40 protein-coding genes (1 of these 40 only partly in view) are annotated in these 57,671 nt (G+C 71.1%); 22 read left to right on the plus strand and 18 right to left on the minus strand.

Annotation, left to right across the window (positions count from 1 at the left end; genetic code table 11):
- The 3 genes in view from WMF28_RS10350 to WMF28_RS10360 are tightly spaced (each overlapping or abutting the next) and all read right to left on the minus strand, a layout consistent with a single transcriptional unit that may run on beyond the window.
- Window positions 1–1,093, minus strand: partial view of an NAD(P)/FAD-dependent oxidoreductase gene (locus WMF28_RS10350; RefSeq protein WP_437601999.1) — the 5' portion only. 59 nt of this gene lie to the left of the window's left edge; only the first 1,093 of its 1,152 coding nucleotides appear in the window; the start codon lies at window positions 1,091–1,093; the stop codon falls past the left edge of the window.
- Window positions 1,090–1,683: an isoprenylcysteine carboxyl methyltransferase family protein gene (locus tag WMF28_RS10355; RefSeq protein ID WP_437602000.1), complete on the minus strand. Its 594-nt coding sequence runs from the start codon at window positions 1,681–1,683 to the stop codon at window positions 1,090–1,092. The genes WMF28_RS10350 and WMF28_RS10355 overlap by 4 nt, the downstream gene beginning before the upstream one ends.
- Window positions 1,677–2,753: a type III polyketide synthase gene (locus tag WMF28_RS10360; RefSeq protein WP_437602001.1), complete on the minus strand. Its 1,077-nt coding sequence runs from the start codon at window positions 2,751–2,753 to the stop codon at window positions 1,677–1,679. Before WMF28_RS10360 ends, WMF28_RS10355 begins: the two co-directional genes overlap by 7 nt.
- A 217-nt stretch (window positions 2,754–2,970) precedes the next feature.
- On the opposite strand from WMF28_RS10360, the gene WMF28_RS10365 reads away from it, so the two are divergent.
- From WMF28_RS10365 to WMF28_RS10400, 8 genes are all read left to right on the plus strand, one after another.
- Window positions 2,971–3,342 carry a DMT family transporter gene (locus WMF28_RS10365; protein ID WP_437489535.1) on the plus strand — a complete coding sequence of 124 codons (372 nt, stop codon included), beginning with the start codon at window positions 2,971–2,973 and terminating at the stop codon, window positions 3,340–3,342.
- 788 nt (window positions 3,343–4,130) lie between these two features.
- The gene (locus WMF28_RS10370; RefSeq protein WP_437602002.1) at window positions 4,131–8,693 is read left to right on the plus strand and encodes a copper oxidase; all 4,563 of its coding nucleotides are present in this window, start codon (window positions 4,131–4,133) and stop codon (window positions 8,691–8,693) included.
- Between the two features lie 17 nt (window positions 8,694–8,710).
- A complete protein-coding gene (locus tag WMF28_RS10375) occupies window positions 8,711–10,840 on the plus strand; it encodes a YncE family protein (RefSeq protein WP_437602003.1) in 2,130 nt (709 codons plus the stop codon).
- Window positions 10,837–11,505 (plus strand): SCO family protein, encoded by a 669-nt coding sequence (locus WMF28_RS10380; protein WP_437602004.1) that lies wholly within the window; start codon window positions 10,837–10,839, stop codon window positions 11,503–11,505. Before WMF28_RS10375 ends, WMF28_RS10380 begins: the two co-directional genes overlap by 4 nt.
- A gap of 7 nt (window positions 11,506–11,512) precedes the next feature.
- Window positions 11,513–12,190, plus strand: a complete 678-nt coding sequence (locus tag WMF28_RS10385; RefSeq protein WP_437602005.1) for an SCO family protein — start codon at window positions 11,513–11,515, stop codon at window positions 12,188–12,190.
- Window positions 12,183–13,865 (plus strand): cytochrome c/ABC transporter substrate-binding protein, encoded by a 1,683-nt coding sequence (locus WMF28_RS10390; protein ID WP_437602006.1) that lies wholly within the window; start codon window positions 12,183–12,185, stop codon window positions 13,863–13,865. The genes WMF28_RS10385 and WMF28_RS10390 overlap by 8 nt, the downstream gene beginning before the upstream one ends.
- Window positions 13,866–14,362: 497 nt before the next feature.
- Window positions 14,363–15,004 carry a hypothetical protein gene (locus WMF28_RS10395; protein ID WP_437602007.1) on the plus strand — a complete coding sequence of 214 codons (642 nt, stop codon included), beginning with the start codon at window positions 14,363–14,365 and terminating at the stop codon, window positions 15,002–15,004.
- A 215-nt stretch (window positions 15,005–15,219) separates the two neighbouring features.
- The gene (locus tag WMF28_RS10400; RefSeq protein WP_437602008.1) at window positions 15,220–16,446 is read left to right on the plus strand and encodes a TCR/Tet family MFS transporter; all 1,227 of its coding nucleotides are present in this window, start codon (window positions 15,220–15,222) and stop codon (window positions 16,444–16,446) included.
- 291 nt (window positions 16,447–16,737) lie between these two features.
- Here WMF28_RS10400 and WMF28_RS10405 read toward each other — a convergent pair whose 3' ends face one another.
- The 3 genes from WMF28_RS10405 to WMF28_RS10415 form a co-directional block, all read right to left on the minus strand.
- Window positions 16,738–17,898, minus strand: a complete 1,161-nt coding sequence (locus tag WMF28_RS10405) for a hypothetical protein (RefSeq protein WP_437602009.1) — start codon at window positions 17,896–17,898, stop codon at window positions 16,738–16,740.
- 157 nt (window positions 17,899–18,055) lie between these two features.
- Window positions 18,056–19,213, minus strand: a complete 1,158-nt coding sequence (locus tag WMF28_RS10410; RefSeq protein WP_437602010.1) for a hypothetical protein — start codon at window positions 19,211–19,213, stop codon at window positions 18,056–18,058.
- Window positions 19,214–19,347: 134 nt separating this feature from the next.
- Window positions 19,348–19,656, minus strand: a complete 309-nt coding sequence (locus WMF28_RS10415; protein ID WP_437602011.1) for a hypothetical protein — start codon at window positions 19,654–19,656, stop codon at window positions 19,348–19,350.
- 804 nt (window positions 19,657–20,460) lie between these two features.
- Here WMF28_RS10415 and WMF28_RS10420 point away from each other — a divergent pair.
- On the plus strand, window positions 20,461–21,429 hold the full coding sequence (locus tag WMF28_RS10420; protein ID WP_437602012.1) for a Rieske 2Fe-2S domain-containing protein: 969 nt from the start codon (window positions 20,461–20,463) through the stop codon (window positions 21,427–21,429).
- A 106-nt stretch (window positions 21,430–21,535) separates the two neighbouring features.
- Here the strand turns inward: WMF28_RS10420 and WMF28_RS10425 are convergent, their stop codons facing one another.
- The 8 genes from WMF28_RS10425 to WMF28_RS10460 all read right to left on the minus strand — a co-directional run bounded on the left by WMF28_RS10425 (window position 21,536) and on the right by WMF28_RS10460 (window position 31,031).
- Window positions 21,536–23,230, minus strand: a complete 1,695-nt coding sequence (locus WMF28_RS10425) for a glycosyltransferase family 87 protein (protein ID WP_437602013.1) — start codon at window positions 23,228–23,230, stop codon at window positions 21,536–21,538.
- A 154-nt stretch (window positions 23,231–23,384) separates the two neighbouring features.
- Entirely contained in the window at window positions 23,385–24,776 is a 1,392-nt protein-coding gene (locus tag WMF28_RS10430; RefSeq protein ID WP_437602014.1) for an aspartate kinase, read from the minus strand.
- Window positions 24,773–25,648, minus strand: coding sequence for a class I fructose-bisphosphate aldolase (locus tag WMF28_RS10435; RefSeq protein WP_437602015.1), 876 nt, complete (start codon window positions 25,646–25,648; stop codon window positions 24,773–24,775). The genes WMF28_RS10430 and WMF28_RS10435 overlap by 4 nt, the downstream gene beginning before the upstream one ends.
- Before the next feature lie 43 nt (window positions 25,649–25,691).
- Window positions 25,692–26,969, minus strand: coding sequence for a 3-dehydroquinate synthase II (locus WMF28_RS10440; RefSeq protein ID WP_437602016.1), 1,278 nt, complete (start codon window positions 26,967–26,969; stop codon window positions 25,692–25,694).
- 37 nt (window positions 26,970–27,006) lie between these two features.
- Window positions 27,007–28,104: a phenylacetate--CoA ligase family protein gene (locus WMF28_RS10445; protein WP_437602017.1), complete on the minus strand. Its 1,098-nt coding sequence runs from the start codon at window positions 28,102–28,104 to the stop codon at window positions 27,007–27,009.
- A gap of 144 nt (window positions 28,105–28,248) precedes the next feature.
- Window positions 28,249–29,007, minus strand: coding sequence for an amidohydrolase family protein (locus WMF28_RS10450; RefSeq protein WP_437602018.1), 759 nt, complete (start codon window positions 29,005–29,007; stop codon window positions 28,249–28,251).
- Between the two features lie 32 nt (window positions 29,008–29,039).
- Window positions 29,040–30,338: a phenylacetate--CoA ligase family protein gene (locus WMF28_RS10455; RefSeq protein WP_437602019.1), complete on the minus strand. Its 1,299-nt coding sequence runs from the start codon at window positions 30,336–30,338 to the stop codon at window positions 29,040–29,042.
- A gap of 405 nt (window positions 30,339–30,743) precedes the next feature.
- The gene (locus tag WMF28_RS10460; RefSeq protein WP_437602020.1) at window positions 30,744–31,031 is read right to left on the minus strand and encodes a hypothetical protein; all 288 of its coding nucleotides are present in this window, start codon (window positions 31,029–31,031) and stop codon (window positions 30,744–30,746) included.
- A gap of 435 nt (window positions 31,032–31,466) precedes the next feature.
- Here WMF28_RS10460 and WMF28_RS10465 point away from each other — a divergent pair, with 435 nt between their 5' ends.
- The 4 genes from WMF28_RS10465 to WMF28_RS10480 all read left to right on the plus strand — a co-directional run bounded on the left by WMF28_RS10465 (window position 31,467) and on the right by WMF28_RS10480 (window position 35,448).
- Window positions 31,467–32,249 (plus strand): IS630 family transposase, encoded by a 783-nt coding sequence (locus tag WMF28_RS10465; protein WP_437598555.1) that lies wholly within the window; start codon window positions 31,467–31,469, stop codon window positions 32,247–32,249.
- 1,375 nt (window positions 32,250–33,624) lie between these two features.
- A complete protein-coding gene (locus WMF28_RS10470) occupies window positions 33,625–33,996 on the plus strand; it encodes a DMT family transporter (protein ID WP_437489535.1) in 372 nt (123 codons plus the stop codon).
- Between the two features lie 78 nt (window positions 33,997–34,074).
- Window positions 34,075–34,515: a DUF3574 domain-containing protein gene (locus WMF28_RS10475; protein WP_437602021.1), complete on the plus strand. Its 441-nt coding sequence runs from the start codon at window positions 34,075–34,077 to the stop codon at window positions 34,513–34,515.
- A gap of 240 nt (window positions 34,516–34,755) precedes the next feature.
- The gene (locus WMF28_RS10480; protein ID WP_437602022.1) at window positions 34,756–35,448 is read left to right on the plus strand and encodes an SCO family protein; all 693 of its coding nucleotides are present in this window, start codon (window positions 34,756–34,758) and stop codon (window positions 35,446–35,448) included.
- A gap of 55 nt (window positions 35,449–35,503) precedes the next feature.
- Here the strand turns inward: WMF28_RS10480 and WMF28_RS10485 are convergent, their stop codons facing one another.
- Window positions 35,504–38,848: a DNA methyltransferase gene (locus WMF28_RS10485; protein ID WP_437602023.1), complete on the minus strand. Its 3,345-nt coding sequence runs from the start codon at window positions 38,846–38,848 to the stop codon at window positions 35,504–35,506.
- Between the two features lie 762 nt (window positions 38,849–39,610).
- Between WMF28_RS10485 and WMF28_RS10490 the strand changes: the two genes are divergently transcribed.
- From WMF28_RS10490 to WMF28_RS10515, 6 genes are all read left to right on the plus strand, one after another.
- On the plus strand, window positions 39,611–40,042 hold the full coding sequence (locus WMF28_RS10490) for a response regulator (RefSeq protein ID WP_437602024.1): 432 nt from the start codon (window positions 39,611–39,613) through the stop codon (window positions 40,040–40,042).
- A gap of 181 nt (window positions 40,043–40,223) precedes the next feature.
- A complete protein-coding gene (locus WMF28_RS10495) occupies window positions 40,224–40,655 on the plus strand; it encodes a chemotaxis protein CheD (protein ID WP_437602025.1) in 432 nt (143 codons plus the stop codon).
- A gap of 5 nt (window positions 40,656–40,660) precedes the next feature.
- Entirely contained in the window at window positions 40,661–42,349 is a 1,689-nt protein-coding gene (locus tag WMF28_RS10500) for a chemotaxis protein CheA (protein WP_437602026.1), read from the plus strand.
- 56 nt (window positions 42,350–42,405) lie between these two features.
- Window positions 42,406–42,960, plus strand: a complete 555-nt coding sequence (locus WMF28_RS10505; RefSeq protein ID WP_437602027.1) for a chemotaxis protein CheW — start codon at window positions 42,406–42,408, stop codon at window positions 42,958–42,960.
- Window positions 42,957–43,958 carry a CheR family methyltransferase gene (locus WMF28_RS10510; protein ID WP_437602028.1) on the plus strand — a complete coding sequence of 334 codons (1,002 nt, stop codon included), beginning with the start codon at window positions 42,957–42,959 and terminating at the stop codon, window positions 43,956–43,958. Before WMF28_RS10505 ends, WMF28_RS10510 begins: the two co-directional genes overlap by 4 nt.
- The gene (locus tag WMF28_RS10515) at window positions 43,937–45,616 is read left to right on the plus strand and encodes a methyl-accepting chemotaxis protein (protein ID WP_437602029.1); all 1,680 of its coding nucleotides are present in this window, start codon (window positions 43,937–43,939) and stop codon (window positions 45,614–45,616) included. Before WMF28_RS10510 ends, WMF28_RS10515 begins: the two co-directional genes overlap by 22 nt.
- A gap of 45 nt (window positions 45,617–45,661) precedes the next feature.
- On the opposite strand, the gene WMF28_RS10520 is transcribed toward WMF28_RS10515, so the two are convergent.
- On the minus strand, window positions 45,662–48,040 hold the full coding sequence (locus WMF28_RS10520) for an MXAN_6577-like cysteine-rich protein (protein WP_437602031.1): 2,379 nt from the start codon (window positions 48,038–48,040) through the stop codon (window positions 45,662–45,664).
- Between the two features lie 214 nt (window positions 48,041–48,254).
- Here WMF28_RS10520 and WMF28_RS10525 point away from each other — a divergent pair, with 214 nt between their 5' ends.
- Entirely contained in the window at window positions 48,255–50,786 is a 2,532-nt protein-coding gene (locus WMF28_RS10525; RefSeq protein WP_437602032.1) for a DUF3656 domain-containing U32 family peptidase, read from the plus strand.
- Between the two features lie 67 nt (window positions 50,787–50,853).
- Here WMF28_RS10525 and WMF28_RS10530 read toward each other — a convergent pair whose 3' ends face one another.
- On the minus strand, window positions 50,854–52,155 hold the full coding sequence (locus tag WMF28_RS10530) for a trypsin-like serine protease (protein ID WP_437602034.1): 1,302 nt from the start codon (window positions 52,153–52,155) through the stop codon (window positions 50,854–50,856).
- Between the two features lie 591 nt (window positions 52,156–52,746).
- Between WMF28_RS10530 and WMF28_RS10535 the strand changes: the two genes are divergently transcribed.
- On the plus strand, window positions 52,747–53,997 hold the full coding sequence (locus WMF28_RS10535; RefSeq protein ID WP_437602035.1) for a metallophosphoesterase: 1,251 nt from the start codon (window positions 52,747–52,749) through the stop codon (window positions 53,995–53,997).
- 112 nt (window positions 53,998–54,109) lie between these two features.
- Here the strand turns inward: WMF28_RS10535 and WMF28_RS10540 are convergent, their stop codons facing one another.
- Window positions 54,110–54,376 (minus strand): hypothetical protein, encoded by a 267-nt coding sequence (locus WMF28_RS10540; RefSeq protein ID WP_437602036.1) that lies wholly within the window; start codon window positions 54,374–54,376, stop codon window positions 54,110–54,112.
- A 286-nt stretch (window positions 54,377–54,662) separates the two neighbouring features.
- On the opposite strand from WMF28_RS10540, the gene WMF28_RS10545 reads away from it, so the two are divergent.
- Window positions 54,663–57,050: a glycoside hydrolase family 9 protein gene (locus WMF28_RS10545; protein WP_437602037.1), complete on the plus strand. Its 2,388-nt coding sequence runs from the start codon at window positions 54,663–54,665 to the stop codon at window positions 57,048–57,050.
- Window positions 57,051–57,671: the final 621 nt, after the last annotated feature.

Here is a 57,671-nt window from a genome sequence, read left to right on the forward strand (position 1 = left end):
GCAGGACCGCGCCGACCGCGTGCCGGAAGAGCCCGGGAGCGAGCGCGAGCGCGGACAGGAGGCCGTCCCGGAGGCGCGGGCGCCGCGCGACGAAGAGCACCGCGCGCGTCGCCACCGCGTAGCGCAGGAAGGCCTGCCGGAACACGCGGGCATAGGCGGCGAGCGGGGCCGCGCCGCCGCCGCGCAGGGCCGCGTCGAGGGCGGTCGACAGCGCCGCCGCGCCGACGAGCGCGAGCGAGATCCCCTCGCCGGTGATGGCGTCGATGTAGCCCGCCGCGTCGCCGACAAGCACGAAGCGGTCGTCATGGAGCCGCGAAGACGCCCGCTCGAGCGGGCCGCTGCCCCGCGCCGTCGAGTCGACAGGCGCGCCCGCGACCCGCTCGGCCAGCGCCGGGAAGCGGCGCACGAGGCGCTCGGTCGACGCGCGCCCCTCGAGGCGATCGCCGTCCCACAGGAACGCCACCCCGACGCGCTGCGGGCCCGCGGGCGTCACGTACGCCTCGACCCCGTCGCCGAGGTGCACCTCGACGAACGACGACCACGGCGCGCACCGGAAGTGCTGGCGCAGGCCGAGCCGGCGCGGCCCCGAGGGCGGCGCGTCCCAGCCGAGCGCGCGGCGCACGCGCGAGCCGAGCCCGTCGGCGCCGACGACGTAGCGCGCCTCCACGACGCGCCGCCGCGTGATGAGCCGCGCGCCGTCCGCCGTCCGCTCGACATCGAGCAGCGGCTCGCCCGCAGCGAGCCGCGCGCCGGCAGCGCGCGCCCGCGCCGAGAGCGCCGCGGACAGCGCCGTGCGGCGCACGCCGAGCCCCCCGGGCGCCGGCAGCGGCGCCTCGACGCGCAGGCCGTCCGCGCGCAGGTACCGGATGCCCTCGATGGGCGCTCGCTCGGCCGGGTCGAGCTCGGACAGGACGCCGAGCTCCGCGAGCGCGCGGCAGCCCTCCGGCATCACGCCCTCGCCGCACGCCTTGTCGATCGGCCACGACGCCTGATCCAGGACGAGCACGTCATGGCCCCGCAGCGCGCAGCCGATCGCGACGGCGAGGCCCGCCGGCCCCCCGCCGACCACCGCGATGTCGCACCGCGCGGTCACGGCGCCGAGGGGCGCTCCGGTGCAGGGCGGCGGCCCGGCACGAGCCGCGGCAGGCCGCCCATCCGCGCCGCGTACGAGGGCCCGAGCGCCTCCTCCTCGGCGCGGATGCGCACGTGGAGCACGGCCGCGTTGAGCGCGCTGAAGACGAGCGCGGTCAGCCACGCGCCGTGGATCATCGGGATCGCGACCATCTCGACGATCACGGCCGCGTAGTTCGGGTGGCGCAGATAGCGGTACGGCCCGCCGGAGACCGGCGCCGCGCCGGGCACGACGATGATCCGTACGTTCCACTGCTCGCCGAGCGTGGCGATGACCCAGTAGCGAAGGCCCTGCGCGAGGAGCGCGACGAGGAGCGCCGCGAGCCCGACGAGCCCGGGGAACGGCCGGTCGAGCGCGCCGACCTCGAGCGCGCACGCGGCGAGGAAGGCGGTGTGCATCAGCGCCATCACCCGGAAGTGCCCCTGCCCGACCTCGACGCCGCCCTTCGCGAAGGCGCGCCGCGCGTTGCGGCGCGAGATGAAGAGCTCGGCCAGCCGCTCGAGCGACACGGCGCCCAGGAAGCCGAGGTAGAGGAGCTCCGAGGTCACCATCGCAGCAGCGCGATCTCCGAGCAGAAGCCCGGGCCGAACGCCATCATCACGCCGTAGTCGCCGGGCCCGGCGCTCGCCTCGTCGAGGACGTCGCGCAGCACGAACAGCACCGACGCGGAGGACAGGTTGCCGAGCTCGCGCAGCGAGCGCCACGAGCGGGCGAGCGCGTCATCGGGCAGCTCGAGCGTCTCGGTGATGGCCTCGAGCACCTTCGGCCCGCCCGTGTGGACAATCCAGTGGCGGATGTCGCCCCGCGACAGGCGGTGCCGCGCGAGGAACGCGTCGACGTCGCGCCGCACGTGCTCGCGCACGAGCGCCGGGACGCCCGCGGAGAGGACGACCCGGAAGCCGGTGTCCACGACGTCCCACCCCATGATGTGCTCTGTCTCGGGGTAGAAGACGGCCTGCGCGTCGAGCACCGCCGCCCCGCCCGGCCGGCCGGCCTCGCGGGCGGCCTGCACGCCGCGCGCCACGACGGCGGCGGCGCCGTCGGCGAAGAGCTGCGCGGCGATCACGTTCGCCGCCGAGGTGTCGTCGTGCTGCAGCGTGAGCGAGCAGAGCTCGACCGACAGCAGCAGCGACGTGTGCCCCGGGAAGGCGCGCAGCGTGTCGGTGACGCGCCCGACGCCGGCCACGCCGGCCACGCACCCGAGGCCGAAGATGGGCGTGCGCTTGATGTCGCGCCGGAAGCCGAGCCGGTTGACGAGCCGCGCGTCCAGGCTCGGCGCCGAGATGCCGGTGACCGAGACGAAGACGATGTGATCGATGTCCTCGGGCCCGAGCCCCGCCCGCTCGAGGGCGGCGCGACAGGCGCGCTCGCCGAGCTCCAGCGCGCACGTGTTCCAGCGGCGGTTCTGCTCGGCGAACGTCGAGGCCGCGTAGTAGGCGTCGATCGGCAGCGCGAGGTGCCGCCCCCGCACCTCGATCGACCGCCGCACCCGCTCGACGAGCGTGAGCGCGTCGCCCTTGCCCGCCCAGAGCCGGCGCAGCCCCGCGCATGTTTCCTCCTGCGTCGCGTAGTGCGGCGGCAGCGCCGTCCCCACCGCGGCGATCGTCGGCGCAAATGACATATCCACCCCCTCGAAGCTCATGACGCGCGGCAGTCTCGCACCGAGGCAGGCGGCCGGCCACGGCCATTTCGGCTGGGCTCGCCGGCGAAGCTTCACCGAGCGTTGCGCGAGGCGCGAGGAAGGCGCGCGCTTCACGGTTGATCCATGCCGCCCGCTGCGCGAGAGGTCTCCCGGGAAGGCGAGCCTCCGGGGCCCCGGCGCTCGTCGCACAGCAGACATGGCTCAAGGTTACCTCTTCCTCATCATCGCCCTCGTCTTCAACGCGACCGCGAACATCCTCATGAAGCTCGCCTCGCGGCGCGTCCCTCCGATGGAGGGGCTGACGCTCGTCGAGAAGGGGCTCGCGCTCGCGACGAACTACCACCTCGTGCTCGGGCTCGTGCTCTTCGCGTCGAACATCCTGTTTTACGTCCTGGCGCTCAAGCGCATCAACCTGTCGATCGCCTATCCGATCATGTCCTCGGGCGGCTTCCTGATCATCTCGGTCTTCTCCGTCTACTACCTGCGCGAGACCCTCACGACGCTGCAGATCGGCGGCATCGTCCTGATCGCGGCGGGCATCGCGATGGTCGCCTACAACATGAGCTAGCGCGTCCGCCGCCGCCTCCCCTCGCCGTTCCCCCGCGCACCGCGCCCGCGCGCCATCCGGGCACCCTCCCCGGGGCTGGCCTCCTCGACCCTCTCGCCGCTGGCGTCCATGACGCGCCGTTCCCCTCCGCGAGTCGACGGGTGCCCCAGGCGGCCCCGGGCGCCGAGTGCCAACATCGCAGACGCTCGCCCTGCGCCCAAGACGTCCCACCCTGTCATCCTCCAGCGATGTCTCCACGCCCCACGCCGCGCCTGCCCGGCAGCGCTCGGTCGGCGGCTGCATCGCTCGGTGGATGCGTTGTCCTCTCGCGTCGCTCTCCGGCGATGTCCGGCGGCGGCGAGGGCAGAACGCCTATGTCGGAAACACTCGTCTTCGCCCAGAACATGGCTTGGTGGTCTCGTGTGAACCCGTACAGCCAGGGAAATTCTTGACCTAAGAGGAGCATGGGGTCAAACCAGCGCCCGTGCTGGTGGGCTCAGCACATCGCGGCGCATCACACCGTATTCCATCTCGGGCATGCTGCAATCCGCTCGCGGCGCCCGGACGATGCGCGTTCGACGCGAGCGATCCCCTCTAATTTGATTTGGAATAGGGAGGCATACGTGTTGATGAGGCGTTTGCGAGGGCTCAGGTGCGCCGCGGTGATGCACGTCGCCATAGGATGCGCGGACCCCGATGCTCCGTTCGTCGACGAGGAGTCCGGGCAAGGCGAGCAGGCAATCAGCGATTCATTGTATACGTCAGCTTCGGGGAGGACCGTTCACGCCGAAGTCGTCGCGATAGACCAGATGATCGTCTATGATCGCTATGACGCGTTCAACCCGGGGGGGATGGTCTATGCGCTCCGAAGGGACGTCGAGGCCGCCGATCCGTCGAGGCCGGTTGGCCCGGGCAACGCTGCGCTGCGGCCGGGCAAGCGCCCGAGGCCGCTCGTCCTGCGCGTGAATGCCGGCGACGATCTCGTCATATCGTTCACGAACTGGCTCACGCCGAGCGGCGCGGCGCTCCCGGCCCTCTCCCCGACGACGCGTCACGCGTCCATCCACGTGGTCGGGCTCCAGATCCGGAACATCGCCGCGCTCGGAGGGAACGTCGGGCAGAACGAGAGCTCGCTGGCGGCGCCGGGCGAGACGCGCACCTACGAGCTCGTCGCCGGCCGCGAGGGCGCGTTCCTCATGCACAGCGGGGGCGCCATGGCCGGCGCGGACGGCACCGGAAGGCCGCTGCGGCAGATCTCCCAGTCGCTGTTCGGCGCCGTCATCGTCGAGCCGAAGGGCGCCGTCGCGTACCGCTCTCAGGTCACGGCCGAAGAGCTCCAGGCCGCCTCGGTCGAGCCCCCGAACCCGGACGGCACGCCGCGCATCCACTACGACGCGCTCGACGCGTCGGGCGAGCCGATCCTCCGAATGATCAACGACGAAGGCGAGATCGTGCACGGGGATCTCAACGCGATCATCGCCGGCTTCGACGAGACCGAGGTCCGGGCCGGGACGTCCGCGAGCCGCGATTACTTCCGCGAGTTCACCGTGATGTTCCACGACGATCTGGGCTCCGTCCAGGCCTTCCCGGAGCTCCAGAGAGACCCGACCTACCACGGCGTGCGCAGCGGCTTCGGCATCAACTACGGCGCGGCCAGCCTCGGCGGGGCCGCCCTCGCCAACCGGAGGAAGATCGGTCCCACCAGCGGCTGCGCGGAGTGCAAGTTCGAGGAGTTCTTCCTGAGCTCATGGGCGAACGGAGACCCGGCGCTGAACATCGAGCGGGACGAGGCAGGCAACGCGGTTCGCGCCCTCTACCCGGACGACCCCTCGAACGTCTCCCACGCTTACCTCGGCGACCCCGTCCGCATCCGGAACCTGCACGCTGGCCCGACCGAGACGCACGTGTTCCACGCCCACGGCCACCAGTGGCTGCGCTCGCCGAACAACGACGACAGCACTTACATCGACTCCCAGACCATCGGCCCCAGGGCGGCCTTCACTTACGACATGAGCTACGGCGGGGGCGGCAACCGCAATCTCACCGCGGGGGACGCCATCTACCACTGCCACCTGTATCCCCACTTCGTGCAGGGGATGTGGGGGCTCTGGCGCAACCACGATGTCTTCGAGGCGGGCACGCCGGACCGGAACCTGCCGGACGGCGAGATCGCGATGGGCACGCCCACGCCCGCGGTCGTGCCCATCGCGGAGTTGGCGATGGCGCCCATGCCGACCTACGAGCCGACGTCGGTCTCGCTGCCCGATGGGCGCAAGGCGGTGCGCAAGGCCATGCCCGGTTATCCCTACTACGTCGCCGGGCTGGCCGGGCACCGTCCGCCGCAGCCGCCGCGCGACATCGAGCATGACGGCGGGCTGCCGCGCCACCTCATCACGAGCGTCCCGCCGGAGGGCGACGAGCACGGCGTCCGCGGTCCCTTCGACGTGCAGATCCATCGGGCCAACGTGAAGCTCCTGCCGCCCGACGGCACCGAGGCGGAGGTCGCAGCCGGCGAGTTCCACGCGGGGTCGTTCCCGGGCGCTGTCTCGACCACGGCGCGCTACGGCTTCCCGGTCAAGGGCTATCCGGCCTTCACCCCCGGCGGCGATCCGGCGCTCTTCCTCGTGAACGGCCAGCCCCCTGCAGCCGGCGCGCCCTACGCCGATCCCTGCCCGCCGGGCGCGCCGGTGCGCACCTACCGCGCGGCCTACGTCCAGATCGACGCCACGGTGAACCGCGCCGGCTGGCATGATCCCCAAGCGCGCACGATCGTCCTCGAGCAGGACTACGCGGCCACGATCGAAGGCACGAGGTCGCCGGAGCCGCTCTTCATCCGCGCCGGCTCCGGCGAGTGCGTCGTCTTCCACGCCACGAACACCATCCCGGATGCGCTCGAGGCGGACGATTTTCAGATGTTCACGCCCACCGATATCGTCGGTCAGCACATCCATCTCGTGAAGTACGATGTCACCTCGTCGGACGGCGGGGCCAACGGGTTCAATTACGAGGATGGGACGTTCGCCCCGCAGGAGGTCGTGGCGCGCATCGGCGCGGCCAACGCCGTCGGCGGCGCGCTGGCCGCCGACGGCACGGTGCGCGAGTCGGGCGCGCGCGTGACGCTCGAGGCGACGCGGCACCCGCGCCTCGCCGGCGCGCCGCTCGGGGCGCAGTCCACGACGCAGCGCTGGTGGGCCGATCCGGTCGTGACCGCGGCGGGGATGGAGCGCCCCCTCGGCACGGCCTTCTCCCACGATCACTTCTCCGCCTCTTCCCACCAGCACCATGGCCTGTATGCAGCCCTCGTGGTCGAGCCCGCCGGATCGACCTGGCGCGACCCCGAGACAGGGGATCTCTTCGGCGAGCGCTCCGACGGCGGGCCGACGAGCTACCGCGCCGATATCCTGTTTCCGCGCGGGGACAGGCGGACGCCGTTCCGCGAGTTCAACCTGAGCTTCGCCGACTATGCCATCGTCTACGACGAGTGCGGCAATCCGGTAAACTCGCCGGCCACGCAGGCGGTGCCGCTGCCGCAGGCGATCGCCCACGGGGGGCTCCTCCGCGAGCCCGTCTCCTGGCGCGATCCTGGGGCAGGGCTGATCAATTACCGGCACGAGCCCATCCCGCTGCGCATCGCCGACCGCGATTGCGCGACGGGCGCGACCACCCAGAAGGCCGGCGCCGCCGGCGAGATGCACAACGTCTTCAGCTCGAAGGTGCACGGCGATCCCTTCACGCCGCTGCTCCGCGCCTACAAGGGGGACCGCGCGGTGATCCGCCTCACCCAGGGCGCGCAGGCGGAGCAGCACATCTTCTCCCTGCACGGGAAGAAGTGGCTCAGAGACGGCTCCGATCCGGACAGCGGCTTCTCGAACGGGCAGCCGATCGGCGTCTCGGAGCAGATGGATGTCGAGCTCGTCGAGGATCCGCTCTTCACGAAGAACCGCGCAGGCGGCGCCGACTACCTGTACCAGAGCCCCACGACGGACGACCTGTGGGAAGGGATGTGGGGGCTCATGCGCGTCCACGGCGAGCCGGTCTCCGACCTCCTGCCGCTCCGGGGCGCCCCGCCGCCGAGGCGCCCGAGCCTGCCGCCCAAGGTGTGCCCGCCGGACGCGAAGGTGAGGGAGTACGTCGTTCATGCGATCTCCGCGGCAGGCAACCTGCCCGGCGATCGCCTCACCTACAACGAGGAATACGGGCTCTACGATCCCGACGCCATCCTGTTCGTCGACGAGGCCGACCTGGGCGCCATCCGGTCGGGCAAGCTCGCGCCGGAGCCGCTCATCCTGCGCGCGGCCGCCGGCGAGTGCGTCCACGTGACGCTCGTCAACGACCTGCCCGACGACCCGCCGAAGACGCCTCACTGGAACTACAACCCTCCCATCGTCGAGGGCTTCAACGTCAACCAGGTGAGGACCTCGAACCGCGTCTCGCTGCACCCGCAGCTCGTGGCTTACAACGTGAACACGAGCGACGGCGCCAACGTGGGCCAGAACCTCGACCAGACGGTCGCGCCGGGCGGACGGCGGAAATACACGTGGTACGCGGGCGACGTCTCCGTCTCGTCCCGCGGCGACGTCCGCTGGCAACCCGTGGAGTTCGGCGCGATCAACCTGAAGGACATGGCGGACGTGGTGAACCACGGCATGCACGGCGCGATCGGGGCGCTGATCGTCGAGCCCGCGAACGCCACCTGGTATCCGAAGCCGAACACGCGCGCGTCGTTGTGGGTGTCGTACCGGGACCAGGCCGGCGTCGAGCGGTGGTTCCGCGAGCTCGTGCTCTTCTACCAGGACGAGGTGGCCCTGCACTCCGAGGAGACGCGGTTCCAGTGCGCGGACGCGTCCCTGGGCTGCGGCACCGCGCTCCGGAGCATCGTGGGCGAGCTCGACGCGGACGGCACCGGCCACAAGGCGTTCAACTACCGCGCCGAGCCGCTGTGGGCGCGCCTCGGCGTGCCTCCGGAGCGGCGGATCGGCGAGCTCCCGGGTCTCGATATCCACGACATCTTCAGCTCGGCGGAGCACGGCGATCCAGCGACGCCGCTCTTCACGGTGGGGCGCTACGACACCCTGCGCGTCCGCGTGCTGCAGCCCTCGGGGCACCGGCGCCAGCACTCCTTCAGCCTCTGGGGCGCGGAGTGGGCGCACAACCCGTGGGCGAAGGGCTCGTCCTCCCGGGTCATGGGCCCGAACCCGGCGTCCTTCGCGATCGGCGCGCAGAGCGGTATCGGCCCCATGACCGCCTGGAACGTGAATCCCTTCTTCCGGGCAGGAGGGATGTTCGATGTCCCCGGTGACCGCCTGTACCTCGATCAGGCGAGCTTCCAGCTCGCCGGTGGGCTCTGGGGCATCGTGCGCGTCACGAAGTGAGCGAAAGGACGAGATCGATGACGAGACGGACCTTCCCTCGCACGCACGGACTCTGGCTCTCGCTGGCCTGTCTCGGCGTCTGTCCGGCGCTCGGCTGCGGGCGAAGGGCGTCCCTCGCGATCTCGCAGGGAGAGAGCGCAGCGCCTGCGTCTGCGCCTGCGCAGCTGGAGGCGCCTTTTCTGCAGGCGAGCCGGGTCGAGCGCGATGGGCTCTCCATCGCGTTCGCCCTGCGCCCGATCGAGCGGGGCCGCAGCGCGGCCGCCGCCGCGGAGTCGACCGCGGCGTCGGCGTTCGCCGACGTGGTGGCCGAGTTCACGATCACCGACGCGAAGACCGGCGCGCCGCTGGGCGGCCTCTCGCCGCTCGGGTGGATGTCGAGGCGCGCGGGGGACGCCGGGGGAGACGACGGCCTGCCCGGCGGGGCCGCCGCGAGCGCGGCGGGCGCGGCGCCGGACGAGGCGGGCTGTCGGGAGAGGATCAAGCGCTTCATGGGGGGTCTCCTGTCGGTGCGCCCGGAGGTGGACATGAACGCCTACCTCCTCTGGACGCTCAACCAGGACAGCACCCTGTCGGTCATCAACCCGCAGGTCGCCCTCGGCAGGACGAAGCTTCGGAGCATCGTCAGCCTCGCGGCCCCCGGCGTCGCGCTCGCCCTCCACCCCGACCGCGAGAGCCTCTATGTCTCGCTCCGGGGCGGCCGGGGCCTCGCCGTCGTGGATACGCGGCGGGGGTTCGTCCGGTCGAACGTCCCTGTCGGCCAAGACCCGGGCCGCGTCGCGGTCGCGCCCGACGGGCGTACGGTCTGGGTGGGCAACGACGGCGACGGCACCGTGAGCGTGATCGACGCGCGCTCGACCGACGTGATGAAGACGCTGCAGGTGGGCCCTGGCCACCACGAGATCGCCTTCACCGGCGGCGGCCGCGCCGCCTGGATCACGAGCCAGCGAGGAGACGCGGTGACCGTGGTGGACGTCGCCGCGCTCGAGCCGCTCGGAGCGATCGCCGTCGGCGAAGGGGCCGTGTCCATCGCGGCGAGCGACGAGGCGGGGGTGGTCTACGTCGCGAACAGCGCGCGCGGCGAGGTCGTGATCCTCGACGCCGCGCGCCGCGCCGTCGCCGGGCGCGTCGCCCTGAAGCCGGGGCTCGGCGCGCTGCAGTTCGAGCCGGGCGGGCGCTTCGCGTTCGCGCTGAACCCGGCCGCGGACGAGGTCGCCATCCTCGACGCCTCGACGGGCGCGGTGGCGCATGCGCTCACCGGGTTCGCGGCGCCGGACGCGGTGACCTTCACCGACGCCTTCGCCTACGTCCGCAACCTCGGCGCGGGGAAGGTCTCGCTCATCGACCGGGCGGGCCTCGGCGGCCCCGCGGCCCCGCCGGTCGTCCACGTCGCGGTCGGCCAGGACGCGCCGGCCGCCGCGGGCCGAGGTCCAGCGGCGGGGCCGAGCGGGCTCGCCGCGCCCATCGCCCCGACTCCCGAGGGCAACGGCGCCCTCATCGCGAACCCGGCGGACAAGGCCCTCTACTTCTACGTGGAGGGCATGATGGCCCCGATCGGCACCCTCTCGACCTACGGTCGCGAGCCGAGCTCGATCCTCGTCGAGGATCGATCGCTCAAGGAGGTGCGGCAGGGCGTGTACGCGACGACGGTGCGTCTCGGCGCGGAGGGGCTTTACGACGTCGAGCTCCTCCTCGACCGACCCCGCGCGGCGGTGTGCCTCGAGGCCACGGTGGCGCCCGCGCGCTGCGCCGAGGGCGGGGGCTACGCCGGCCAGGGAGACTGCGGTGAGGGGCCAGCGCCGGGCATCGCCCTCTCGCCGCTCTTCGAGCCCGGCCTGCAGCTCGCGGCGGGCGAGCCGGCGACGCTCCGCTTCAGGGCGACCGCGAAGGATACGGCCGCTGCTCTCGACGTGAAGGAGATGGAGATCATGATCGTTCGGTTCCCAGCTGGGTATCGCTGGAGCGGCGCGCCGCGGCCGGAGGGAGACGGCATCTTCTCGGTCGCGTTCACCCCGCCCGCGCCGGGCCAGTACCGCTTCCTCGCCGCCGCCCCGCAGCGCGGCGTGGCCTTCGGCGCGCTCCCCTTCGTCCCGCTGCGCGTGTCCGCGCGCGGCGCGGGCGGCGGCGCTCCCGAGGAAGGTGCGCGATGAGGCCGGGCGCGGCCCTCGCCGCGGGCGCCCTCGCGCTCTCGCTCGCGCGCCTCGCGCCCGCGGAGGACAAGGCGCCTCGCGCCGCGCCCGCGGAGGACAAGGCACCTCGCGCCGCGCCCGCGGAGGACAAGGCGCCTCGCCCCGCGCGGATGAGGGTCGGGGGCGTGTCCAGGGAGGGCGACGCCGCCGCGGAGAAGTACTTCTCCAACATCGAGCTCGTCGATCAGCACGGCCGCGCGCACCGCTTCTACGAGGGATTGCTGCGGCGCCGGAAGGTGCTCATCAACTTTGCCTTCTCCTCGTGCAAGGGGGCCTGCCCCACGATGACGGCGAACCTCGCGCGTGTGCAGGCGCTGCTCCGGGCCCGCGGAGAGCGGGTGACGATCCTGACGATCACGGTCGACCCGGAGAACGACACGCCGGCCGTGCTGAAGCAGTATGCGGCGAAGTTCAATGTGGGCGAAGACTGGTATTTCCTGACCGGCACCCCCGCGAACGTCGCCGCGGTGCTGCGGCGCCTCGGCGGCCAGGTGCGGAGACCGGACGAGCACACGATGACGCTGCTCCTCGGCGACACGTCGACCGGCATGTGGCTGAAGACGTTCGCCACCGAACGGCCGGAGGTGCTCGCGCACCTCGCCCAGCACATCAACGATCCGGAGTGAGGTCGACATGCGCTCTCTTTCGCTGCATGCGTCGAAGGCCCTGCTCCTCGCCGGCGCGCTCGCGGTCGCCTCGTGCGGCCGTCGGGGCGAGACCGCCGGGGAGGAGCGCGCCGGGGAGGCCTCCGCGGCGCCGCCGCTCCCGGCCGTGGACGGCGCGGCGGCGGTGCGTTCGGCGCCGGCGCAGGGCGTCGTGGTGCCAGACGAGGAGCTCGTCGATCAGGACGGCGCGCCCGTCCGCCTCCGGGAGCTCTCGAAGGATCGCGTGCTCGTGATCAACTTCATCTTCACCACCTGCACCACGATCTGCTCGCCGATGACCGCCATCTTCGGCCGGCTCCAGGACGAGCTCGGCGACGCGCTGGAGCGGGACGTGCGGCTCGTCTCCATCTCGCTGGATCCGGCGATGGACACGCCGGAGCGGCTGAAGGACTACGCGGAGAGGTTCGGCCGGCGGCGGGGCTGGGTCTTCCTGACGGGCAGCCGCGAGCGCGTGAATCGGGTGCTGGGTGCGCTCGGGGGGCGCGCACCGATCAAGGAGCGGCACACGCCGATCTCGCTCATCGGCCGCGAGGCGGAGGGGCGCTGGACGCGCGTCGACGGCATTGCGCCGCCGCGGCGCCTGGCCGAGGAGGTGCGGGCCTTCCTTCCGCGAGGGCCGGCGGCGGGCAGCGCGGACGATGGGTGAGCCGCGGCTGCGGTTCGCCGTGCTGGCCTCGGCGTCCGCGATCGGGCTCTGCGTGCTCGCGCTGCGGGCGCTCGGCAGCGGCGATCCCGCGCCCGCGCCCCGCGCGCGTGGCGAAGAAGAGGCGTCGTGCGCCGAGCTCACGCCGTCCGCCCTGCGCGGCAAGCGCATCTACCAGCGAGGCGCGACCGCGGACGGCCGCGTCATCGAGGGGGCGATCGCCGACGGGACCGTTACGCTGTCGGGCCGCGAGGCCGCCTGCGCCGGCTGCCATGGTCCGAGCGGGCAGGGGACGGACGAGGGGGGCATCGCGGCGCCGCCGCTCACGCCCGAGCGGCTCGTTGCGTCCGGTCGCGAGCGGGACGCCACCACCGCGCGGGCGCTCGCGGCCGCGATCCGCGAGGGGCGTGGGCCCGCGGACCGGCAGCTGAATCCGGCGATGCCGCGGTTCCGGCTGGCGGACGCGGATGTGTCGGATCTTATTGATTATATTGGCTGCATCGGGCGTGATCTGGACGCCGGCGTCACGGCGGACTCGGTGGCGCTGGGCGCGGCGTTGCCGCTGACGGGGCCGGACGCGGCGGTGGGCGCCGCCGTGCGCGACGTGCTCTCGGCGGTGTTCGCCGAGGTGAACGCGCAGGGCGGGATCTACCGGCGGCGGCTCGCGCTCCGTGTGGAGGACAGCGCTGGGCCGGCGGGCGAGGTCGGGGCGACGGCGCGCCTGCTGGACCGGGGCGTGCTGGCGCTGGTGGGGAGCGTCTGGAGCGGGGATCCGGCGCTGAAGGCGCGGTTGGAGGAGGAGCGGGCGCCTCTCGTGGGGCCGATGGCGGGCGGACCCGGGTTGGGCGGCGGACCCGGGTTGGGCGGCGGAGCCCCTGGCCCAGCGTGGAACGCCTCGGGCGCCGGCGCGGCGCGCGACGGCGGCGTGGTGTTCCAGGTTCTGCCGGGGCCTGACGTGCTGGCCCGCGTGGCGATCAAGCACTCCGCCGACGCTTCATCGAGCACGGCGGCCGCCGCCCTGATCGTGCACACCCGCGACCGCGCCGGCGAGGCATGGGCGTCGGGGGCCCGCGCCGAGGCCTCCAGCCGCGGCCTTCCTGCGCCGCCGGTGCTGTCCTTCGAGCCCGGCCGCCTCTCGCCGCGCGACGTCGCCGGCGCAGCGCAGGCGCACGGGGCGCGGGCGATCCTCTTCTGGGGCTCCGGCGCGGACCTCGCGAGCGCTCGGGCGGCGCTGGACGCCGCCGGCTCCGCCGCGCCGATCTACGCCTCGCTGGGCTCGCTCGCCGACCGCGCCGGGGCCCTCCCGCGCCTCCTCGCCGGCCGCGCTCTGTTCCTGTACTCCGGCCCGCTCGGCGAGCGAGCGCGGGCGTCGGGCGAGGCGCTGCGGGCCTTCCTGCGCCGGGCCGGCGTGGCGCCGGGGCCGCTCGGGGCACAGGCGAGCGCCTATGTGGCGGCGCGGATCCTGATCGAGGCGCTGAAGCGCACCGGCGCCCACGCCACGCGGGAGGGGTTGATCGCGGCGCTCGAGCGGCTGCGCGACTTCGACGCAGGCCCGGCCCAGCCCGTGACCTTCGCCCGGAACCGGCGGACCGGCGTCCTCGGAGCGAGCCTCGTCCACCTGGACCCGGCGTCGGGCGACGCCGTGCGCGTGTCCGGGTGGATCGACGTCGTCCCGTGATATCTATCCATGCTTGGCGAAGAGCTCATGGACGGCTCGTCGCGACGCGCATGATGGCCTGAGGGCGCGCCGAGCCGCCGAGCCGCCGAGCCGCCGAGCCGTCGAGCCGTGGAGTCGCCGAGCCGCGAGCTCCCGGACGACACATCCGCTCCGGCCGTAGGTGCCGAGTCATCCTGCTCGTCGTCTTGACTTCGTGTGTCACGCGGGTAGACCTTCATCTGCCTTCGCTTGGGCAATGGCCACGGTGTCGAGCCGCACGGGCTCAGACGCGGGGATGACAAGAGGGGCGCTGAGCGCAGCTCACGCGGAGTCCGCGGCGGCGTCGTCGCGGGGAGCGAGCCCTGGGCCTGGCTTCCGGTCATCGCCGGTGGTCTGCCCGCGGCCTCGCGCCCGTGTCCGGGCTGTGCTCCTTAGAGCCAGGTTGATAGCGGGAGAGAGGTCGAGCCGGGGCAGATCGCCTCTCGTCGGCGCCGGCTCCGGCCGTTCAGGAGGACATCATGAGTGATAGCAGAAGCAGCGTTCGTTTCAGCATGCTCGTCGCGCTGGCCGGCATCGGCATCACCGCGGCGATGTGCGGGTGTGCCGCGGAGCAACCGGAGCAGCTGGAAGAAGGAGAGGAGCTCATCGACACGGCGGACGGCGCCTTGCGCCGGACGAGACAGCTCGAGGCGGATCTCACGATGCCTGACGAATGTCTGGCCACCTGGCCGGGGGCGACGCCGCCCACGGGCAAAACCACCTTCCGGTTCATCACGGACACCCAAAGACGTAACTTCGCCGCCCTGGTCACCCTCAGCGATCTCCACGTGTTGCCGAACATGAGGCTCCTGTTCACGAAGGGGGACATCCGCAGGGGGGCACCTGGCGAGACCAGCGAGCCGCCGATGCTCGTCGGCTCGCTGTCCGAGGCCACGGACGGGCCGGCGGTCGGGGAGGTGCCGGGGACCTTCATCGCCGACGCCGCAGGCGACGGGCGGCAAGGCTTCGGATACAGCATGACGGAGGCCGCCACCATGAGCCTGAAAGCGCTGGCACAACAGGTCATGTATGAGCCGGGGGAGCACTACATCGATCTGCGCACCGACACGTGCCCGAACGGCTTCATGCACGGCACCTTCAGGTATCCGACCGGCTTCTAGCGCTGCCGCCCAGATCTCCTGTCTGGCCCGGTGACCGGCGCCTCGCCGCGGCTCGGCGGACGGCGAGGCGCGTCCGGGCGGGGACGCCGGGAGAGCGACGGTGAGCTCCTGGACGCTCCCGGCGCCCTGGCGGGCTCTCTCCGGGGCCGACGTTCTTCTTTCCCTTCGAGACAAGGCCGAGGACGCGGTCCTCGGCGTCGCCGCGAGCACACCCCATGAGCCGAGACCGCAACGCCAGCGTCGCTTTCATCCTGGTCACCCTCCTGCTCGACACGCTGGGCGTCGGCGTGATGCTCCCGGTGCTGCCGAAGCTCGTGAGCGGCTTCTTCGGGAGCGATCTCGGCGCCGCGTCGCGGTATTACGGCGCCTTCGTCGCCGTGTATTCGGCGATGCAGTTCCTCTTCGCGCCTGTCCTCGGCGGGCTGAGCGACCGCTTCGGGCGGCGCGTCGTGATCTTGAGCTCTCTGCTCGGCGCCGCGCTCAACTACGCGCTCCTCGCGGTCGCGCCGGGGCTCGGCTGGCTCTACCTCGGGCGGGTCGTCGCGGGGATCACCGGCGCGAGCTTCTCGGCGGCGAGCGCGTACATGGCCGACGTCACGCCGCCCGAGCGGCGCGCGCAGGGCTTCGGCCTCATCGGCGCCGCGTTCGGGCTCGGCTTCATCATCGGACCGGCGCTCGGCGGGCTCCTCGGCAACGTGCACCTGCGCCTGCCGTTCGCCGTCGCGGCCGGGCTCAACCTGCTCAATTTTGCCTACGGAGCTCTCGTGCTCCCCGAGTCGCTCCCGCGCGAGCGCCGCCGTCCCTTCTCCCTGCGTCGCGCCAACCCGCTCGCGTCGCTCGCGAGCCTCGGGCGGTCTCCCGTCGTCCTCGGCCTCACGGGCACGCTGGTGTGCAGCTACCTGGCGCAGCAGGTCGTGCAGGGCGTGTGGGCGCTGTTCACGGAGGCGCGCTTCGGCTGGCGGCCGTTCGATATCGGCGTATCGCTCGCGGTGGCGGGCGTCGGCATGGCCCTCGTGCAAGGAGGGCTGGTCCGCCTCCTGATGCCGCGCCTCGGCGAGCGTCGCTGCGTGGTGCTCGGGCTCGCGGCCGCCGCGGTGAGCTGCGTGGGCTTCGGCCTGGCCGACAGCGGGCTGGCCATGTACGCGCTCATCTTGCTCAGCGCGCTCGGGGGCATGGCGGCGCCGGCCACGCAGGCCCTCATCTCCAGGGAGGTGGGCCCCTCCGGGCAGGGCGAGCTTCAGGGCTCGCTGGGCAGCCTGGTGAGCCTGACCGCCGTCGCCGGTCCGCTGCTCGGCACGGGCCTGCTCGCGCGCTTCTCCTCTGCCACGGCCGATCTCCACATTCCCGGCGTGCCGTTCCTCGTCGCCGCCTGCATCAACGCCGCCGGGGTCCTGCTCGTGCTCCGGCTGTCCGCGCGCAGGCGTCCTGCCGTGGCGCGCTGAGCCGGCCCGGCCGCGCGCTCTGCACCTGTTGCATCACGAACGAGAGGTCCGCGGGCTGGTCGGGCACGTCCCCGATCGTGGGCTCGCGGTCCGCGGGCTGGTCGGGCACGTCCCCGATCGTGGGCTCGCCCGGTCTTGTACTGTGTGTGCCTTGCGGGGCAGCTGCAATGTGCGCTGCGACAGATCAATGTGTCAGCGTGGGAAGACGTGGTTTGCTTGCGGCAGACACGCCGTTCTGTAGCAATGGCGTCTGTCCACCGCTCGGGCCGCGACGGTACAGGGGAGGGCGTCTCAGGGCTCGTCGACCTCGCCCTGGATGAAAAAGACGTCCCCGTCCCGGGTCACGGTGGCGGTCACCTGCCGGCTCCTCGCCCAGGACGGCTCGATGGGTTGAAGGGTCCACACCGAGGTGGCGGCGTCCCGCTCTTGAGAAGCCGTACCCGTGATGAGGTCGGGGTTCTCATCGAGAGACAGCGAGAACCTGCCGGGAGCGGACAGGTCCAGCGTGAGACCGGCGGGCGGCGGCGGGGGAGGATCGCGTCGATCGAAGCCGGTGCGGCCGGTGGCCCGGACCGAGCGGAGCTCGATCCGTCCTCTCACGACCTCTGCCTCGATGATCTCCTCCGTCAACGCGGGCGAGGTGGTGGTCTTGCGGATCGTGAGCTGGTTCCCCTCGACGCCGAGGATCCTGTAGAGATGCCTGTTCCCGAGGTGGTCATGATACAGCCAGTGCTCGCCCTCCGCGAGGCGGCGCGGAGAGCGGATCTGCGTGAGCTCCAGGCGTCCCTCATAGACGACGCCGATCCGGAAGCCCAAGGAGAAGATCCCGCCCGGAACGCCCGGCGCCGGGGCACCAAGCGCGACAGGCTCTCCGTCGATGGTCACCGAGCTCGCGGCGCTCACCGCCGCGCTGGTATCGGCCCACAGGACGGGTAAGGCGTCGCCTTGCGAGTGGCCGAGCGGATCGATGAACCCGCCGAACTCCGGCACTGGCCAGGTGCTCGACTCCAGGTAAACGTCGATGTCTTCGCCGCGGAAGGACGTGAACCGCAGCCTGGCCGCCGGGAAGCCGTCGACCTGGCCTTCCTCGAAGTCGATCGGCCGGTACACCGTCTCGCGACCCGTGAAGATCGCCGCGCGATCGCGCGCGATCTCGGGGTCATTGTAGTGATCGACGTGGAAGCCGTCGCGCAGCGTGATGATGGCCCTGAGCAGCGGCGGCCGGCCGAGGCGCCGGGTCACGAACTCCTCGATGGCCTCGTAGGCGGGGTGGTCCGGGGTGAAGGCGATCACCTGGACCTCGTGCCGATCGAACGTGATGAGGAACGGCTGGACGAAGTCCGGCAGGCTGGATGGACATGAGGGTCGCACGACGGGAATCCAGGCCGGCACGCCGAGGAGCAGGCCGAGGAGGAGTAACAGCAGGGCAAAACGGTTTCTGTAGACATGCATATGTCGAGCTTCTTTCTCAGCGCACGAGTTCTCGGGGCTTCTTCTGTGAAGTCGTGCTTGCCCAAGAGACCGTGGCGATCGCCGTACGGCAGGGCGCGGTGAGCGCGGCCGCTCCCCGTCATGAGGGCGGCCGGGCAGCGTCGACGCGTCGAGCGGATCAGGGCTCGCCGATCTCGTTGTCGACGAGATCGGCGTCCCCGCGTCGGGTCACCGCCGCGGTCACCTGGCGGCTTGTAGCCCAGGACGGCTCGACGGGCTCGAGCGTCCAACCCTCCGTGGGGGCGTGCTCCTCTCGAGAGGCCGTGCCCGTCACGAGGTCGGCGTGCTCGCCGAGAGATACGGAGAATCGGCCTGGGGTCGACAGGTCGAGCGTGAGGCCCGCGGGGGGCGGGGGATGCGCCGAACCTTCATAACCCCGCCGACCCGTGGCCCGGACCGAGCGGAGCTCGAGCCGCTCTCCCACCCGCTCGGCCGTCACGACCTCCTCGGTCAAGGCGGGCGATGTGGTGGTCTTGCGGATCGTGAGCTCATCGCCTTCCACGGTGAGGATCTCGTAGAGGTGCGAATTCCCGAGCTGATCCTGGTACACCCAGTATTCCCCTGCTTCGAGGCGGCTCGGGGCGCTGAGCAGCTCGAGCGCCTGGTGCCCGGCGCGGAAGACGCCGATGTGGAAGTCTCTCGTATAGAAGCCCCCCGGGACCCCCGGCGCCGGGCCGCCGGGCGCGAAGGGCACCTCGTCGATGGTCAACACCGTCGCATCGCTGGGAGCAGAGCTCGCGTTGGCCCACATGAGGGGCAGGGAGGCGCTCTGCGAGCTGCCACCAGGATTGATGAACCCGCCGAGCTCGGGGCTCGGCGGTGCGGCCGCCTCGAAATAGAGGTCGATGTCCTCGCCGCGGTAGGAGGTGAGGCGCAGCCGCAGCCTCGGGAGCCCGTGGACCTTCCGGACCTCGAAATGGATGGGGCGAACTACCGTCTGCCGGCCAGTGAAGATCCCAGCCCAGCCGCGGGCGAGCTCCGCGTCGTTGAAATGATCGATCTGGGAGCCGTCGTGCAGCTTGATGATCGCCCGGAGCAGCGGCGGCTGGCCCCGGCGCAGGGTGATCATCGCCTCGATGCCGCTATAGTCGGGGTGATCGGCGAGGAAGACGACCACGTGGTGCTCATGCCGATCGTAGGTGATGAGGAAAGGCTGAACGAGCTCCAGCGGGCCGACCGGACGTGGGGGGGGCGTGACCGGAATCCAGGAAGGACCACCGATGAGCAGCCCGACGGCGAGCAACATCAGGACAATTCGGTTTCTGGAGGAAGCCATACACCGTATCCTTTCTCGAAGACGTGATCTCTCGTGCATCGAAGCCGTGGAGTTGCGCTCGTTCGGGGGATCGGTGACCAGGCGCGAGCCCAGGACGCGTGCAGGTCGGCGCTCTGGTGGCGGCGCCTGGTGGTTCAGCGCTTGGTCTCGACGCGCACGTCCGGGTTCTCCTCGTCGATCTCGTGGGTCAGGAAGCGCTCCGCGTCCTCTCGCCCCCTCAGCCGCGCCTCGAAGTGTGCCAGGGTCGCCGCGCGGGTCAGCGTGAGCTGCCGTGTCGCGCCCATGGTCTGGGTGAGACGCTCGCCGCAGAGCTCCGGGCACCCCGCGAGGTCGAACGCGCCTGGTCCGACGCCTCGCGTGATACCCTCCTCGAGGGCCTCGTTGCCTGCCCGGGGATCGGCGCTCAGAAGCCGCTCGCATTCCATGGTATCCGTGTTGTTCACGAACGGCACCTCCTTTCATGAACCCGCTGTGCGTCCCGCCGATGAGCTCCACCAGGGTGACGGGCGGCGGAGCGTTCGCGAAGACCCGCCTCGGTCCCTCGGGGGGGCACCAGCTCGTCCGCGGTGCCGGTGAGGATCAGCGTGGGGAGCGAGCGCCCCCAGCCCAAATGCAGCGAGCCGCACGATACACCTCGAGCTCTGATACGCGCTGTCGTATGCCATAGCATCGCCTCTTATGAGCAAACTCGCCCGCACCGAGATCGGCGGCGCCACGCTGCGCCGGAGGCAACCTCCCGGTGCCAGCGCATGATGGCCGGTTCGCGAGGGGCGGCGTCCCGGAGGACACCGTGCCGCAGAGAGGTCAGCTGAGCGGCCTCAGGCGATCAGCTCCCACGGATGTTTCACGCTATATCGACACGCCTGTTTAGCAATGCGATGAAGATTTGCAAGATGCTCCTCTTTGCGGCGTGGTACGCCTGTACGTCGCCGACATGGCGCTGCGCCGGCCAGCATCCGTCCCAGCGCGCGTCGCGCCGGCGTGGATGAGCAATACGCCGATCTGCCCGCGCGGTAAGCGCTCTGCGAGGTCAATCGTGCCTCGCTGAAATCTGTCATGAATGTGTTGCGAGCAGGGTGTCTGCCAGTTATTACGATGGCGTCGCTGCTCGGCGCGATTTTCATGTAATCGAGGAAGCTAGAGCGCTCGGTATGTAATCGAGGAGGCTAGAGAGCTCCGGCTGCCGGCGTCGGCGGGGGGGCGCCGGCGACCGCGAGCAATCCTGCACCTGCAAGGGAGGAGGACGCATGACCATCATCCGCGCGAACCTGAACAAGCGAGATCGTGTCCGCGGCGAGGGGCACGTCTATCATCAAGGCTGGTATCCGCTGGCGATGTCGAGCGAGCTCGGCATCGGAGCGCCGATCGGGAGGGACTTCCTCGGGGGCCGCGTCGTCCTTTACCGCGACCCTTCGGGCAAGCCCGTGGTCCAGAGCGCATACTGCCCGCACCTGGGCGCCGATCTGTCCGTCGGTGATCTCTGCGACGGGCAGGTCCGGTGCGCGTTCCACCACTGGAGCTTCGATACGACAGGAACATGCGTCCGGATCCCCGGCGAAGGGAAGATCCCGCCCGGGGCGAGGATCTTCACGTATCCGAGCGCCGAGGCGTGGGGGCTCGTCTGGGCGTTCACCGGCGAGGAGCCGCTGTTCGAGCTGCCGTACATCCCCAGGATGAACGAGTCCGAGATGGTCTATCGGACCCGGATGAACGGCGTGGTCCCCTACGAGCCGTGGCTGCCGGTGTCCAACGGGCTCGACTTTCAGCACCTCCGCGCGCTCCACGGCATCGCGATCACGGAGCCTGACAGGATCGAGATCAAGGAGTACAGCATCGAGTACACCATCACCGAGCAGCACAAGAAGCGGCATGGCCTCATCATGGGCGCGAATACGTTCTCGCTCTACCGCGACGACAGCGGCCACGAGACGGGCACGCTGTTCAGCGGCACGCCGCTCCGGCCCGGCGAGACCATGATCTTCTCGGTGGTCGGCCTCCGCGACACGCACCCGCGGTCCGAGGAGGAGCGCGCCGCCCTCGAGCGGAAGCTGGACACGATCGCCGCGTACACCGCGAGGCTGCTGGAGGAGGACGACAGGGTCCTCACCTCCCTCCGCTTCCGACAGGGCGTGCTGGTGGCGGCTGACCGGCACCTCGCCGCGTACTTCAAGTACGTGCGCGAGTTCCCCGGCGCCGCCTTCATCGAGGCTCGCTAGCGCGCCGATCCGTTCGAGGAGAGCGGCCGCAAAGGGCGGAGAGGCCGCCCAGGAGACCTCCTTCGCTCCTGGGCGTCTCGGGGCCCTGGCGGTCCGAGCGCGCGCTTCATGACGCAGGTTCCAGCGCTGGCTTCCGCGCATCGGCGGGGCGCGGCGCCGTGACCGGCCGGCGCTTTCGCAGCACGCTCCAGGAGAGAAGCGCGAAGCCCGCGGCCTGAGCCACCATGGTGAGGGGGAGCGTCACGCGCGGTTCGGTCGGGGGGATCATGGTCGAGATCGCGAGCCAGCTCGCGACGAGCGCGACCACGGCGCGGCGGCTGCGCGCCTCGGCCGCGAGCAGCGTCATGAGCCACTGCGTCGAGACGAGCACGTAGCCGGGCGCGAACGGGGCGCGCAGCGCGCCGAGGCTCAGCAGCGCGAGCCACGCGCACGCCTTCAGCCTACGATCGTCGATCCGGCGAGCAGCGATCACGGCGAGGCCGAGCGCGACGAGCGTGTAAAGCCAGGAGAGCGACGAGGATATTGAAGGTGACATCCCGGGCACGCCGAGCGCCCTCAGCTTGAAGGGTATCCCGAAGACCGAGTAGTTCCCCACCAGGGCTGCCACCGACCGGCTCATGAACCCGAACGCCTCGCCGCTGGAGAGGCGCGGCACCTGGTAGCTCATGAACGCGGCGAATGGGCCTGGTCCGAGGACGGCGAGGGAGGCGAGGACCAGGACGAGCGCGGAGCCGAGGACCCAGGCGGCGTCGCGCCAGCGCCGCTGCGCGAGCAGGTAGATCACGAGCAGGCCGGGCCAGAGCTTCGAGAGGACGCTGAACGCGAGCAGCGCTCCCCCGATTTCCGGACGGCGAGCCTCGAAGGCGATCATGGCCAGGATGGACAGGGCGATCGCGGTGATCTGGAAGTTGCCAAGCTGGAGCCCCAGGGAGCTCGGGAGCGAGATCCACGCGAGCGGCGAGAGCAGCGCCGCGATTGTGCCTTCTTCTCCGCCGATCCAGCGGGCCAGACGGAGGAGCGCGAAGGCGAGCAGCCCTGCCTGGACGGCGAACCAGGCGGTGCGAAGGATGAAGAAGTCCCGCGTGAAGAGGAGCGCGAAGCGCGGCAAGAGCAGGAAGGGCGGCGGGTACTGGTAGGCTTCGAGCATGAACGGCCCGACATCGATGGCCGGCGGCAGCTGCGAGGCGGCAGGGCCGCTCGATGCGCGCGGCTCCTCGTACACGTTCGCGACGCCATGGCGGCTGAGCTCGGCCGCATTGATGTAGGCGCCGAGGCAGGCGTGACGCACGAAGAACGCGCTCTTTGGCAGCAGCGAGGCGCCCGTGATCGATGGGTCGGCCATGAAGATGCTCAACCGGGCGGTCTGGAGCACCACGACGAGGCCGAGCACCGCCCACAGCCCAGCGGCGACCCTGCGCCTCCGGGCGACGCCGTCGAGCGAGGCGGGCAGGCGGCGCGCGACCCAGGGCAGGCCGAGGCCGGAGATCGCGAGGACCGCGGCGAACGGGGGCACAAGCGGCAGCAGGGCGCCGCGAGGTGCGCCCACCGCGACCGCCGCAGCGCCGGCGAAGAGCATCGCTGCTCCCTGCGTCGCCCTCGCGCCGGCCGGGTGGCCTGCGAAGGCCGCGAGCACGATCGCGCAGGCCAGCGGGATCAGGACCGCGATCAGCGTCAGGAGCGGCGCCGGCACGGCCGCGAAGGCCCCGGCCGCGGTGCCGAGCGGCCGCCACACGGCATGAAGCACGATCGGTGACGCGGCGCTCGCCGCGACCAGCGCAATGATGATCCTCTCGCATTTCATGGGAGTCGTCTCCTCGGCGAAGTTCCCCGGGTACGACGCGCACCGATGATCCGGCCATGGCCGGGTAACAGCAGCTCGTCGGTGTGCCGGATGAGGTGGGGGCGACGCGCTCTCATCGGCGCGCGGGGCGTGCCGGACGCGAGCTCGGTCTCGCTTACTGGTCTGGCGTATCGGTGCCGGCCTGCTTGCCGTTGAGTCCGCGCGCCGCGCCCCGACGGGACCTGCTCGCGGCGGAGGAGGGCGGCTGGGTCGCCACCGGGTCGAGCGCCTTGGGAAGCTCCTTCGTCGGCGCGAGCCCGAACGCCTCATGCAGGACGTTGATGGCCTGGTCCGCCGCGCGCGCGTCCACGAGGCAGCTGATCCTCAGCTCGTTCACGGTCAGGCCCGACACGGCGATGCCGTGCTGGACCAGGCTGCGGCACAGGTGGGCGGCGATCCCCGGATGCGAACGGATGCCGATGCCCACCAGCGACACCTTGGCCAGGCTGTCCGACACCCGCATCTCGCCTTGCCTCGCGCTCGCGACGAACTGCTCCAGGCATCTCCGGGCGCGGCGCAGCTCCACCGCGGGGAGCGTGAAGGCGACGTCCACGCGTGGCTCCTCGGGGACGCCAGCGGGGTGGCAGAGCATGTCCACGCAGACGTTCAGCTCTGCCAGGATGCCTGTCACCTCCGCGATCAGGTCCGGGCGGCACGCCACGCCGACGAGCTCGACCCGCACCTGATCCGGAGCGCAGGCCAGGCCCATCAGCGCCTTGCCCTCGATCGCGCGCTCGCGATCGACGACCCACGTCCCTTCTTCCTCCGTGAACGAGCTGCGTAAATGCACTGGAACCTGGTACTTCATGGCTATCTCCACGCTGCGCACATGCAGGACCTTCGCGCCGAGGGACGCGAGCTCGAGCATCTCTTCATAAGGAATGGACCGGAGCTTCCGGCCGGCCGGGCAGACGCGGGGGTCGGCCGTGTAGATGCCGTCCACGTCGGTGTAGATCTCGCAGACGTACGCGCCGAGCGCCGCCGCCAGGGCCACCGCCGTGGTGTCGGAGCCGCCGCGGCCCAGCGTGGTGATGTTCCGGGAGGCGTCGACGCCCTGGAACCCGGCCACCACCGCGATCTGCCTGCGCGTGAGCGCCCTCCGGATCGGGCCGTCGTTCACCTCCTGGATTCGCGCCTTGGTGAAGGCGCTGTCCGTGAGCACGGGCAGCTGATGCCCCAGGAACGAGCAGGCCTGTCCCCCCTCGGCGTGGATGGCGAGGGCGGTCAACGCGACCGACACTTGCTCTCCCGTCGAGACGAGGACGTCGAGCTCCCGGCCGTCCGGGAGCGGGAGGACCCCTTGCGCCAGCGACAAGAGGCGGTCTGTCTCCCCGCCCATGGCGCTGACCACCACCACCACGTCGTTGCCCGCGCGCTGGCTCTCGAGCGAGATGCGCGCGACGTTGCGCATGCGCTCGATGCTCGCCACCGAGCTCCCTCCGAACTTCTTGACGAGCAGCGGGGGATGGACGCCGCTGCTCGGAAGCCGATCGGACGATGGGCTCACTTCGCTGCCCCCCCTGCGGCGTGCGGCGGCTTGCCTTGAGCGCCGGAGCCGTTGGCGCCGGCGCGCGCGGACGACCTGGGGGCCTCGGACACCGGCGTCTCGCTGGCGCCGAGGACCACCCTCTGCAGCTGGGTCAGGACGGCGGACGCCGACTCGCGCTGGAAGATGTTGCGCCCGACGCACAGCCCGGTCGCGCCGCGGGCCACCACCTCCTGCGCCAGCTGGAGCACCTCGTCCTCGGAGCGCACCGCCCCGCCCGCGATGAACACGGCGGTGTGCTCCACGACGCCCGCGAGCAGCTGGCTCAGATACGAGATCTGGGTGGGCGCCTCAAGCTTGAGGGCGTCCGTCCCGAGCTCCACGCACGCGCGCATCAGGTGGCGCATCCGCGTCAGTCGCGGCTGGTCTCCCTCGGGCGGGACCTTGTCGTAGAGCATGGTGAGCACAGGTACCCCGTAGCGCTGGGCCTCGTCCACGACCGCCCCCAGCTGGCTCAGGTTGTGGGCGTCATTGGTCCCGTCGAAGTTGAGCTGCAGCGAGACCGCGTCCGCGCCGAGGCGCAGCGCGGCCTCCACGGACGTCAGCCGCTCCTTGGTGTTTGGATTCGGAGCGAGCGACGTCATGCCGTTGAGGTGGATCATGATGCCCGCGCCCCCGAGCAGCCCGTAGTTCGCGAGCCGCTCCACCATGCCCTTGTGGGCGATGATGCCGGTGATCCCGGGGTGCCCTATCCAGCGCGCCACCTGCGCAGTGCTGTTCAGCCCTTCCACCGGTCCCATCGTGAGCCCGTGATCGATGGGGACGATGATGCCACGGCCGCACTGCCGATCCAGGAAGCGAGACCAACGAATCTTCTTGGGAAATCCATTCATGGCGAAAGCCTCTCGGGTATTGAGCGCACGAGTGTCCGAGCGTTCACGTTTCGATGATGTGCTCGTCGACCTTGATGCCCACGTGGCGGCCGGGCGTGGCCGGATGTCCGAGCACCTTGTCGCCTTGCCGGAGCTCGGTGATGTTGAGCGGCTTTGCGTCCTCAGAGAAGATGCGCACGTGCCAGTCGTCCTGCATGATGATGTTGATGCGCTCGCCCGTCTGGAAGTCCGCCTCGATGAGGCGCAGCGGTCGGACCTCCGTCTTCATGCGCCCGACGCTCGCCCGGCGCGCGCTGCCGGTGCGGTCGACGATCATCACGGGGGAGCCCGCCCTGAGCTCGCTCATGTAATCCGTGCGGTTTCCGAAGTTGTAGACGTAGCTGTGGACGGCGCCCGCGTTGACCCGGAAGGGTCTGAGCTCCATGTAAGGCAGGAAGAAGACCTCGGGGCAGCACAGGATCCCGCCCTGCGAGGTCGACCCCACGATGATGCCCTCGGTGGGCGAGAACAGCGTGGTGGTGTCGATGCAGCTCCGCTCGCCCATGCCGATCGGGGTGCTCTTCACGATCGTGGCGACCTCGAGCTTCACCGCCGCGCGCTCCAGCCGGCCGAGCCGCGAGACGAACTCGCTCAGCGCTTCGTGGGAGCGTGGCGAGAACATCACTCCATCCGCTCCGACCTCCATCACTCCCAACGTGACGATGGCGTCGTCGACGTCGAGGGGAGAGTTGATCTCCTTGATGAGCACCGTCTTCGTGGCCTGCAGCGTGGCGATCACGAGCTCCAGGGGGATGTTGGTGGGGTCGCGGAAGCGGATCATCAGGTAGGCGTGACGCTGCCCCTCCGCGATGGACTTGTGCAGGCTCTCACCATCGTCCACGTAGGCGCGGAAGCAGGTCCTGTGCCCCATCTCCGCAGCCTTCCCGAGGAGCTGCACGTCCGGGCTGGCGATCACCACGTCCTTGCCGCCGTCCGGCAGCGGCGCGAGGCGCGCCAGATCCTCGGCGCGCTCGGCGTGAAGGACCTTGAGCATGCGCGACGGGACGGCGGGCGCGAGCGCGGACAGGTTCTCCGGATAGAGGACGACGCCGGTATAGGCCAGGTGGACCACCCGCCCAAGCATGCCGTCGTCGTCGCCCGGCGTCGCGATCTTCGCCGAGTCGAACCAGACGACGAGGGCGTCGGACTCCGCCATCCGGTTGCGATCTCCCTCGACGCGATCGAGCCGGATGCGCTCGCGCTTCTCCATGGTGACAGCGAGGCTTTTGTTGTTGCCGTTGGCGATGACGCCGCTGCGGCTGCTCGTAGGTGCCATGCTCATGCTCGATCCTCCCCTTCGCGTTTCATAGGTATCGCGCTCAGGTACGCGCGATGGATTTGCTCACATAGACCGGTTTGCCCGTCATCCCGAACGAGACCGGTTCGCTCCTGTCATAAAGTGTCCCCTTGGGGACCAGCTCCACCTGCACGCGGGCGCCGTGCGCTCGCGATAGCTCATCGACGAGGCCCGGCTCGATACGGTCCTCCTCCCTCTCGCGCTCCACGATGACGTGGAGCCCGTCACCTCTCGGCGAGACCCTCCAGAACCGGCGGCTGGGCAGCCCGGAGACGATCGCGTCGAGCTCCCAAAGATCGAACGGCTTGCCGCTCACCCACAGGGTGTCGTCCGCCCGGCCGCGGATCTCGAGCGTCGTGCTCTCACCGCACGCGCAGGGCTCTCCGAGGCACCTCACCCTGTCTCCCGTCACGTACCGGACCATCGGAGTGGCCCGCCGCGTGAGCGACGTGACGACGAGCTGCCCTATCTCCCCCGGCGCCACGCACCTCTCCAGCCGGTCGTCGAGGACCTCCATGAGAAAGCAGTCCTGCCACGGGTGCAGCCTGCGCTCCGCACAATCCATGGCCTGAGGCCCCGTCTCGGTCATCCCGAAGTTGTCGTACACGGGGACTCCCCAGATCCCCTCGACGAGCTTCCGCCGGTGCGGGCTGAGGGGCTCTCCGGCGCAGCAGATGGCGCGTAGCCGGGGGAAGTCCCGGCGCGGATCGAGGCCCGTCATCTCGGCCGCCTCGGCGATCATCACCGCCGAGAGCGAGATCGTGGCGAGGACGGTGACGTCGAGCCTCCGCATCAGATCCACCACGCGCCGGAGCGGGGTGATCGTGGTCCGGCTGTCGGCGGCGATCGCGCACGCGCCCTTCTGCTGGACCGCCATCTGGACGAACGGCCCGATGGTGGAGAGCGCATAAGGGAACCGGATGAGCACCCGGTCCTCGTCCGTGAACCCGACGCCCCACCGGGCGAACCGCTCCCGGATCTCCGCGAGGTCCCGGCTGCTGTACCACACCGATACGGGAGCGCCAGTCGTCGCGGAGGACTCGTGGTACTGGAGCAGCTCGCGGTTCGGGGCGCACGCCATGCCGTGCGGCGACCGCTGGAGCATATCGCTCTTCGTCATCAGCGGGATTCTCCTCCACTCCTCCCACGTCCGGAGCGGGGCGCTGGGCAGGCGTTGCCGATGGAAATCGGAGCTCCGCGCGTGCTCCAGCACCTGATTGATGGCCACCAGTCGATCCGGAAGTACCATGGTCCGATCCATCGCTCATGCGCTCTCCAGATGGAGCAGCTCGCGGATGTTCCCGCCCAGGATCTTCTCGCGCTCGCCCGAGGAGATCGGCAAGAGGAGCACCTTCTGGATCTCTGCGGCCGGGTGGGACAGCGGATACTCGGAGCCGAAGATCACCTTGCTCGCTCCGGCCTGCTGCACCGACAGGAGGATCTGCAGATAGCTGCTGAGGGAGGTCTCCAGGAAGAGGTTGTCCAGCTTGGCGGCGGCGGCTGACGCGTCGTTGTCGACGTGGCCGGCCCCCATGTGCTCCAGGATGAAGTTCGTCCTCGGGAACCGCCGCGCGAGCTCCACATAGTCGGACGTGTTCGCCCCCGGCCTGAACGCTACATGCGAATAGATGGGCACCTCGCGCTCGCCGCAGAGGCGGGCCAGAGGAGCCATCACGTCATCGCAGAACGAGAACCTGTGGACCAGCGGCGTGACCATCAGCCCGCGGAGCCCCTTCCCGAGATATCGCTCCGCGACATCCACGGCCTTCGGATCGCACGGGTCGACGCAGGCGAGCCCGCGCAGCGCGGGGTTCGTCTTCACGGACTCGGCGACGTAGTCGTTCTTCGGGACCGCATCCGGCTTGCTCTTGCCGGTGATATACGCATTGAACTGCCGCACATCCAGCATCCCGCCGGGGCAGACCACGCCCCTCTGGATGCCGCCTTGCCTGAGCTGCTCCAGGTAGTTCTCGGCAGAACCGTAGCTCGTCGGAGAGACGTGTGCGTGTGCATCGATGATCATCGCCTAGCCACCATTCCCATATTAGCTGCCTGTTACTCCCGGACGACCCGCGCCACCTTGACGCCGGCGCGCGGGAGCGCATCCACGAACTCGAAGTCGAAGGGCAGGGAGGTCGCGGCTTGCAGCCTCGTGGCGAGCGCCTGTGCCAGCGGCGCGCTGGGCTCCATGCCGCTCGCGAGCTCGCACCGGACCTTGATGCGCGCCTGGCCCGAAGCCGGCATGACGAACTGGAACCAGTTCCCGACCTCCGGCATCCGCATCAAGTGCTCTTCCAGGTGGATGGGCGAGATCTCCTTGCCATGAAACCGGATCTGGTCGAAGACGCGGCCCTTCATGTGGAACCGGGGCATCGCGACCCCGCACGGGCACGGGGCCGCGTTCAGGCACCCGAGGTCTCCGGTCCGGAAGCGGAGGAGCGGGCTGTCGTAGCGGAGCAGCCCTGTTACGACGATCTCGCCCGTCTCGCCCGGATCGAGGACGCGGCCGGTCTTGGGGTCGACGATCTCCATGATGACATGCGCTGCTGGCACGTGATAGCCGTCGTGATGGTCGCACTCGATCCCGAGCGCCCCGCACTCGAGCGACCCGTAGAAAAAATTGGCCGTGGTGCCCCAGATCTTCTCGATGCGCCCGCGGAGGGCGGGAGAGCACCCCTCCCCCGTGAGCCACATTTTCTTGAGGCGCAGGCTGGTCAGGTCGAACGAACTCCTCTGGGCCTCCTCGGCCAGCGCGATGGCCCAGGAGGGGCTCGTGACGACGATGCTCGGGCGCAGGTCCTTCATCGTCTTGACCGTCTTCTGCGGCGTCGAATAGGCCCCGCCCTTGCCGGCCGGGACGACGGTGGCGTGGTAGCCATCCATGAACGTCTTGTGAAAGGCGAGCCCCGCGGTGCTCATCTCGTACGGGAGCGCGTTCAGGCAGATGTCACCGGGGCCGACGGGAAACAGCCTGGAGTACCGGGGCGCCAGGTCGTAAAGCAGGTAGTCGTTCCACGTGTACGCCATGTAGATCTCTTCGCCGCCGGTGGTCCCGGTGGAGACCTGGATCAGCGCGATGTCCCTCCTGTCGCAGGTCAAGAGGCGGTAGGGCTGCCCGCGGAGCTCGTCCTTCGTCAGGAACGGGAGCTTGACGAGGTCGGACGCGTTCTGGATGTCGCCGGGCGCGATCCCTACCTCGCCCATCTTGGTCCGGTAGAACGATGACTTGCGGTATGCTCGTTGGACGATCGTCCTGAGCGACTCCGCGTGGTATCGTGCCAGGGTGTCAGGTGAGAGGCTGTCCGCCTGCTCCGCCCCGGAAAGATAGCGAGAGACGGCAGGCGGGGTCGTCATGGACAACAATCTTTGTTCGATAAAAGAGCTCATGCTCGCGGCACCTCTTTTCCGGGAGCCGACGCCTTGCCGCTCTGGTGAGGCGCAAATCGTCGCCCCGCTCTCGACCAAAGCGCACGCGGCGCGCCGTCCCTCTGAGGGTCCCATTCCTGACATGTGGTTTCTGTTTGCGCCATGAGTTTATGTTTGTGTAGAGTTGCTCAAAGTGCGAGACATTCGTTGGGTTGTTGATTTTTCGAGTTCCCTGCTCATGGATACCGTTGCGCCCAGGGCGATGCTGCGCCGCCTTGTCATTCTCGGGTCTTCACCTCCGTGAAAGGTGCCCGCAAGCACGCAAGGCAAGTCCTGCCTGACACCACGTCTTTCCCGCCCGTCCGGGCGCCGGGCAGCACGGGAGGCGGCGTGTCAGGGGGGCAGCGACGGAGCGTGCTCGTGGCGCCGCTCCTCCGCGGCGCGCTCCTCGTTCAGCGCGAACAGCCGGTCGATCGCCTGATCTTCGAAGGCTCCCCACGCCTGTGTCTCGCCGGGGATGGCCGGCGCGGTATACGGGGGAGCCTCGATGTCGTCGAACCCGTACGCGGCCAGGACGGCGCGGTCTATCTCCTCGTGGAGCTGGGTGAGCCCCGGGCGCTCGCGGGCCGGGTCCTTGAGGAGGTTGTACGTCGCGGTCAGGCCCTCTTGCAGCTCGGCCATCAGCCGGGCGCGCGCCGGTAGACGCGCTCGCCGATGGCCTCTAGTGGACTGTTCGATAAGTTTTTTAACATATTCCCCGGGGTGGCGTAAGCTTCGGCATGCGAGGACGACCACCCAGGAGGATCGAGCTGTCGCGGGAGGATCGGGCGTACCTGGAGCGGCTGGTGCGCGATGGACGCACCGAGCAACGCGTCGCTCGCCGAGCTCGGGTGCTCTTGGCCATGGCAGACCCGGCGACGGTCGTGGAGGAACTGGCGGCGCACGTGGAGCAGAGGCGCGAGACCATCTGGCACCTCTGCCGTCGGTACGAAAAGTTGGGGGTTCGGGCGGCCGAGGACGCTCCTCGCGAAGGTCGGCCCCGGGCTTTTTCCCCCTCTGCAACGCGTCGGTCTCGAGATGCTCGCCTGTTGTGAGCCCGCAGGGCTGGGGCTGCACATGACGCACTGGTCGACGCGCAGCCTGGCGAAGGTGGCGGCTGAGCGTGGGCTGGTGCCGAAGATCGCGCACTCGACCGTCTCGCTGATCTTGCGTACCGCCGATCTCCAACCCCACCGTTCGCGGTACTGGAAGACGCCCACGATCGATGCCGACTTCGAGAGGAGGGCGACGCGCATCCTGTGGTGCTACGAAAGAGCCTCGGATCTAGCTGCGCGCGGCGAAGTTGTACTTTGCTTCGACGAGAAGCCGAACATCCAGGTGCTCGAACGTCGGCGACCGACCCGCCCCGTGAGGCGCGGCCAGGTCGAGCACCAGGAGTTCGAGTACATCCGGCACGGGACGGTGAACTTCGCCGCCGTGCTCGATGTGCACACGGGCAAGATGCGCGGGTGGTGCCCCAGCCGGAACGATAGCGAGCACCTGCGCGCGATCCTGCCGGAGTTACTCCACGAGTGCTGCAATGCGCGACGCGTGCACCTGATCTGGGACGGAGCCCCGTCCCACGTCGCACAGGAGACCACCACCCTGCTGCGTACCCGCTACCCGCACGTCCGCGTGCTTGTGACGCCGGCGCACGCCTCGTGGCTCAACCAGGCCGAGCTGCTGCTGCGCGCATTCAGCGAGCGCTACCTGAAGCGCGGCAGCTGGAACAGCCGCCAGCAGTTCGTCGAGCACCTGAACGCGAGCTGGCGGGAGTACGACCAGCTCTACGCTCACCCTTTCAGGTGGTCCTGGACGCGGCAGAAGATGCACCGCTGGGTTGAGCGGCATGCCGCGTGATTATGTTAAAAAACTTGTCGAACAGTCCACTAGGGGGCCGCCCTCGACGTGGTGCTCCGGGCGAGGGAAGGGGAACGTCTCCACGCAGTCCGACGGCGCGTACCGGAGGCCCTCTCCCATCGTCGAGGAGAGCAGGCGCGTCCACGCCTCGTGCGCTCGCGACTGGAGCACCGCGAAGCGCGCGTGGTCCTCTGGCGAAGACGCACGGCTGGTCCGAGAACGTCCGATCGACAGGCAGGAACGCGAAGCAGAGGTGCTTCATCTCCCGCGCCGCGACGAGGCACCGTCGGAGCGGCGCTATCCTGCGCCGGAGCTCCGGGCGCGGGGTCGCGAACTGCCACCATCGCGCCTTGTGGCCGGCGTCGACCCCTGTGCTCCTCACGCGATCGCGCTCCGGCTTCACCGGGCTCTGGACGATCGACAGGCGCCGTCGCGCGGCGACATGCCCACGGCGAGGTGGACGACGGCGACGTGGACCGCGGCATCATCCATCGAGATCCACTTGCCCCCGAGAACGGCGGATTCCCCACGAACGCGTCGAGCCGCTCCGATCGGGGCTCCGGATCGCCCACGGGCCGACCGTCGGCCGCGCGCGCCTCCTGGAACACCTCCGCTGGGCGAGGTCGAGCCCCCGTGGCGGCGATCCGGGAGGGGCGGGGGCCTGCGGGCCAGCGGTTGAGCCCGGTGATGCCGCAGTACCGCCTGTCGGAGACGGATCTATCGGATCTCGTCGAGTATCCTGGCTGTGTCGGGCGCGATCTGGATCCCGGCGTGACGGCGGACTCGGTGGTGCTGGGCGCCGCGCTGCCGCTCGAGCTCGCGCAGCGAGCGCCACGAGCGCGTCCTCGGGCAGCTCGAGCGTCTCGGTGATGGCCTCGAGCACCTTCGGCCCGCCCGTGTGGACGATCCAGTGGCGGATGTCGCCCCGCGACAGGCGGTGCCGCGCGAGGAACGCGTCGACGTCGCGCCGCACGTGCTCGCGCACGAGAGCCGGGACGCCCGCGGAGAGGACGACCCGGAAGCCGGTGTCCACGACGTCCCACCCCATGATGTGCTCTGTCTCGGGGTAGAAGACGGCCTGCGCGTCAAGCACCGCCGCCCCGGCCGGCCGGCCGTCCCCACCGCGGCGATCGTCGCCGCAAACGACATCTCCACCCCCTCGAAGCTCATGGCGCGCGGCAGTCTCGCACCGAGGCAGGCGGCCGGCCACGGCCATTTCGGCCGAGCTCGCCGGCGAAGCTTCACCGAGCGTTGCGCGAGGCGCGAGGCGCGGGGAAGGTGCGCGCGCTTCACGGTTGATCCATGCCGCCCGCTGCGCGAGAGGTCTCCCGGGAAGGCGAGCCTCCGGGGCCCCGGCGCTCGTCGCACAGCAGACATGGCTCAAGGTTACCTCTTCCTCATCATCGCCCTCGTCTTCAACGCGACCGCGAACATCCTCATGAAGCTCGCCTCGCGGCGCGTCCCTCCGATGGAGGGGCTGACGCTCGTCGAGAAGGGGCTCGCGCTCGCGACGAACTACCACCTCGTGCTCGGGCTCGTGCTCTTCGCGTCGAACATCCTGTTTTACGTCCTGGCGCTCAAGCGCATCAACCTGTCGATCGCCTATCCGATCATGTCCTCGGGCGGCTTCCTGATCATCTCGGTCTTCTCCGTCTACTACCTGCGCGAGACCCTCACGACGCTGCAGATCGGCGGCATCGTCCTGATCGCGGCGGGCATCGCGATGGTCGCGTACAACATGAGCTAACCCGTCGCGGCGGCCGTGATAGCTTGCCGGTCGCACGTCGCCGTGCGCCTGAGCGCCCTCGTCTCGGAGGAAACATCCATGCCCGACCGATCGATCTCGCGCGCCCTCCTCGCCGTGCTCCTCGCGACCGCCGGCTGCGGCAGCGCCGCGGCAGACGACAGCGCGCAGCCGGCGCCCGGGATGACCTGCGACGGCGGGGAGCCGATGATCCGGACCGAGCTCTTCTTCGGTCTGGATCGGTTCGACGAGCCCCCCGTCACCCAGGAGGAGTGGCAGGCGTTCGTCGACACGGTCGTGACCCCGCGCTTCAGGGACGGGCTGACGCAGTTCGACGTCGACGGCCAGTACCTCGCGACGACAGATGAGCTGATCCGCGAGGACAGCCGGCTGCTCATGCTCCTCCACGACGGCAGCCAGGCTGTCTCGGACAGCATCGAGGCCATCCGCGAGGCGTACAAGGCGCGCTTCAACCAGGCGTCCGTGCTGCGGATCGACGAGCCCGTCTGCGTCGATTTCTGACGGCGGGGACATGGCTGTCTCGCCTCTCCGGCGTGAGCCGGTCGGCGAAGATTCTTGACCTGAAGGGATCGCGCGACAAAGCTCCTCGTCCGCTGGCCAGCCCTCGATCGCCCACGATCGAGGGCGGCGCCGCGTGGCGCCCGCTCTTCGCTCGTCGGAGGATGGCGCTCGAACCCAAGGCGCTCGACGCGAGCGCCCCCTCGCGGGCGCCGATGAGGCCATACCCGCAGTGAGGCCGATATGCGATCTCTCTCGCTCTCCGTGCCGAACGCCTTGCTCCTCGCCGGCGCGCTCGCCGCCGCCTCGTGCGACCGCGAGAGCGATCCGGCGGCTGCCGGCGCTGATCCGGGTCCGCCGCTCCCGGCGCAGGGCGGCGCGGCGGCGGTGCGATCGGCCCCGGCGCCGGGCGTCGCGGTGCCGGACGAGGAGCTCGTGGATCAGGACGGCGCGCCGGTGCGTCTCCGCGAGCTCGCGAAGGATCGCGTGCTCGTGGTGAACTTCGTCTTCACGACCTGCACAACGATCTGCTCGCCGATGACGGCCATCTTCGGCCGGCTCCAGGACGAGCTCGGCGACGCGCTGGAGCGGGAGGTGCGGCTCGTCTCCATCTCGCTGGACCCCGCGACGGACACGCCGGAGCGGCTGAAGGGCTATGCGGAGAAGTTTGGCCGGCGGCCGGGCTGGGTGTTTCTGACGGGCAGCGGCGAGCGCGTGGGCCGGGTGCTCGACGCGCTCGGCGGACGCGCGCCCATCAAGGAGCAGCACACCCCGATCACGCTCATCGGCCGCGCGGCGGAGGGGCGCTGGACGCGCATCGACGGCATCGCGCCGCCCGCGCGCCTGGCCGAGGAGGTCCGGGCCTTCCTCGCGCGGTGGCCGGCGGCGCAGAGCGCGGGCGGGCGGCGGCTGGATGACCCATGGCGGAATTTCTGACGCGCGGGGCGAGCCGCAGCTCGGCAGGCGACTTCACCGACTCGCGCGGTCGGTGCTAGCCGCCGGACCGGCCCCGGCGCCCCGGCCCCGGCGCGCGCGACGGCTCGCCGGGCCGCGGGCCGCGCTGCTCGGCCTCCCCGCGCCGCCGCTCCTCCTCGGCGGCCCGCGCTTCGTTCAGCGCGAAGAGCCGGTCGATCACCTCATCCTCGAAGGCGCCCGCCGCGCTCCGCTCGCGGGGCGTGACCGGCGTGGTGTACGGCGGAACCTCGATGTCGCCGAACCCGTACGCGGCGAGGACGGCGCGGTCCATCTCCTCGTGGAGACGGCGGAGCTCGACGACGCCCGGGCGCGCGCAGGCAGGGGCCTTGAGGAGATTGTACATGGCGGTCAGGCCCTCTCCCAGCTCGACCATCAGCGCTGCGCGCGCGGTGTAGAGGCGCTCGCCGGCGGCCTCGACGCGCCCGCCCGCGGCCAGGCGCTCCGGGTGAGGGAAGGGGAACGTCTCCACGCAGTCCGACGGCGCATACCGGAGGCCCTCTCCCATCGTCGAGGAGAGCAGGCGCGCCCACGACTCGTGCGCTCGCGACTGGAGGACCGCGAAGCGCGCGTGATCGTCGATGGCGAACACGCATAGCTGGTCCGAGAACGTCCGCCCCGCCGGCTGGAAGGCGAAGCACAGGTGCTTCGTCACCCGCGCCGCGACGAGGCAGCGCCCGAGCGGCGCGATCGTGCGCCGGAGCTCCGGACGCGGGTTGGCGAACTGCCACCATCGCGCCCGGTGCCCCGCGTCGATCCCGGTGAGCCTCAGGCGATCCCGCGCCGGCTTGACCCGACTCCGCACGATCGACAGGAGCGCGGGCCAGCGCCCCGCGTCCTCCAGCCCGCGCTCGCCGAAATCGATGACGTGGCGGTGCGGGCTGTGCGAAGGCGACGAGTTGACCTCCTCGCCGCCCAGGAACGGGCGGAGCACCTCGCCGGCCGCCGGGTCGCCCGCGCAGAGCGCCCGCGCCTCGCCGTCGGTGAGGACGAAGCCGTCGCCGCGGAGGAAGCAGCCGATGAAGCAGAGATCCCGGCTGGACTCCAGCGGCCTCGGGTCGGGCCGCTCCGGCATCGCGCGCAGGTGGGAGTTGATGTGGCGCACAGGGAGCCCGTCGAGCCGGGGCGGCGGGACGCCGTCGGCCGGCGACATGCCCACGGCGAGGTGGACGACGGCGACGTGGACGGCGGCATCCCCGGGCCACGGGACGCTGCGCACCGCGTGGTAGATGACCGCCCGCCCCGCCTCGACGAGCGGCTTCAGGCCCGATCGCCGGGTGTCGCCCTGAGCTATCGTGTTCGTGGCGATGAGCCCCACCGTGCCGCGACCCCCGAGCAGCGCGGCCGCGCGGCGGAAGAAGTGGGCGGCGAGATCGGTGTTCTTCGTGGCGCCGTGCAGCTGCTCGAGCCACGCGGCGTAGGTGTCCCCGTGATCCGTCGAGATCCGCTTTCCCCCGAGGAAAGGCGGATTCCCCACGAACGCGTCGAGCCGCGCCGGCCGCGGCGCGCGATCGCCGTCCGGGCGGTCCGGGCGCGGCTCCTGGAACACCTCCGGGAACTCCAGCGCCCAGTGGAGCGGCGGCAGCGGCGGCGCCCCGCCTGGCGTGCCCTCCCGCGGCGCCCCCTCCCGCGGCGCCCCCTCCCGCGGCGCCCCCTCCCCCGGAGCCCCCTCCCGGAGCGCCCGCTGCATGGCCAGGAGCTCTTCGGGAGGCGGCCCCCCGCCGCGGAGCCACGCGATCGCGAGCTGCGCGCGCCGGTCGCGCTCCTTCAGCCGGTCCCTGTCCTTCGGGTGCGCGAAGAACGCCCCCACCACGAGGTCGCCGAGGAGCCGCGCCCGGCCGATCGCCTCCTCCGCCGCGCGCGCGAGCCGCTCCCGCTCGCGCGCGGCGCCGCCGTCCCCGAGCCCGGCGAGCTGCTGCCGCAGCGCGAGCGCCCGCTCGATGGCGGCGTCGATCGCCTCGCAGCACGCCGGCAGCGGCGCGGCGGGCTTCCAGTGGAAGCCGCGCAGCTGGGCGAGGTCGAGCCCCACCAGCGAGTCGCCGTGCCGGAGGGCGTGATCGACGAACGTGAACGGCTCGTCCCGCGCGCGCGTCACGAGCCAGAGCGACAGCCTCGCCAGGCTCACGGCGAAGGGGTTCTTGTCGGCGCCGTACAGGCAGCGCCGCGCCACGAGCCGCCGCGCCTCGCCCACGGCGTCCCCGCCCGACCGGGCGAGCCGCTCCGCCGCGGCGGCGTCGCCGCGCGCCGCCTCGCGGGTCCAGGCGGCCACCACCAGGTCGGCCAGGTACCGGCACGCCTCCATGAGGAACGCGCCGGACCCCATCGCCGGATCGCAGATCGCGAGCCCGAGGAGCCGCGCCGACGGCGGCTCCTCGCCCATCTGCCGGAGCAGGGGCTCGAGCGTCCGCGCGACGATGGGCGCGGACAGGCTGCGCGGGGTATAATGAGAGCTCGTCCGCCGCCGCTCGGCGCCCGGCTGCAGGAAGAGCCGCCCCGCCCCGAGCACCTCGGCGTCCCTCGCGCGCAGCGGAGCGAGCGCCTCGAGGAGCGCGGCCTCGGTCCTCGCGCTGGCGAGCGCCTCGTCGAGCCTCTTCGCCTCGCGCCGCGAGAGCCCCGCCCGCTCGGCGAGCCACGCCGCCCGCCGCGCCGCCGGCTGCGCGAGCGCCTCGGCCGCGCTCACCCAGACCCTCTCGGGCCGGAGGCACACCGTCGGACCGGCGGCGCGCTCGACCCGGTAGCCCATGAGCGCCTCGTAGAGGCCGCCGAGCTGCTCGACGTCGAGCGCCCGGTACGACAGCGGCCGCCCGTCGAGCACGAGGAGCCGCTCGAGCACCGCGTGCACCGTGGCGTCGTCCACCGACGGCGCTTGCCAGGGGCCACCGCTCGCCGCGCGCTCCAGGAACGGGTAGCGCTCGGGGTCGAAGAGCTGCCCTCGCCGCGCCGGCAGGGTCAGCTCGGGGCGGGAGATCCCGTGAAACACGGCGCGGGACAGCGCGACGAGCCGCGCCCACGCCCCGAAGCGCCGCCGCATCGCGGCCGGACGCGCGCCGTGCTCCGCCGCGAGCTCCCGGAACAGCGGGAGCACGCCGAGGTGCGCCGCGTCGTGCGGGTGCTCGACCGGCAGGAGCCCGCGGGCCTCCGCGTGGAGCAGGAACACGAGCCGGAGGAGCGCGGTAAGCAGCCCGCCGTAGAGGTGCTCCGGACCGCGCGCGAGGGCGTCGGCGAGCGCGCCCGGCCCGTCGCGCTCGGCCGCGTCCTCGAAGCCGCGGAGCAGGACGCCGAGCGCGTCGAAGGCCCGATCCGCGAGCGCGCCCGCGACGTCTACTTGCTGCGCCCTGCTGTCCCCGGGGACGGGCTGATCCATGCCGAGCGTCGGGAGTGTACGCGAGCGCCGCGCGATCCGCTGCAGGTTCTGCCTGACGAACGTCTCGAGCGGCCGGACCGCCGGCCGAGCTCGAACGGAGCTGTTTCAGTCTTCCTCGCGCGCGCTCCCCGGGCGCTTGACGGCCGTCGGGCGGAGCCCAATGGGGCGTTTCCCAAGCTCATCCCTGGCGCCGTGATGGGGAAGAATTCGAACACACAGGATCTGAGCCATAGAGGTACAGAGGACGCAGAGCTTCTTCGTCCTCTCCTCCTTGTCCACCGCCCCGGTGACACGGGAAGCCGTCGACCAGGTCGACGATGAGCTGCGCTGGGCTCGACATCCGAACGCACCCGCGTGTCGCTCCTTCAGGCTTGCTGTGCGTTGCGGCGCACATCCTTTGCTTCTCTCTACCTGCCTCCCTACGGTCTCCCTTCCACCTGCCTTCGACCGCCATGAGCTCCCTGTCGCGGAGCTCGCGCGCCTGTTCCGCGCGCGATCGCTGTCGATGCGGGGATGGCGTCTCCACTCGAGGCTGCGCGCTCCGGCTGCAGGCCTACCAGCGCCAGAGCCAGCCCGCCTGCATGCCCAGAGCCGTGGCCTCGAACCTCATGGAGGATCCGGGCGCGCCGGCAAATCATCGCGACCGACAGAAACCAGGTGCGTGCCTGTTGCAAATTTCTATTGGAGTGTTCGCCTACTGTCATGGTAGGGTGGACCGGCTCGGGGGGAGACGCCCTGTAGGTAGGTGAAAGAGGGGGATTCATGCTGGCCATGCGCGATGGTACGGCCGCGCCATATCCGCTGAATCGGATCGAGGGGGCAACGATGCTTCGGAAGAAGATTCTGCTGGTCGACGATTCTCAGACCATCCTGCGTATCGAGCAGATGGCGCTGAGCAAGCACTACGACCTCATCACGGCGAACGACGGCGGCCAGGGGATCGAAGTGGCCTTGGCGCAGCGGCCGGATCTCATCCTCCTCGATGTCGTCATGCCGCACATGAACGGGTTCGACGCCTGCCGGCAGCTGCGCGCGGAGGATGCGACGCGGAGCACGCCGATCCTGCTCGTCACCAGCCGGAGCGATGTCGCGCACATGGAACAGGGATTCCTGTGCGGCTGCTCCGATTTCGTCACGAAGCCCATCGACACGATGGAGCTCCTGGAAAAGGTCAGGAACTGCCTTGGCGACTGACACGGCGGCGAGGGCATCCGAGGGCACACGTCTCGCCTCTTCCAGCGGCGACGATGGATCCGTACCCCTGCCCGACGATGTCGGCAGAGAGGAGAGGACCCGTCCGTCCGACCCACGGGCGCCGTCCGCGTCGGCCGGACCGCCCAGCTGGCGCTCGCTGCCGGCGGAGGCCCAACACGTCATGCCAGGCCAGCTGTTCGCCTCGCCCGAGCCGACCATGGTGACCACCATCGTTGGGTCCTGTGTGGCGATCTGCCTCTGGGACGCTACCACCGGCGTCGGCGGGATGAACCATTACGTGCTTCCGGAATGTCCAGGCCAGAGGGGGGCGTCGGTCCGCTTCGCCGAGTTCGCATGCCAGCGCCTCCTCGAGCGCCTCGTGGAGCTCGGGGCCTCCAGCCGGGCGCTGCAAGCGCGCGTCGTCGGGGGCGCCTGCCTCATCTCCGCGTTCCGGGAGCGCGGCACCCACCTCGGCGCCCAGAACGTGGATGCCGGGCTCGCGTTCCTGCGCGCGGAGCGGATACGGATCGCCCAGCTCGAGACGGGCGGCGACCGGGGACGCAAGATCGTCTTCCGGACGAGCGACGGCGCCATCTCGATCCAGCCTCTGTGAACCGCATGGATTGCGATCGCGACGAGCTGCTCCAGACGTTCATGCCAGAGGCGCACGAGATCCTCGACGAGATCGAGCGCGCTCTGCTGCAACTCGAGGCCGGCGGCGACGCTCACGATCTCCTCCAGCGCATCTTCCGCGCCACTCATACGCTCAAGGGGAGCGCCGGCTCGGTAGGCCTCGGCGGCTTGAGCGAGCTCGGGCACGCCGCCGAGGACGTCATCGAGGCGCTCTGCCGCGGCGAACTCCCGCTCTCGACGCCCGTGCTCTCGCTGCTGCTCGAGATGGTGGACGCCGCCCGCCGGCTCGTCGCCGAGGTCGAGCGGGGGCAGGCCGAGCGCAGCACCTCGTACAGAGAGGTCGTCGCGCGCCTGGAGGAAGCGCGGCGCGGAGGGCTGAAGGCGAAAGAGGGCGCGGGGGCGGCGAGCGCGCGCCGCGCGACCGAGGACGACGCGGAGGGAGCGACGAGCATCAAGAGCATCCGTGTCGCCGTCGAGAAGCTCGATCGCATGGCGGATCTCATCGGAGAGCTCACCCTGGGCCGGAACAGGATCGCTCGGACGCTCCGCGCGGTGCGCGGCGATGCCGGCGCTGCGCTGCGCGACGAGATGGAGGAGCAAGATCGGCTCTGCAAGGAGCTGGAGGAGGCGGTGCGCGCCGCGCGCATGGTGCCGGTCGGCCCCTGGTTCCGGCACTACGAGCGCACGGTGCGCGATCTCGCCCACGCGCACGGCAGGCAGGCGCGCCTCTTCGTCGTGCACGGCGACGTCGAGGTGGACACGGCCGTGGTCGAGCGGTTCCGGGACGCCCTGACGCACCTCCTGCGCAACGCGATCTGTCACGGCATCGAGCCGCCCGAGGCGCGGCGCGCCGCGGGCAAGGACCCCTGCGGCACGATCACCCTGCACGCCGCGCACGAGCGGGGCGGCATCGCGCTCCGGATCTCCGACGACGGCGCCGGGATGAGCCGCGAGCGCATCGCCGCCCGCGTCTGCGCGCTGAGGAGGCACCCGGCGCCCGAGACGCTCCCCGATCATGAGCTCTTCAGCCTCGTGTTCGAGCCCGGGTTCTCCACGGCGGCGGAGTCCTCCCACCTGGCGGGGCGCGGTATGGGCATGGATGTCGTGCGGCGCAGCGTGGAGTCGATCCAGGGTACGATCCGGATCGAGAGCCGCGAAGAGCACGGCACGTCGCTGTCGATCCAGCTCCCGCTCACCCTGGCCACCATCGAGGGGCTCTCCGTCGGGATCGGCGGCGAGCGGTACGTGATCCCGCTCCGCGCGGTGCTCGCCTGCTGCGATCTGCCCCGCGGCACGCTCGCGCACGGCGGCGCCCAGGGGCTCATGATCCGGCGCGGACGCGGGCTGCCGTGCGTCCGCCTCCGGGCGCTCCTCGGGCTCGGCGGAGCTCCCCCGCCGGATGAGCGCGTCGTCATCGTCGCGCACGACGGCGCCGAGGCCGGCCTCGTGGTCGACCTCCTCGAGGGCGAGGGGCGCACGGTGGTCAAGCCGCTCGGCCAGCTGTTTCGCCGCGTCCGGGGCATCTCCGGCTCGACCATCCTCGGCGACGGCAGCGTGGCGATGATCCTCGACGTCGACGCGTTGCTCGGCGGCGTCCTCGGGGACCTCGGCCCGGTCGACGCCCCCGACGAGCGCAGGGCAGCGCCATCGGCCGCCGGAGGCAGCCCAGGATGAGCCGGCGCCCCGGCGCGCAGGGCGCCCGTCTGTCATCTCTCTCCAATGGAGGCGTCATGATCTCCGACGCGTCGAGCCCCGTGTCGCAATACGTGTCCTTCATCATCGCGGGGGACGAGTACGCGGTGAACATCCTCCGGGCGCGGGAGATCGTCGAGCACAGCGTCACATCGCGGGTCCCGATGATGCCAGCGTGCATCGTCGGCGCCATGAACCTTCGGGGCCGCGTCGTTCCGGTCATCGATCTCGCGGTCAAGCTCGGACTGCCGCCGACGAGGGTGAGCCGGTGGACGTGCGTCCTCATCGTCGAGACCGAGCTCGACGGCGAGAACACCCGCCTCGGCCTGCTCATCGACGGCGTGGGCGATGTGCTCACGCTCTCCGAGGACGAGATCGAGCACGCGCCGGCCTTCGGCGCGCAGGTGCGCGTGGATCAGCTGCTCGGGATGGCGAAGGTGGGCCAGAAGCTCGTGCTGCTGCTCAACATCGACCGCATCCTCTCGCCGGCGGAGCTCCTGGCCTCGGCGACGCCCGGCCCCTCGGCCCCCGGGGCCCCGCCGGCGCTCCCAGGCAGCCACGGCGCGCCGGCCGGCGAAGGGGACAGGCCATGATCTCGCTCGCCGAGCTGGGCCCGCGCGCCCTCAGCGACGAGGAGTTCGCGCTGTTCCAGAGGCTCGTCAAGCGCGCCTCGGGCATCGCGCTCGGCCCGCAGAAGAAGCCGCTCCTGCTCTGCCGCCTCGGGCCCCGGCTCCGCGCGCTCGGGCTCCGCAGCTTCGGCGAGTACTACCGCCGCGTGACCGCGCCGGGCGGCGAGGGCGAGGGCGAGCTCGTGCACATGCTCGACTGCATCTGCACGAACGAGACCCATTTCTTCCGGGAGCGCGATCAGTTCGAGCTCCTCGAGCGCGAGATCCTCCCGGCGTGGCACGAGGGCGCGGGCCACGGAGCGCCCTTCGCGCGCGGCGGCCGCCCGCTGCGCGCCTGGAGCGCGGCCTGCTCGACCGGGGAAGAGCCCTACTCGATAGCGATGTCGTTGCTCGACAGCCTGCCCTCCCGGGAGCGCAGCGACGCGGCGAGACAGGCGCCGCCATGGGCCGGCGCCGCGTCGACCGGCGCTCCGGAGATCTGCATCCTCGCGACGGACCTGTCCGTCCGCGCGCTCGACCAGGCGCAACGCGCGGTGTGGCCGATCGAGCGGGCCTCGGAGATCCCGGAGGAGCGCCTGCGCACCTACATGCTCCGCGGGACGGGCGCGAGCGCGGGCCTGATGAAGGCCCGGCCGGAGCTGCGCAGGCTCATCTCCTTCCGGCGCTTCAACCTGCTCGACGCGGCGCCCAGGCGATTCGGCCTGTTCGATCTGATCTTCTGCCGGAACGTCCTCATCTACTTCGACGCCGCGACGAAGGCGTCGATCGTGGCGAGGCTCATCGCCAGCCTCGCGCCTTCAGGGTACCTGTTCCTCGGACACGCCGAGGGCCTCCACGGGACGGACCACCGCGTGCGGTGCGTCGCGCCATCCATTTATCGGCTCCAGCCCCCGGCAGGGCTCGAAGGAAGCCGCAACACATCTAGCCCGGAGCATGCATCATGCTTGCGCATATCGGAGTAGGCCGGAAGCTCTACCTCGGCTTCGCCGCCATGGTCGTCATCGTCCTCGGACTGGCGGGCACGGCCTACAAGAGGTTCGCGGAGCTCGACGAGGCCCGCTCATGGGACCAGCACTCGTACGAGGTGATGCTCGCGGCGAGCGAGATCATGGAGTCGCTGCTCGACATCGAGACAGGGGAGCGTGGCTTCGTCATCACCGGGGTGGAATCGTTCCTGGAGCCGTACCGCAGCGGGCGCGATCGGTTCGAGCAAAACATGAGTCGTGCCCGGGAGCTCACCAGGGACAACCCGCGCCAGCAGGCGCGCCTCGAGAAGATCGACAAGCTCCAGGACGAGTGGCTCTCCTCCGTGCTGGAGCCGATCATCCAGCAACGCCGCAGCGCGGACGACGTGAAGGCGTCGGCGGATCGCGCCGTCGAGGAGGTCAGGAAGGGGCGCGAGAAGAGCCTCATGGACCAGATGCGCGCGGCGCTCAAGGAGATCGATGACGAGGAGATCGCCCTCCTCGGCCAGCGGCAGGCGGCGACGAACGCGCTCGTCAAGACGATGTACGTGACGCTGCAGATAGGAGGTCTGCTCGCGATCGTCGTCGCCGCCGTGCTCGCCATCGTCTTCAGCAGGATGATCCTCTTGCCGCTCACCCAGGCGGTGTCGATCCACCAGCGCATCGCCGGGGGCGACTTCACGGGCGACGTCAAGGTGAAGAGCTCCGACGAGTTCGGCCAGATGCTCGGCGCCGTGAAGGCCATGTCGGAGCGCCTGGCGGGCCTCATCGGCGAGGTCCGGAGCGGCGCGATCTCGGTCTCCTCGGTCTCGGTGCAGCTCTCGGCGACGGCGCAGAGCCTGTCGCAGGGCACCAGCGAGCAGGCGGCGTCCGTGGAGGAGACGATGGCCAGCCTGCAGCAGCTGAGCGGCACGATCGCGAAGAACGCCGCCAACTGCAAGCAGGTCGAGGAGACGGCGCACCGGAGGACGAGGGACGCGGAGCAGAGCGGTCAGGCGGTCCGGGAGACGGTCGAGGCGATGAAGGCGATCACCCAGCGGATCGTGATCATCGAGGAGATCGCGTACCAGACGAACCTGCTCGCCTTGAACGCCGCGATCGAGGCGGCTCGCGCGGGCGAGCACGGCAAGGGGTTCGCCGTGGTCGCCACGGAGGTGCGGCGGCTGGCCGAGCGAAGCCGGGATGCGGCGAAGGAGATCGGCTCGTTCGCCGCGTCGAGCATCGTCGTCGCGGAGCGCTCGGGACAGCTCATCGCGGAGCTCGTCCCGTCGATCCGGGAGACCGCGGAGCTGGTGCAGGGCGTCGCCGTGGCATCCAAGGAGCAGTCGAACGGCGTGGCCCAGATCAGCGGGGCGGTGGAGCTGATAGAGCAGTCCACGCAGCGCAACGCGGCGATCTCCGAGGAGCTCGCCAGCACGGCGGCCGAGCTGTCGGCGCAGGCAGAGCAGCTTCAGAACGTGATGGCGTCGTTCCGCCTCGCGCAGGAGAGCGACGGCGACCCGGGCCACAGGCCTGCGGCGCCGGGGCGTCTACCGGACCGCCGCGGCGGCAGGGCGCTGTGGAGGCCGCCGCAGAAGGGCCCCCCGAGCGGCGGCGCATCGAGCAACGGGCGCGTGCCGCACGCCGCGGGCGATCAGGACTTCGTCCCGTTCTAGATCCTGTCGGAGATGGGGATCCGCGGCGCCGCCGGGCGGCGCGGGTCAAAGATGGATGTTGAGCTCGTAATGGCCGGAGTCCGACGTGCCGGAGCCGTCGGACTGGCTCACGTTGAGCGCGTAGTCGCCTCCCTCGCCGCTCGTGTCGACGCTGATCAGGACCGCCTGGCCAGCGTCGAGCAGCACGAGCGCGCGCGAGCTCCTCCCGTCGCTGACGCAGGCTATCTCGGGACCCCTGCACCCGCCCAGGCGCACGGACAGGACCGTCTCGATCGTGGAGCCCACGGTGTTGATGTCGTAATATCCCTCCGCGGGCGCGGTGAAGGCGTAGGTCGCCTCGCCGCCGGGGCCCCCGCCGCACTCGGGCGTCAGGATATCGAGATAGCCTTCATTGTTGCCCGTGACCGCCTGAGGGACCGAGTCGCCGAGATCGAAGAGCGGGCACGGCGGCACCTCCTGCCGGGCGACGTTGAGCGTGTACTCCCCGCTCGCTTCGTAGCCGTCCACGGAGACGATCACGGCCTGACCGGCGGAGAGGGGCAGGGTCAACCGCGAGTGGGTGGCGGCCCCCTCGGGGTCGGCGTCGTCATTGCACTTGAGCGAGGGGCCGGCGCACGCGCCGTCCCGCACGTCCAGGAGCGTGTCGAACGTCGAGCCCTCGGTGTCGAAGGTATAGAGGGCGTAGGCCGGGGCGGTGAACAAGTAGGTCGCCTCGGGAGCCCCGAAGGAGCCGCAGACGGGCGCGAGGGAATCGGAGAGACCCGCGGTCGTGCCTGTGACCGTCTGCGGCGCCATCGAGCCGAGATCGATGAGGGGGCACGCCGCCTCGGTGACCTCGAGCGCGTAGTCGCCCGCCTCGCCGTGGCTGTCCAGCGCGATGACCGCGGTCTCGCCGGCCGCGAGCGGGATCGCGGCGCGCGCAGGCTGGGACGAGCCGTCGAGGCACATGATGACCTCGCCCCGGCACCCTTCGCGGCGCACCTCCAGGAGGACGGGGAAGCTCGATTCCGTCGCATCGAACACGTACACGCCGTCGTGCAGCGCGGTGAAGCCGTAGGTCGCCTCGCCGCCGCTCGTGGGCGAGAAGCACGCCGAGGACACGTTCGGGAGATCCTCGTTGTTCCCGGTCACCGTCTGCGGGACCCTCGAGCCGAGGTTCACCGCCGGACACGTCGGGGCTTCGAAGATCTCCAGCGTGAACTCGGGCAGCGGGCGGCCCGGGCTCGCCACGGCGACGAGCGCCGTCTGCCCGGCCTCGAGCTCCGCGACCGCGCTCGCCTGGCTGGAGCCGTACTGGCACGCGAGCGACTCGCCGGTGCAGGTGCCGCCGTCGCGGACCTCGACGATCAGCTCACGGGAGGCGGCGCGCCCGCTGAAGACGTAGAGGCCGTCCTCGGGGGCCGTGAAGGTGTACGTGGCGTCCTGGCTCGAGGCGATGTCGCAGTCCGCGTACACCGAGTCCTCGAGCCCGGCGGTCGAGCCCGTCACGGTCTGCGGAACGACGGGCTCCAGGGCGGTGGGCGCGCACACGATCGGTCCCGGCTCGGTCACGCGCAGCGTGAAGTCGCCCTCCGCGCCGCTCACCACCACCAGGACGGGCTCGCCCTCGGCGAGATCGACGGCGATCTGCGACTGGAGGCTCCCCGCATCGTCGTTGCAGGCCAGCTCGGCGCAGGTGTCCGCCCGCAGCGCCCCGAGCGTCGTGTCGTGGGAGGCCTCGAAGGTGTCGAACAGGTAGGTCCCCGCGTGGGGCGCGGTGAACAGGAACGTCTGATCCGCCGCGCCCGACCCCGAGCAGCTCAGCGAGCGGCTGTCGTCGGCGCCGGATGTCGTGCCGCTGACCCGCTGGGGGACGCCGGAGCCGATGTCCTGGGAGGGCTCGGCGCTGCACCCGCACCGGCCGTCCTCGCACGGCCGCCCGGGGTCGCAGGCGCGATCGCACTGGCCGCAATGCTGCGGATCGGCGGTGAGGTCGACGCAGGTGCCGGCGCAGTCGGTGAGGCCCTCCAGGCAGGTCCGCTGGCACAGGGCGCCGGCGCACGCGCGGCCCGGCTCGCACGGCGCGCCGCACTTGCCGCAATGGTTCGGGTCGGTGCGCGTGTCGACGCAGGCGCCGTCGCAGCGCTTCAGGTGGCGGTCGCCGCCGCACGCCGGCGGGCCGCCGCCCACGCCGTCGGTGCCGCCGCTGCCGCCGCCGCCACCCCCCTCGCATGCGCCGTCGACGCACACCTCCGCGGCCGGGCACGCCACGCCGCACGCGCCGCAGTTCGCGCGATCGGAGCGCAGCGCCACGCAGACCCCGTCGCAGGCCGAATCGGGAGGAGCGCAGACCTCCGCCGAGCTGACGTCGCTGGAGCACGCGGAGGTCGCCGCGACGACCGCGGCTGGCAGCCAGAGCACGGCCGCCGACAGCGCGTATCTCAAGCGAAGACCGTCTCGGTTCATCGGCATCCCTCTGCGGCGTGCGCCGTCCGGGCGCCTGGGCGGGCGGCTGATCGGTGATCCAGCGGATCGTGCCCTACCTCGGGAAGCCAGGTCAAGGCGCCCGGGCGCGGCCGAGCGCGCCGGACGCGACGCTTTCCAGGATGCCGCTCGTGTCAGGGCGACAACGGCGCCACCCCTTGCTAGAACCGCCCGCATGATGCGGCCCGCGCGCCCTGAAGTCCTCGCCCCGGCCGGTGATCGCGCTGCCCTCGAAGCCGCCGTGCGCGGCGGGGCCGATGCCGTCTACTTCGGCCTCCGGGGGGGCGCCGCGGGCGGCGGCGCGGCGGCGTCGTCGCCCTTCAACGCCCGCGCCCGGGCCGCGAACTTCGACGCAGCGGAGCTCGCGGAGACGATGCGCTTCCTCCACGCCCACGGCGTGAAGGGCTACGTCACCCTGAACACGCTCGTGTTCGACGACGAGCTCCCGGCGGTCCGCGGCGCGATCGAGGCGTGCGCGTCGGCCGGCGTCGATGCGGTCATCGTCCAGGACCTCGCGGTGATGCGCCTCGCGCGGGCGCTCGCGCCCGGGCTCCCGATCCACGCCTCCACGCAGATGACCTGCACCGACGCGGCCAGCGTCGAGCTCGCGCGGTCGCTCGGCGCCGCGCGGGTCATCCTCGCCCGGGAGCTCTCGCTCGACGACATCGCCGCCATCCGCCGGGCGACCGACGTCGAGCTCGAGGTCTTCGTCCACGGGGCGCTCTGCATCGCCTACTCGGGGCAGTGCCTCACGAGCGAGGCCATCGGCGGCCGCAGCGCCAACCGCGGCGCCTGCGCCCAGGCCTGCCGCCTGCCCTACCGCCTCGTCGTCGACGGCGCGCTCCGCGACCTCGGCGACGCGGCGTACCTCCTTTCGCCGGAGGACCTCGACGCCACCGACGTCATCCCCGACCTCGTCGCGCTCGGCGTCGCCTCGGTGAAGATCGAGGGGCGCCTCAAGGGCCCCGAGTACGTCGGCGCCACCGCGCGGCTTTACCGCGCCGCCATCGACGCGGCGCTCGGCGCCGGGGCCGGCCCCGGGGCGACGGACCGCGAGGCGGCGCTCCAGGCGTTCTCGCGCGGCTCGGGGCCCGGCTTCCTGCGCGGCGTCGACCACCAGCGCCTGGTCGACGGCCGCACCTGCGACCACCGCGGCATCGAGGTCGGTGAGGCGCGCGGCGCCGGCCGCCGGCGCGGCCACGAGGTCGTTGTCGTGCGCGCCGCCCGGCCGCTAGCGCGCGGCGAGGGGATCCTCGTGGAGGGGGGCTTCGCCGGCGAGGGCGAGCTCGGCGGCCGCATCTGGGGCCTGTGGATCGACGGCCGCGAGGTCGAGCGCGCGCCGGCGGGCGGCGACGTCGAGGTGTGGCTCGGCCCGGATCGGCCCCTGCCGGACGACGTGCTGCGCGGCGCGCGAGGGCTGCGCGGGCGCCGGGTCTTCCGCACGAGCGACCCTGCGGGCGCGCGCGCGGTCCGCGAGGCGCTCGATCGCGCCCCGCGCCGCGTGGCGATCGACGTCCGCCTGGAGGGCCGCCTCGGCGAGCGCCCGCGGCTCTCGGCGTCGACCGAGGACGGCGCGTCGGCCGCCGTCGAGCTCGACGCCGCGCTCGGCCGCGCCGACAGGTCGCCGCTCGACGAGGCCACGCTGCGCAAGCAGCTCGATCGGCTGGGCGACACGCCGTTCGTCCTGCGCGGCGTCGGGCTGTCGCTCGACGGGCCGGCGCTCGTGCCGCCGTCGGCGCTGAACCGCGCCCGCCGGGCGCTCGTCGCGGCGCTCATCGAGGCGTCGCACCGCCCCCATGCGTGCGCTCCGCTGCCGGCGGAGGGGCTCCTCGCCGGTGCCGTCCCCCCGGCGATCGAGCCGCCGCCGCCCGGCCTCTTCGTGCTGTGCCGCAACGTGCGCCAGGCGCGCGCGGCGCTCGACGCCGGCGCGAGCGGCGTCTACCTCGATTTCCTGGAGATGGTCGGCCTCGGGGCCGCGGCGCGCGAGCTCATCGCGGCCGGAGCCTCCGTGGCGGTCGCGCCGCCGCGGATCCGCAAGCCGGGCGAGGAGAAGATCGACAGGTACCTCCTCTCGCTCGGGCCGGCGGCGATCCTGGTCCGCAGCTTCGGCGCGCTGCTCGACGCCTCGCCGGGCGTGCCCCGGATCGGCGATTTCTCGCTCAACGTCACGAACAAGCTGGCCGCGCGCGAGGTCCTCTCGCGCGGGCTCGCCGCGTTCACGCCGTCGTTCGACCTCGACGCCGCGCAGCTCGCGGCGCTGCTCGACTCGCCGTTCGCGCCGTTCGCCGAGGTGGTCGTGCACCACCCGATGCCGCTCTTCCACATGGAGCATTGCGTCATCGCGGCGGTGCTCTCGGAGGGGAAGGATCATCGCACCTGCGGTCGCCCGTGCGACAAGCACGCGCTGTCGCTGCGGGACCGGGCGGGGATGGATCACCCGCTCGAGGCGGACGTGGGGTGTCGGAACACGGTGTTTCACGCGGCGCCGCAGAGCGCGGCGCACCTCGTGCCGGAGCTCGCGAAGAGCGGCGTGCGCCGGTTCCGGATCGAGCTCGTGCGCGAGGACGCCGACGGGGCGCGGCGGGTGGTGGAGGCGTACCGACGGCTGCTCGCCGGGGAGGCGGCGCCGGCGGAGGTCGCGCGCGGGCTGCGGGCCGAGGGGAGCTATGGAGTGGTGAGGGGGTCGCTGCGGGTGCTGCAGGCGTGAGCGGGGGAGGGGGAGCGAGGTTGCGGGCCTCCCTCACTCTCCGGGGATCGAGGTCGGGGACTCGCTCCTACAAGCGCTCGATCAGGAAGCTTCGGGTCTTGTCGTCGAAGCCGTGGGAGGCGAGGTTCGCGTCTGTCGTGAGGACGCGCGACCCGGTCGAGTATTGCAAGAACCAGTCGTAGAGCGTCACCTGGAAGCCGGGGGGGACGCGGACGGAGCTGGCCCTCTGGTCCCAGTAGGCCCAGGGGCCGCCGAGAAAGACGGCGGGGCCGACGCCGTACAGGAACGATTCGCCCGAGAAGTTGGCGTGCTCGTAGAAGGTGACAACGTCCAGTTGCGGGTCCGAGGCGTTCGAGACGACGATGCCCGAGATCGCGTCGTTGAAGCCCGCGGCCACGAGATCCGTGTCCGAGGTGAAGATGCGCACCTCGCCCCCGAAGTTGTGGTGGATGAAGGCCGTGACCCGGAGCCCGGCGGGGACCTTGATGGCGCTCGCGCGGTTGTCGCCGATGATCGTCGTGTTCGGGAGGTTGTGCTGGCCGAGCCCGAAGCCCTGCGAGATGCCGGAGAAGTTCGAGAGATCGTAAAGCACGACCTGGTTGCTGGGGTGGACGGTGGGGGCGCCGGCGATGGTGGCATCGATCCAGGCGCGGTGGCGCGCCACGTCGACGCCGGTGACCGTCGCGTGCAGGTTCGTGCCGTCCTGTCCGTTCGAGGCCGAGAACACGGCGACCTGACGCCCGTCGACGAACCACGGGCCGCCGGAGTCGCCGCTCCAGCCCGCGCCCGTCACGCCGGTCGCCTTGAGCTCCTCGTCGGAGTGCCAGCCGTTGATGTGGAGGGTCGCCTTCTTGAGCGACGGCGCCATCACCAGCGGCGTGCCCTCGCTCCCCCAGCCGTAGGCCGTCGCGTCGCTGCCGATCCAGGTCGACGTCGCCTCGGCGAGCTGGACGAACGGGCCATCGGCGTCCTCGGTCAGGTGGAGCAAGGCGATATCGGCCACGGCCGAGGGCACCTCGACGGCGTCGACCTCGATGCGCTGGCCTCCGAGGTACGTGTTGCTGCCGACGCGCACCGCCGACGTCTCGCCCTCGTCCGCGATGCAGTGCTGCGCGGTGAGCACCCAGCGCGCCGCGACGAGGGTGCCTGTGCACTGGTAGAAGTCGCCCGTGCTCCCGCGCACGTCGAAGACCTGGACGGCCCAGGGGCTCGCCTCGGCGACCTCGCCGCCGACGATCGCGGACGAGTGCGACTCGAGCGCCTCGAGCGGCTCGTCCGACGCTTCGGCGCCCGCGCAGGCCGTGAGACCGAGCGCGGCGCCCGCGCAGACCACGAGACAAAGCTTGTTACCAAGTTCTTTCTTCTTCATTCTGTCTCCACATCATCATTCATGTTCGGATGATCGTTTGCGCCGAGGGAGTCCGCCTCCGCCAGGCGGCTGCCGGCGTCATCGAGGTCAAGCCAGCGATCGTCAGCAAGCAGATTGATGGGGCCTGCGATGACGGCATGCCCGGCTCGGCGGCGGCGCCTCCGGGCAGACCCATGGGCGCACCGGGTCGATTACGGTGCAGGGACCGCCGGAGCGGGAGGCCCGGAGGCGGGCGCGCGAAGCCCGCCCGCGACCGCTCAAGAATCACCTACCGAGTATGCTGCGTTCCCCGGCGCGGCGCCAGGCGGCGATCTGGAACGGCCGCGTTCGAGGCGTGGAACAAGGGGCCATCCCGCTGTTCGCATCGAGCTGCATCTTTATGATGGGCGCGCCGACCGGGGCAGCGCCGGCCACGACCTGGCCATCGGGACAAGCTGGAGTTGGGCGGTTCCAGCGAGGTTCATGGCGATCACTTGAGCCTCATCCGCCCGGGATTGGGCGCCGCTTCGACCCCTCGAGCGGCCCCGGGCGCCTGGCGCGGACGCGCTGGACGCGGGAGACTTGGCACCCGACCAGGCAAGGCAGGCCGCGGTGGCTCTGCGCGCCTGGGTCGCCTGGAGCCGTCGATTGAAGTTCCTCTCCCCCGTCGTCCTGTTCTGGGTGGCCTCCGTCCTGGCCTGGCTCCTCGTCGTCGTGGCGGCGAGGCGCCGCCGCGGCCAGCTCTACGCGCGGTTCGTCGGCGTGCTGCTCGGCATCCATACCCTGATCGCGTGCGCCCTCTTCCGCCACGCCGGCCCGCTCGCCCCGGCGTTCGCGGTCCTCCAGGGCGCGGTGTATCTGCACTTCCTCCTGCTCTCGCGCCCGCGGATGCGCCCGCTCGCCTACAGGCTGCTCGTCAGCATCCCCGCGTCCTACTTCGTCGCGGCGATCTTCCTGTCGTTCCCGTGGGCCATCGCGAGCGGCCTCGGGGCGACGCCGTACGGCCTCTGGGTGCCCTTCGCCCTCGCCGGCATCGGCATCGTCCAGTCGCTCACCGCCCGCCGCGAGGAGGTCGAGATCGTCGTCGACCGCGCTCCGGTCGAGGGGCTGCGCCGCCACCCGCTCCCGCGCGCGGAGGCGCTCGACGCGCGCCGCCCCCTTTGCATCGTCCAGATCACCGACCCTCACATCGGTCCCTTCATGTCCGTCGCGCGGCTCCGCGGCATCTGTGAGCGCGCGGTCGAGCGCGAACCCGATCTCGTCGTGCTCACCGGCGATTACCTGACCATGGAGTCGCAGGACACCGCGGAGCACCTCGCGGAGGCCCTGTCCCCGCTCCGCGCCCTGGAGGGCCGTGTGTTCGCGTGCCACGGCAACCACGATCACGAGTCGCCCCGCCACGTCGCGACCGCGCTCTCCCGGGCGGGGGCGCGCCTGCTCGTCGACGATGCGGCGCTCGTCGAGACCGCCGCAGGGCCGGTCCAGGTGCTCGGGATGGACTTCCATTACCGCGATCGCGCGGAGCGCATGGCGGCGGTCTGCGCCCGGCACCCGCGCGTGAAGGGGGCGCTCCGGCTCATCCTGCTCCACGATCCAGGCGCGTTCCGCCTCCTCGGCGAGGGCGAGGGCGATCTCGTGCTCTCGGGCCACACCCACGGCGGGCAGCTCGGCCTCGTCAGCCTCGGCGGCTCCTGGACCATCCTACGGCTCTTCGTGAACATGCCGGATCACGGCCTGTGGGCCCGCGGCCCCGACCGGCTCTACGTGCACCGCGGGACAGGACACTACGGCTTTCCCCTGCGGCTCGGCGTGCCCGCGGAGGAGAGCGTCCTCAAGGTGCACTTCGCCGGCGACGGCGCTTGACGGGTCGGGCGCTGTCGCCCCGCCGGCCGGCGATTGTGCAGCGGATATCGCGAGGGGGAATTAAACGCAAAGACGCAAAGACGCGACCACTACCCGGGTGCGCGGGGGCGGCTCAGGCCTTCCCGAGGAACTTGCGTACCTCGGATTCGATGGTGCTGCCGGGGACGATGAACGGCTTGTCCGTGATGTCGACGGAGAAGCTCTGCGCGGCGACGGAATAGGTTCCCTTCACCGTCCCCGCCGGCGTGGGCACCGAGAAATCGCCCTTGCCCTCGTTGCCGCTGAACTTGCCGCCGGCCTTCTCGATCGCTGCCTTGGCCTTCGCGACGATATCTTGAGAGGGACCGCTGAAGGGGACTGAGAAGCTGTGCTTTGCCATGTCGTCTCCTTGGAGTGCTCGGTCGCGATCCAGGTGCGACGCGATGCTCGGCGGAGCCTAGTGTGGCCGCGCCAGCGGCACCAGCGCGAATCGACCGGGGCCCGAGCGCCACGCTCGAGCACCACGGATGCGCGCGCGCCGGCTCCGTGGCCTCCGGAGGCCGCGGGCTCGCAGGACGGCGCGCCCCCCGCGGGATTCAACGCGCCGGCGAGGATTGGGCTTGACAAGATGGGCAAAATTGCCGCTTTTTGTGCGCTTCTTGCACACAGCCGTGAACCGAGGACTTATGAACCACCCCACTCTCAAGCCGTGGATCCTCAACCGATCGGGGCGGGTGTCCGCGCTCGTGCTCGGCGCGCTCGGCGCGCTCGGACCGAGCGCTGGATGCGCGACCTCGCACGGCCCCGGAGCGGAGGTCGCGCCCTCCGCCGGCGCTGACACGGGCGCCGCGGGGAGCCCCGAGGCCGCGCGGACCAACCTGCTCAAGGCCTCCGACTTCAACGACAACAAGAGCCTGCCCTGGACCACCTCGTTCACCGCGCCGGGCGCGGGCAGCGCCGAGGTGAAGAACGGCGCCTATTGCGTGACGGTGACGAACAAGGGGTCGAACAACTGGGACGCCCAGTTTCGCCACCGGGAGATGGTGATCCAGAAGGGTCACAGCTACACGATTCAGTACAAGGCCTGGGCGTCCGCGCCCACGAAGGCGCGCCCGAAGGTCGGCATGTCGGGCCCGCCTTACGATGAGTACTGGTCGGACACCGTGGAGCTCGGCACCGAGCCCAAGACCTTCTCCGGCAAGTTCTCGATGGGGAAGGCCGATGACGCCACGGCGGAGCTCGCGTTCCACATCGGCGGCGCCATGGCGTCGGCCAAGGAGCCGTTCGAGGTCTGCATCGACGACATCCGCCTGGACGACCCGCAGTTCAAGGCCGCCGCGCCCGTGGCCGAGGCGACGGCGCCGAAGGTCGCCGTGAACCAGGTCGGGTATCTGCCCGGCGCGATCAAGATCGCCAGCGTGAGCAACGCGGCGACCGCGCCGCTCGCGTGGGAGCTGCTCGACGGCGCCGGCAAGCCGGTCGCGCGCGGCCAGACCAAGGTCTTCGGGAAGGACGGCGCCTCCGGCGATCACGTCCACCTCGTCGACTTCACGATCATCAAGGCGCCGGGCCAGGGCTACGTGCTCAAGGTGGGGGAGGAGAAGAGCTTCCCGTTCGACATTGGAACGGGCCTTTACCAGAAGCTCAAGTACGACGCGCTCGCGTATTTCTACCACAACCGGAGCGGCATCGAGATCAAGATGCCGTTCGCCGGCAAGCCCGAGCTGGCGCGCCCGGCGGGGCACCTCCACGACAAGAGCACGCGCTGCCTGAAGGACAGCGGCTGCGACTATGCGCTCGACGCGTCCCGCGGCTGGTACGACGCCGGCGACCACGGCAAGTACGTGGTCAACGGCGGCATCTCGGTGTGGACGCTGCTCAACTGGTACGAGCGCACGAAGCACCTCGGCGCCTCGAGCGCCGACTTCGCGGACGGCAAGCTCAACATCCCCGAGGGCAAGAACGGCGTGCCCGACCTCCTCGACGAGGCCCGCTGGGAGCTCGAGTTCCTGATGGGGATGCAGGTGCCGGAAGGCAAGCCGCTCGCCGGCATGGTGCACCACAAGATGCACGACGACGCGTGGACGGGCCTCGGCCTCGCGCCGCACGAGGACAAGCAGCCGCGCTCGCTCCACAAGCCGAGCACCGCGGCGACGCTCAACGTCGCGGCCACGGGGGCGCAGTGCGCGCGCATCTGGAAGACGGTGGACGCGGCGTTCTCGGCGAAGTGCCTGAAGGCCGCCGAGCGCGCCTGGGCGGCGGCGAAGCAGACCCCGGCCCTCTACGCGCCGCCCGGCGGCGACAAGGGCGGCGGGCCCTACGACGATACGGACGCCAAGGACGAGTTCTACTGGGCCGCGGCGGAGCTCTTCGTCACGACGGGGAAGCCGGAGTACAAGCAGTTCCTGCAGGCCTCGCCGCTCAACGCGCGGTTCCCGACGGAGATCGAAGGGGGCGCGGCGTCGATGAACTGGCGGGTCACCGACGGGCTCGGCCAGATCTCGATGGCGATCGTGCCCGGCCACGTGGACGCGGCGTGGCAGAAGGAGATCCGCGGCCGCATCGCGAAGGCGGCCGACCAGTACCTCGCCATCGCCGACAAGGAGGGGTACCGGACGCTCGTCGCTCGGACGCCTGCAGGCAAGTACGACTGGGGCTCGAACTCGGGCGTGCTGAACAACATGCTCGTGGTGGCGCTCGCCCACGACTTCACCAAGCAGCCGAAGTACCTCGACGGAGTGGTGCTCGGCATGGACTACCTCCTCGGGCGCAACCCGCTCGGGCAGTCGTACGTGACGGGCTATGGCGAGAAGCCGCTCGAGAACCCGCACCACCGGTTCTGGGCCCATCAGGCGAACAGCAAGTACCCGAAGGCGCCGCCCGGCGCCGTGTCCGGCGGCCCGAACTCCTCGCTCCAGGACCCCCATGTCCAGAGCGCCGGCCTGAAGGGGTGCGTCGCGCAGCGGTGCTTCGTGGACCACATCGAGGCCTGGAGCGTCAACGAGATCACGATCAACTGGAACGCGCCGTTCGCGTGGGTGACCGGCTTCCTCGACGAGAAGGCACGGCAGTAGCCGAGCAAGCGAGCCAGCGCGGCGGCCGGGCCGGAGGCGACCGCCCCGGCGCGACCGCCGCGTCGCGGCGTCCGGCTGAGGCCGGCCGTGAGCGCGGAGCCGCTTGGCTGCCTGTCGGTGCGGTTGAGCCTCGTTGCGGCTGCACCCTGGGTGCGCCCGTGACTGCCGGGGCCGCCACGACGGTTGACATCCCGATGTCAAGACTTAAATAAAGACAGCCGTCGGCACTGGCGCGCAGCAGCGCTGCCGTACTGCGGCGCTGAGAACCTGAAGAGGCCGGTGAACAGAACAAGCCGGCAGCTCTTCAGGTCGCTCGGTTTCTCTTCTCCCGCACGCTTCCCGCACGCTCGCAGCCTGGAACCGCAGATTTGGACGAGCTGGAGCGGCGCGTGGCGCGCGAGCGTTGACAGTTTCACGGCGTGGGTATAGGGTAGGTCCTGACGAATCGCCGAGGCCGTCGAACCGAGCTGGACCACAGCTCTCGTTCTGTCGGCCTTGGTCGCTCCGGCGACCTTCTCGAAGGAGAAGGTTGACAGTCTCGCCGCAGGATTCTAGAGTAAATCCTCGCACACCGGCAGAGCCGGAGGGCGCGAAAGCCTTCGAGTGGTTCCTGTAGTATCT

Origin of the sequence: Sorangium sp. So ce590 (genome assembly GCF_051521365.1) — a bacterium.
Lineage (GTDB): Bacteria > Myxococcota_A > Polyangia > Polyangiales > Polyangiaceae > Sorangium.

Coding starts and splice junctions, on each gene's coding strand:
- WMF28_RS10425 (WP_437602013.1), bottom strand. CDS start 23,230: ATGAAATGCGAGAGGATCATCATTGCGCTGGTCGCGGCGAGCGCCGCG.
- WMF28_RS10355 (WP_437602000.1), bottom strand. CDS start 1,683: ATGGTGACCTCGGAGCTCCTCTACCTCGGCTTCCTGGGCGCCGTGTCG.
- WMF28_RS10470 (WP_437489535.1), top strand. CDS start 33,625: ATGGCTCAAGGTTACCTCTTCCTCATCATCGCCCTCGTCTTCAACGCG.
- WMF28_RS10440 (WP_437602016.1), bottom strand. CDS start 26,969: ATGAGCATGGCACCTACGAGCAGCCGCAGCGGCGTCATCGCCAACGGC.
- WMF28_RS10510 (WP_437602028.1), top strand. CDS start 42,957: ATGATCTCGCTCGCCGAGCTGGGCCCGCGCGCCCTCAGCGACGAGGAG.
- WMF28_RS10380 (WP_437602004.1), top strand. CDS start 10,837: ATGAGGCCGGGCGCGGCCCTCGCCGCGGGCGCCCTCGCGCTCTCGCTC.
- WMF28_RS10360 (WP_437602001.1), bottom strand. CDS start 2,753: ATGTCATTTGCGCCGACGATCGCCGCGGTGGGGACGGCGCTGCCGCCG.
- WMF28_RS10495 (WP_437602025.1), top strand. CDS start 40,224: ATGCCAGGCCAGCTGTTCGCCTCGCCCGAGCCGACCATGGTGACCACC.
- WMF28_RS10445 (WP_437602017.1), bottom strand. CDS start 28,104: ATGACGAAGAGCGATATGCTCCAGCGGTCGCCGCACGGCATGGCGTGC.
- WMF28_RS10530 (WP_437602034.1), bottom strand. CDS start 52,155: ATGAAGAAGAAAGAACTTGGTAACAAGCTTTGTCTCGTGGTCTGCGCG.
- WMF28_RS10365 (WP_437489535.1), top strand. CDS start 2,971: ATGGCTCAAGGTTACCTCTTCCTCATCATCGCCCTCGTCTTCAACGCG.
- WMF28_RS10460 (WP_437602020.1), bottom strand. CDS start 31,031: ATGGCCGAGCTGCAAGAGGGCCTGACCGCGACGTACAACCTCCTCAAG.
- WMF28_RS10395 (WP_437602007.1), top strand. CDS start 14,363: ATGAGTGATAGCAGAAGCAGCGTTCGTTTCAGCATGCTCGTCGCGCTG.
- WMF28_RS10375 (WP_437602003.1), top strand. CDS start 8,711: ATGACGAGACGGACCTTCCCTCGCACGCACGGACTCTGGCTCTCGCTG.
- WMF28_RS10505 (WP_437602027.1), top strand. CDS start 42,406: ATGATCTCCGACGCGTCGAGCCCCGTGTCGCAATACGTGTCCTTCATC.
- WMF28_RS10390 (WP_437602006.1), top strand. CDS start 12,183: ATGGGTGAGCCGCGGCTGCGGTTCGCCGTGCTGGCCTCGGCGTCCGCG.
- WMF28_RS10385 (WP_437602005.1), top strand. CDS start 11,513: ATGCGCTCTCTTTCGCTGCATGCGTCGAAGGCCCTGCTCCTCGCCGGC.
- WMF28_RS10545 (WP_437602037.1), top strand. CDS start 54,663: ATGAACCACCCCACTCTCAAGCCGTGGATCCTCAACCGATCGGGGCGG.
- WMF28_RS10540 (WP_437602036.1), bottom strand. CDS start 54,376: ATGGCAAAGCACAGCTTCTCAGTCCCCTTCAGCGGTCCCTCTCAAGAT.
- WMF28_RS10500 (WP_437602026.1), top strand. CDS start 40,661: ATGGATTGCGATCGCGACGAGCTGCTCCAGACGTTCATGCCAGAGGCG.
- WMF28_RS10410 (WP_437602010.1), bottom strand. CDS start 19,213: ATGGCTTCCTCCAGAAACCGAATTGTCCTGATGTTGCTCGCCGTCGGG.
- WMF28_RS10400 (WP_437602008.1), top strand. CDS start 15,220: ATGAGCCGAGACCGCAACGCCAGCGTCGCTTTCATCCTGGTCACCCTC.
- WMF28_RS10525 (WP_437602032.1), top strand. CDS start 48,255: ATGATGCGGCCCGCGCGCCCTGAAGTCCTCGCCCCGGCCGGTGATCGC.
- WMF28_RS10435 (WP_437602015.1), bottom strand. CDS start 25,648: ATGAATGGATTTCCCAAGAAGATTCGTTGGTCTCGCTTCCTGGATCGG.
- WMF28_RS10515 (WP_437602029.1), top strand. CDS start 43,937: ATGCTTGCGCATATCGGAGTAGGCCGGAAGCTCTACCTCGGCTTCGCC.
- WMF28_RS10475 (WP_437602021.1), top strand. CDS start 34,075: ATGCCCGACCGATCGATCTCGCGCGCCCTCCTCGCCGTGCTCCTCGCG.
- WMF28_RS10420 (WP_437602012.1), top strand. CDS start 20,461: ATGACCATCATCCGCGCGAACCTGAACAAGCGAGATCGTGTCCGCGGC.
- WMF28_RS10405 (WP_437602009.1), bottom strand. CDS start 17,898: ATGCATGTCTACAGAAACCGTTTTGCCCTGCTGTTACTCCTCCTCGGC.
- WMF28_RS10370 (WP_437602002.1), top strand. CDS start 4,131: ATGATCGTCTATGATCGCTATGACGCGTTCAACCCGGGGGGGATGGTC.
- WMF28_RS10485 (WP_437602023.1), bottom strand. CDS start 38,848: ATGGATCAGCCCGTCCCCGGGGACAGCAGGGCGCAGCAAGTAGACGTC.
- WMF28_RS10455 (WP_437602019.1), bottom strand. CDS start 30,338: ATGACGACCCCGCCTGCCGTCTCTCGCTATCTTTCCGGGGCGGAGCAG.
- WMF28_RS10490 (WP_437602024.1), top strand. CDS start 39,611: ATGCTGGCCATGCGCGATGGTACGGCCGCGCCATATCCGCTGAATCGG.
- WMF28_RS10480 (WP_437602022.1), top strand. CDS start 34,756: ATGCGATCTCTCTCGCTCTCCGTGCCGAACGCCTTGCTCCTCGCCGGC.
- WMF28_RS10450 (WP_437602018.1), bottom strand. CDS start 29,007: ATGATCATCGATGCACACGCACACGTCTCTCCGACGAGCTACGGTTCT.
- WMF28_RS10465 (WP_437598555.1), top strand. CDS start 31,467: ATGACGCACTGGTCGACGCGCAGCCTGGCGAAGGTGGCGGCTGAGCGT.